This window comes from Stenotrophomonas sp. RG-453, from assembly GCF_033843685.1.
GTDB lineage: Bacteria > Pseudomonadota > Gammaproteobacteria > Xanthomonadales > Xanthomonadaceae > Stenotrophomonas > Stenotrophomonas bentonitica_A.
Map to the genome: position 1 here is coordinate 54953 of NZ_JAMYED010000010.1, position 55313 is coordinate 110265.

At 66.9% G+C, this 55313-nt stretch carries 54 protein-coding genes (1 of these 54 cut by a window edge); 32 read left to right on the forward strand and 22 right to left on the reverse strand.

Annotated features, from left to right (window positions below):
* The first annotated feature begins 15 nt into the window (after positions 1–15).
* The 3 genes from atpG to NJD74_RS17740 all read left to right on the forward strand — a co-directional run bounded on the left by atpG (position 16) and on the right by NJD74_RS17740 (position 2861).
* A complete protein-coding gene (gene atpG, locus NJD74_RS17730; RefSeq protein WP_019183635.1) occupies positions 16–879 on the forward strand; it encodes a F0F1 ATP synthase subunit gamma in 864 nt (287 codons plus the stop codon).
* 37 nt (positions 880–916) lie between these two features.
* Positions 917–2323: a F0F1 ATP synthase subunit beta gene (gene atpD, locus NJD74_RS17735; protein ID WP_070471889.1), complete on the forward strand. Its 1407-nt coding sequence runs from the start codon at positions 917–919 to the stop codon at positions 2321–2323.
* Positions 2324–2438: 115 nt separating this feature from the next.
* The gene (locus NJD74_RS17740; RefSeq protein ID WP_019183637.1) at positions 2439–2861 is read left to right on the forward strand and encodes a F0F1 ATP synthase subunit epsilon; all 423 of its coding nucleotides are present in this window, start codon (positions 2439–2441) and stop codon (positions 2859–2861) included.
* Between the two features lie 84 nt (positions 2862–2945).
* Here the strand turns inward: NJD74_RS17740 and NJD74_RS17745 are convergent, their stop codons facing one another.
* Complete coding sequence (locus NJD74_RS17745; protein WP_019183638.1) at positions 2946–3329, reverse strand: GtrA family protein; 384 nt, start codon at positions 3327–3329, stop codon at positions 2946–2948.
* Positions 3330–3414: 85 nt separating this feature from the next.
* Between NJD74_RS17745 and glmU the strand changes: the two genes are divergently transcribed.
* Positions 3415–4779 carry a bifunctional UDP-N-acetylglucosamine diphosphorylase/glucosamine-1-phosphate N-acetyltransferase GlmU gene (gene glmU / locus NJD74_RS17750; protein ID WP_319624701.1) on the forward strand — a complete coding sequence of 455 codons (1365 nt, stop codon included), beginning with the start codon at positions 3415–3417 and terminating at the stop codon, positions 4777–4779.
* A 64-nt stretch (positions 4780–4843) separates the two neighbouring features.
* Here glmU and NJD74_RS17755 read toward each other — a convergent pair whose 3' ends face one another.
* The 7 genes from NJD74_RS17755 to NJD74_RS17785 all read right to left on the reverse strand — a co-directional run bounded on the left by NJD74_RS17755 (position 4844) and on the right by NJD74_RS17785 (position 12650).
* Positions 4844–6211, reverse strand: coding sequence for a HAMP domain-containing sensor histidine kinase (locus NJD74_RS17755; protein ID WP_070471890.1), 1368 nt, complete (start codon positions 6209–6211; stop codon positions 4844–4846).
* Complete coding sequence (locus NJD74_RS17760; RefSeq protein ID WP_019183641.1) at positions 6208–7548, reverse strand: sigma-54 dependent transcriptional regulator; 1341 nt, start codon at positions 7546–7548, stop codon at positions 6208–6210. The genes NJD74_RS17755 and NJD74_RS17760 overlap by 4 nt, the downstream gene beginning before the upstream one ends.
* A gap of 79 nt (positions 7549–7627) precedes the next feature.
* On the reverse strand, positions 7628–8035 hold the full coding sequence (locus NJD74_RS17765) for a PDZ domain-containing protein (RefSeq protein ID WP_254427877.1): 408 nt from the start codon (positions 8033–8035) through the stop codon (positions 7628–7630).
* Positions 8036–8066: 31 nt separating this feature from the next.
* A complete protein-coding gene (locus NJD74_RS17770; RefSeq protein ID WP_070471891.1) occupies positions 8067–9287 on the reverse strand; it encodes an FtsX-like permease family protein in 1221 nt (406 codons plus the stop codon).
* A gap of 16 nt (positions 9288–9303) precedes the next feature.
* The gene (locus NJD74_RS17775) at positions 9304–10608 is read right to left on the reverse strand and encodes an ABC transporter permease (RefSeq protein ID WP_019183644.1); all 1305 of its coding nucleotides are present in this window, start codon (positions 10606–10608) and stop codon (positions 9304–9306) included.
* Between the two features lie 8 nt (positions 10609–10616).
* Positions 10617–11342 carry an ABC transporter ATP-binding protein gene (locus NJD74_RS17780; protein ID WP_019183645.1) on the reverse strand — a complete coding sequence of 242 codons (726 nt, stop codon included), beginning with the start codon at positions 11340–11342 and terminating at the stop codon, positions 10617–10619.
* Positions 11343–11384: 42 nt separating this feature from the next.
* Positions 11385–12650 carry an efflux RND transporter periplasmic adaptor subunit gene (locus NJD74_RS17785; RefSeq protein WP_019183646.1) on the reverse strand — a complete coding sequence of 422 codons (1266 nt, stop codon included), beginning with the start codon at positions 12648–12650 and terminating at the stop codon, positions 11385–11387.
* Between the two features lie 203 nt (positions 12651–12853).
* Here NJD74_RS17785 and glmS point away from each other — a divergent pair, with 203 nt between their 5' ends.
* Both glmS and NJD74_RS17795 read left to right on the forward strand, forming a co-directional pair.
* On the forward strand, positions 12854–14695 hold the full coding sequence (gene glmS / locus NJD74_RS17790; RefSeq protein ID WP_019183647.1) for a glutamine--fructose-6-phosphate transaminase (isomerizing): 1842 nt from the start codon (positions 12854–12856) through the stop codon (positions 14693–14695).
* Positions 14696–15041: 346 nt separating this feature from the next.
* Complete coding sequence (locus NJD74_RS17795) at positions 15042–15473, forward strand: CBS domain-containing protein (RefSeq protein ID WP_070425985.1); 432 nt, start codon at positions 15042–15044, stop codon at positions 15471–15473.
* Positions 15474–15532: 59 nt separating this feature from the next.
* Here the strand turns inward: NJD74_RS17795 and NJD74_RS17800 are convergent, their stop codons facing one another.
* The 3 genes from NJD74_RS17800 to NJD74_RS17810 form a co-directional block, all read right to left on the reverse strand.
* Positions 15533–16984 carry a UdgX family uracil-DNA binding protein gene (locus tag NJD74_RS17800; RefSeq protein ID WP_102789373.1) on the reverse strand — a complete coding sequence of 484 codons (1452 nt, stop codon included), beginning with the start codon at positions 16982–16984 and terminating at the stop codon, positions 15533–15535.
* Between the two features lies 1 nt (position 16985).
* A complete protein-coding gene (locus NJD74_RS17805) occupies positions 16986–18290 on the reverse strand; it encodes a putative DNA modification/repair radical SAM protein (protein WP_070425983.1) in 1305 nt (434 codons plus the stop codon).
* Positions 18291–18364: 74 nt separating this feature from the next.
* Positions 18365–18799 carry a VOC family protein gene (locus tag NJD74_RS17810; RefSeq protein WP_319624702.1) on the reverse strand — a complete coding sequence of 145 codons (435 nt, stop codon included), beginning with the start codon at positions 18797–18799 and terminating at the stop codon, positions 18365–18367.
* Positions 18800–18947: 148 nt separating this feature from the next.
* Between NJD74_RS17810 and NJD74_RS17815 the strand changes: the two genes are divergently transcribed.
* Positions 18948–19310, forward strand: coding sequence for a hypothetical protein (locus NJD74_RS17815; protein ID WP_319624703.1), 363 nt, complete (start codon positions 18948–18950; stop codon positions 19308–19310).
* A 48-nt stretch (positions 19311–19358) separates the two neighbouring features.
* Here the strand turns inward: NJD74_RS17815 and gloA are convergent, their stop codons facing one another.
* Complete coding sequence (gene gloA / locus NJD74_RS17820) at positions 19359–19886, reverse strand: lactoylglutathione lyase (protein ID WP_261998109.1); 528 nt, start codon at positions 19884–19886, stop codon at positions 19359–19361.
* Between the two features lie 112 nt (positions 19887–19998).
* Between gloA and NJD74_RS17825 the strand changes: the two genes are divergently transcribed.
* Both NJD74_RS17825 and NJD74_RS17830 read left to right on the forward strand, forming a co-directional pair.
* Complete coding sequence (locus NJD74_RS17825) at positions 19999–21111, forward strand: PLP-dependent cysteine synthase family protein (RefSeq protein ID WP_019183654.1); 1113 nt, start codon at positions 19999–20001, stop codon at positions 21109–21111.
* A 118-nt stretch (positions 21112–21229) separates the two neighbouring features.
* A complete protein-coding gene (locus NJD74_RS17830) occupies positions 21230–23263 on the forward strand; it encodes a M3 family metallopeptidase (protein WP_319624704.1) in 2034 nt (677 codons plus the stop codon).
* Between the two features lie 50 nt (positions 23264–23313).
* On the opposite strand, the gene NJD74_RS17835 is transcribed toward NJD74_RS17830, so the two are convergent.
* Both NJD74_RS17835 and NJD74_RS17840 read right to left on the reverse strand, forming a co-directional pair.
* Positions 23314–24114, reverse strand: coding sequence for an SDR family oxidoreductase (locus NJD74_RS17835; RefSeq protein ID WP_102789378.1), 801 nt, complete (start codon positions 24112–24114; stop codon positions 23314–23316).
* Positions 24105–24683, reverse strand: coding sequence for a DUF1415 domain-containing protein (locus NJD74_RS17840; RefSeq protein ID WP_319624705.1), 579 nt, complete (start codon positions 24681–24683; stop codon positions 24105–24107). Before NJD74_RS17840 ends, NJD74_RS17835 begins: the two co-directional genes overlap by 10 nt.
* 210 nt (positions 24684–24893) lie before the next feature.
* Here NJD74_RS17840 and NJD74_RS17845 point away from each other — a divergent pair, with 210 nt between their 5' ends.
* From NJD74_RS17845 to NJD74_RS17855, 3 genes are all read left to right on the forward strand, one after another.
* Positions 24894–26357: a benzaldehyde dehydrogenase gene (locus NJD74_RS17845; protein ID WP_174704362.1), complete on the forward strand. Its 1464-nt coding sequence runs from the start codon at positions 24894–24896 to the stop codon at positions 26355–26357.
* A gap of 14 nt (positions 26358–26371) precedes the next feature.
* On the forward strand, positions 26372–27499 hold the full coding sequence (locus tag NJD74_RS17850) for an NAD(P)-dependent alcohol dehydrogenase (protein WP_319624706.1): 1128 nt from the start codon (positions 26372–26374) through the stop codon (positions 27497–27499).
* Positions 27500–27587: 88 nt separating this feature from the next.
* The gene (locus tag NJD74_RS17855; RefSeq protein WP_102789381.1) at positions 27588–28688 is read left to right on the forward strand and encodes a helix-turn-helix domain-containing protein; all 1101 of its coding nucleotides are present in this window, start codon (positions 27588–27590) and stop codon (positions 28686–28688) included.
* Between the two features lie 204 nt (positions 28689–28892).
* Here NJD74_RS17855 and NJD74_RS17860 read toward each other — a convergent pair whose 3' ends face one another.
* Positions 28893–29375: a YajQ family cyclic di-GMP-binding protein gene (locus tag NJD74_RS17860; RefSeq protein ID WP_046273152.1), complete on the reverse strand. Its 483-nt coding sequence runs from the start codon at positions 29373–29375 to the stop codon at positions 28893–28895.
* Positions 29376–29452: 77 nt separating this feature from the next.
* Here NJD74_RS17860 and NJD74_RS17865 point away from each other — a divergent pair, with 77 nt between their 5' ends.
* From NJD74_RS17865 to NJD74_RS17885, 5 genes are all read left to right on the forward strand, one after another.
* Entirely contained in the window at positions 29453–30349 is an 897-nt protein-coding gene (locus NJD74_RS17865) for a DMT family transporter (protein ID WP_019183662.1), read from the forward strand.
* Positions 30350–30493: 144 nt separating this feature from the next.
* Entirely contained in the window at positions 30494–31501 is a 1008-nt protein-coding gene (locus NJD74_RS17870; protein WP_019183663.1) for a methionine ABC transporter ATP-binding protein, read from the forward strand.
* Positions 31498–32187, forward strand: a complete 690-nt coding sequence (locus tag NJD74_RS17875; protein WP_019183664.1) for a methionine ABC transporter permease — start codon at positions 31498–31500, stop codon at positions 32185–32187. Before NJD74_RS17870 ends, NJD74_RS17875 begins: the two co-directional genes overlap by 4 nt.
* 189 nt (positions 32188–32376) lie before the next feature.
* The gene (locus NJD74_RS17880) at positions 32377–32655 is read left to right on the forward strand and encodes a type II toxin-antitoxin system RelE/ParE family toxin (RefSeq protein ID WP_070471909.1); all 279 of its coding nucleotides are present in this window, start codon (positions 32377–32379) and stop codon (positions 32653–32655) included.
* 10 nt (positions 32656–32665) lie between these two features.
* Positions 32666–32968 (forward strand): HigA family addiction module antitoxin, encoded by a 303-nt coding sequence (locus tag NJD74_RS17885; RefSeq protein ID WP_019183666.1) that lies wholly within the window; start codon positions 32666–32668, stop codon positions 32966–32968.
* 9 nt (positions 32969–32977) lie between these two features.
* On the opposite strand, the gene NJD74_RS17890 is transcribed toward NJD74_RS17885, so the two are convergent.
* Positions 32978–33589 carry a lipocalin family protein gene (locus tag NJD74_RS17890; protein WP_019183667.1) on the reverse strand — a complete coding sequence of 204 codons (612 nt, stop codon included), beginning with the start codon at positions 33587–33589 and terminating at the stop codon, positions 32978–32980.
* 205 nt (positions 33590–33794) lie between these two features.
* Between NJD74_RS17890 and NJD74_RS17895 the strand changes: the two genes are divergently transcribed.
* Together NJD74_RS17895 and NJD74_RS17900 are read left to right on the forward strand one after the other, a co-directional pair.
* Positions 33795–34121: a hypothetical protein gene (locus tag NJD74_RS17895; RefSeq protein ID WP_083279926.1), complete on the forward strand. Its 327-nt coding sequence runs from the start codon at positions 33795–33797 to the stop codon at positions 34119–34121.
* 34 nt (positions 34122–34155) lie between these two features.
* A complete protein-coding gene (locus NJD74_RS17900; protein WP_070471911.1) occupies positions 34156–36252 on the forward strand; it encodes a prolyl oligopeptidase family serine peptidase in 2097 nt (698 codons plus the stop codon).
* A gap of 167 nt (positions 36253–36419) precedes the next feature.
* On the opposite strand, the gene NJD74_RS17905 is transcribed toward NJD74_RS17900, so the two are convergent.
* Positions 36420–37616: a pyridoxal phosphate-dependent aminotransferase gene (locus NJD74_RS17905; protein ID WP_019183670.1), complete on the reverse strand. Its 1197-nt coding sequence runs from the start codon at positions 37614–37616 to the stop codon at positions 36420–36422.
* Positions 37617–37727: 111 nt separating this feature from the next.
* Here NJD74_RS17905 and NJD74_RS17910 point away from each other — a divergent pair, with 111 nt between their 5' ends.
* The 7 genes from NJD74_RS17910 to hslU all read left to right on the forward strand — a co-directional run bounded on the left by NJD74_RS17910 (position 37728) and on the right by hslU (position 44834).
* Positions 37728–39845: a S9 family peptidase gene (locus NJD74_RS17910; RefSeq protein WP_070471915.1), complete on the forward strand. Its 2118-nt coding sequence runs from the start codon at positions 37728–37730 to the stop codon at positions 39843–39845.
* Positions 39846–40077: 232 nt separating this feature from the next.
* Positions 40078–40323, forward strand: coding sequence for a lipoprotein (locus tag NJD74_RS17915; protein ID WP_019183672.1), 246 nt, complete (start codon positions 40078–40080; stop codon positions 40321–40323).
* The gene (dapF, locus tag NJD74_RS17920) at positions 40316–41170 is read left to right on the forward strand and encodes a diaminopimelate epimerase (RefSeq protein ID WP_070471917.1); all 855 of its coding nucleotides are present in this window, start codon (positions 40316–40318) and stop codon (positions 41168–41170) included. The genes NJD74_RS17915 and dapF overlap by 8 nt, the downstream gene beginning before the upstream one ends.
* Positions 41167–41844, forward strand: a complete 678-nt coding sequence (locus tag NJD74_RS17925; protein WP_019183674.1) for a DUF484 family protein — start codon at positions 41167–41169, stop codon at positions 41842–41844. The genes dapF and NJD74_RS17925 overlap by 4 nt, the downstream gene beginning before the upstream one ends.
* A gap of 22 nt (positions 41845–41866) precedes the next feature.
* Positions 41867–42757, forward strand: coding sequence for a tyrosine recombinase XerC (gene xerC, locus NJD74_RS17930; RefSeq protein WP_019183675.1), 891 nt, complete (start codon positions 41867–41869; stop codon positions 42755–42757).
* A gap of 91 nt (positions 42758–42848) precedes the next feature.
* Positions 42849–43400, forward strand: a complete 552-nt coding sequence (gene hslV, locus NJD74_RS17935) for an ATP-dependent protease subunit HslV (RefSeq protein ID WP_019183676.1) — start codon at positions 42849–42851, stop codon at positions 43398–43400.
* 60 nt (positions 43401–43460) lie between these two features.
* Positions 43461–44834 carry an ATP-dependent protease ATPase subunit HslU gene (gene hslU / locus NJD74_RS17940; RefSeq protein ID WP_019183677.1) on the forward strand — a complete coding sequence of 458 codons (1374 nt, stop codon included), beginning with the start codon at positions 43461–43463 and terminating at the stop codon, positions 44832–44834.
* 61 nt (positions 44835–44895) lie between these two features.
* Here hslU and NJD74_RS17945 read toward each other — a convergent pair whose 3' ends face one another.
* Positions 44896–45564, reverse strand: coding sequence for a TetR family transcriptional regulator (locus tag NJD74_RS17945; protein ID WP_070471919.1), 669 nt, complete (start codon positions 45562–45564; stop codon positions 44896–44898).
* Between the two features lie 231 nt (positions 45565–45795).
* Between NJD74_RS17945 and smeD the strand changes: the two genes are divergently transcribed.
* The 3 genes from smeD to NJD74_RS17960 are packed head-to-tail and all read left to right on the forward strand — an operon-like array spanning position 45796 to position 51526.
* Positions 45796–46974 carry a multidrug efflux RND transporter periplasmic adaptor subunit SmeD gene (smeD, locus tag NJD74_RS17950; protein WP_070471921.1) on the forward strand — a complete coding sequence of 393 codons (1179 nt, stop codon included), beginning with the start codon at positions 45796–45798 and terminating at the stop codon, positions 46972–46974.
* Positions 46975–46986: 12 nt separating this feature from the next.
* Entirely contained in the window at positions 46987–50133 is a 3147-nt protein-coding gene (gene smeE / locus NJD74_RS17955) for a multidrug efflux RND transporter permease subunit SmeE (protein WP_070471923.1), read from the forward strand.
* Entirely contained in the window at positions 50126–51526 is a 1401-nt protein-coding gene (locus NJD74_RS17960) for an efflux transporter outer membrane subunit (RefSeq protein WP_139146337.1), read from the forward strand. Before smeE ends, NJD74_RS17960 begins: the two co-directional genes overlap by 8 nt.
* A gap of 39 nt (positions 51527–51565) precedes the next feature.
* Here the strand turns inward: NJD74_RS17960 and NJD74_RS17965 are convergent, their stop codons facing one another.
* The 4 genes from NJD74_RS17965 to NJD74_RS17980 form a co-directional block, all read right to left on the reverse strand.
* Positions 51566–51865 (reverse strand): low affinity iron permease family protein, encoded by a 300-nt coding sequence (locus NJD74_RS17965; RefSeq protein ID WP_102789385.1) that lies wholly within the window; start codon positions 51863–51865, stop codon positions 51566–51568.
* A gap of 76 nt (positions 51866–51941) precedes the next feature.
* A complete protein-coding gene (locus NJD74_RS17970) occupies positions 51942–52274 on the reverse strand; it encodes a hypothetical protein (protein WP_019186055.1) in 333 nt (110 codons plus the stop codon).
* Positions 52275–52336: 62 nt separating this feature from the next.
* Positions 52337–52615: a hypothetical protein gene (locus NJD74_RS17975; protein ID WP_319624707.1), complete on the reverse strand. Its 279-nt coding sequence runs from the start codon at positions 52613–52615 to the stop codon at positions 52337–52339.
* Between the two features lie 254 nt (positions 52616–52869).
* Complete coding sequence (locus tag NJD74_RS17980) at positions 52870–53322, reverse strand: nucleoside deaminase (protein ID WP_019186053.1); 453 nt, start codon at positions 53320–53322, stop codon at positions 52870–52872.
* Between the two features lie 79 nt (positions 53323–53401).
* On the opposite strand from NJD74_RS17980, the gene ubiE reads away from it, so the two are divergent.
* The 3 genes from ubiE to NJD74_RS17995 all read left to right on the forward strand — a co-directional run.
* Positions 53402–54163: a bifunctional demethylmenaquinone methyltransferase/2-methoxy-6-polyprenyl-1,4-benzoquinol methylase UbiE gene (gene ubiE / locus NJD74_RS17985; RefSeq protein ID WP_102789386.1), complete on the forward strand. Its 762-nt coding sequence runs from the start codon at positions 53402–53404 to the stop codon at positions 54161–54163.
* Between the two features lie 68 nt (positions 54164–54231).
* Positions 54232–55098: a GGDEF domain-containing protein gene (locus NJD74_RS17990; RefSeq protein ID WP_019186051.1), complete on the forward strand. Its 867-nt coding sequence runs from the start codon at positions 54232–54234 to the stop codon at positions 55096–55098.
* Positions 55099–55181: 83 nt separating this feature from the next.
* A protein-coding gene (locus NJD74_RS17995; protein ID WP_019186050.1) for a M1 family metallopeptidase crosses the window boundary here: on the forward strand, positions 55182–55313 show its 5' portion. It continues 1809 nt past the right edge of the window; the window shows 132 of its 1941 coding nt (coding positions 1–132); it begins with the start codon at positions 55182–55184; the stop codon falls past the right edge of the window.

Here is a 55313-nt window from a genome sequence, read left to right on the forward strand (position 1 = left end):
CCACGGGAAGAAGAGATGGCAAGCGGACGCGAAATCAAAACCAAGATCAAGAGCGTGCAGAACACCCGCAAGGTGACGCGTGCGCTCGAAATGGTCTCGGCCTCCAAGATCCGCAAGGCGCAGGAGCGGATGAAGACGTCGCGTCCGTATGCGCAGGCGATGAAGCAGGTGATCGGTCACCTGGCCCAGGCCAGCACCGACTACCAGCATCCGTTCCTGGTCCAGCGTGACGAAGTCAAGCGCGTCGGTTACATCGTGGTCTCTTCCGACCGCGGTCTGGCGGGCGGCCTGAACAACAACCTGTTCCGCAAGATGCTGGGCGAAGTGCGCCAGTGGCAGGACAAGGGCGCCGAGATCGACGTGGTCACCGTCGGCCAGAAGGCCTCGACCTTCTTCCGTCGCGTCAAGGTCAACATGGTCGGCACCGTCACCCACATGGGCGATGTGCCGCACCTGGAACAGCTGATCGGCGTGATCAAGGTGATGCTCGATGCGTTCACCGAAGGCAAGGTCGACCGCGTGTACCTGGTCTACAACCGCTTCATCAACACGATGACGCAGAAGGCCAGCTTCGATCAGCTGCTGCCGTTGCCGGCGGCTGAGAAGCAGGTCGCGCATCACGACTGGGACTACCTGTACGAACCCGACGCCGCGACCGTGCTCGAGCACGTGATGACGCGTTACGTCGAGTCGCTGGTGTACCAGGCCGTGCTGGAAAACGTCGCGTCCGAGCATGCAGCCCGCATGGTCGCGATGAAGTCGGCCAGTGACAACGCGAACAAGCTGATCGGCACCCTGCAGCTCGTCTACAACAAGGCGCGCCAAGCAGCGATCACCCAGGAAATCTCCGAAATCGTCGGCGGCGCGGCAGCAGTCTGACGCGCACAGTCAAAGCACACATTAGAGGATTGCAGCAATGAGTCAGGGCAAGATCGTTCAGATCATCGGCGCCGTCGTCGACGTCGAATTCCCCCGCGAGTCGGTGCCGAAGGTGTACCACGCGCTGAAGGTGGACAACACCGAAATCACGCTGGAAGTGCAGCAGCAGCTGGGTGACGGCGTGGTCCGCTGCATCGCGCTGGGCTCCACCGACGGCCTGAAGCGCAACCTGGTCGCCACCAACACCGAACGCGCCATTTCGGTGCCGGTCGGCGCGGGCACGCTGGGCCGCATCATGGACGTGCTGGGTCGCCCGATCGACGAAGCCGGTCCGGTCACCGCCAGCGACACCTGGGAAATCCATCGTTCGGCTCCGTCGTACGAAGACCAGTCCCCGGCCACCGAGCTGCTGGAAACCGGCATCAAGGTCATCGACCTGATGTGCCCGTTCGCCAAGGGCGGCAAGGTCGGCCTGTTCGGCGGCGCCGGCGTCGGCAAGACCGTCAACATGATGGAACTGATCAACAACATCGCCAAGGCGCACAGCGGTCTGTCCGTGTTCGCCGGCGTGGGTGAGCGTACCCGTGAGGGCAACGACTTCTACCACGAGATGAAGGACTCCAACGTCCTGGACAAGGTCGCGATGGTGTACGGCCAGATGAACGAGCCGCCGGGCAACCGTCTGCGCGTCGCCCTGACCGGCCTGACCATGGCCGAGTACTTCCGCGATGAGAAGGACGAGAACGGCAAGGGCAAGGACGTGCTGCTGTTCGTCGACAACATCTACCGCTACACCCTGGCCGGTACCGAAGTGTCGGCACTGTTGGGCCGTATGCCGTCGGCCGTGGGCTACCAGCCGACCCTGGCCGAGGAAATGGGCGTCCTGCAGGAGCGCATCACCTCGACCAAGAATGGCTCGATCACCTCGATCCAGGCCGTGTACGTGCCCGCCGATGACTTGACCGATCCGTCGCCGGCCACCACGTTCGCCCATCTGGATTCGACCGTGACCCTGTCGCGTTCGATCGCCTCGCTGGGTATCTACCCGGCCGTGGATCCGCTGGATTCCACCAGCCGCCAGATGGACCCGCTGGTCATCGGCAACGAGCATTACGACACCGCCCAGCGCGTCCAGCAGACCTTGCAGAAGTACAAGGAACTGAAGGACATCATCGCGATCCTGGGCATGGACGAACTGTCCGAAGAAGACAAGCAGGCCGTGACCCGCGCCCGCAAGATCGAGCGCTTCTTCAGCCAGCCGTTCCACGTGGCCGAAGTGTTCACCGGCTCGCCGGGCAAGTACGTGTCGCTGAAGGACACCATCCGTGGCTTCAAGGCCATCGTCGATGGCGAATACGACCACCTGCCGGAACAGGCGTTCTACATGGTCGGCAGCATCGAAGAAGCGGTCGAGAAGGCCAAGAAGATGGCTGAAAAGGCCTGATGCGGCGGGGACGGGCGCCATGCCCGTCCCGACCCGTCACACGGGGTGGGCGCATGCCCACCGCTGAGGACATCCTGCGGTGGGCGCGAGCCCGCCCTAAAGCGAGAAGAGTTTCATGAGCACCATCCGTTGCGACATCGTCAGCGCCGAGCAGGAAATCTTCCGTGGTGAGGCGACCCTGGTCGTGGCCACCGGTGAGCTGGGTGAGCTGGGCATCGCGCCCAAGCACGCCCCGCTGATCACCCGCCTGAAGCCGGGCAAGGTGGTGGTGACCACGCCGAGCGGCGAGCAGATCGACTTCGCCATCTCCGGCGGCATTCTCGAAGTGCAGCCGCAGGTCGTGACCGTGCTGGCCGACACCGCGATCCGTGCCCAGGACATCGACGAAGCCTCGGTCCGCAAGGCCAAGGAAGAAGCCGAGCGCATCCTGGCCAACCGTGGTGAAGCAATGGAAGTGGCCGAAGCGCAGCAGCGCCTGGCGGAAGTGTCCGCCCAGCTGCAGGCGCTGGAGCGCCTGCGCAAGAACCTCAAGCACTGAGCGGAGTGGCGCGACGGCGCCATCCGCGAAGGGAAAACGCCGGCTTGCCGGCGTTTTTTTTTGCCTGCCTCCGGGGATGCCGGCTCAGCGGAAGATCAGCGTCCGCATCAGCAGGAACGACACTGCTGCGAGGCCACCTTCGACCAGGGGTTTGGCCAGCCACGCGTAGCGAAGCCCGAGATGCTCGGCCGCCAGCGTCACCAGCAGCGTACTGATCGCGGTCAGCACGCCCCACAGCAGCAGGAAGCGCACGAACCGTGGCCAGCCCAGCCGGTGTTCGCCATCGCGGGCAAAGGTGTAACGGCCATTGAGCCAGAAGCCGAGCAGCATGCCGCTCACGCGCCCCAGCAGATTGCCGGGTGCCGCAGGCATGCCCAGCGCGGTGGCAGCCACGAACACGGCCCAGTCCAGCGCGAGCTGGATCAGGCCGATGACGAGATAGCTGCTGCCTTGGCGGAGGAGACTCACGTGCGATCCGGGTGCGGGCAATCCCACATGTTAACGAGCGGCGCACTAGAATTCCCTTCTACGATTCCCGGAACGTGATCTGCCCATGACCCAGCCCCTGCACGTGATCATCCTGGCCGCCGGCGCCGGCAAGCGCATGAAGTCGGCCCTGCCGAAAGTGCTGCAGCCCATTGCCGGCCGCCCGATGCTCGCCCACGTCATCGACACCGCGCGCCAGCTGCAGCCCGAGGCGATCCACGTGGTTTATGGCCATGGCGGTGAGGCGGTGCGGCAGGCCTTCGCGGACCAGCCGGACCTGCACTGGGCAGAGCAGAGCCGGCAGCTGGGCACCGGGCATGCCGTGCTGCAGGCCATGCCCGAAGTACCGGATGCGGCAACCGTTCTGGTGTTGTACGGCGACGTGCCGTTGATCCGCGGCGAGACGCTGCGCCACCTGCTGTCGCAGCCGGGCCGCCTGGCCGTGCTGGTGGCCGAGGTCGCCGACCCGACCGGCTACGGCCGGATCGTGCGCAACGCCGAGGGCAAGGTCGGTGCGATCGTCGAACAGAAGGATGCCAGCGACGAACAGCGCAGCATCCGCACCATCAATACCGGCATCATCACCGCCGAATCGACCGCGCTGCGCCGTTGGTTGTCCCAGCTGTCCAATGCCAACGCGCAGGGCGAGTACTACCTGACCGACATCTTTGCCGCGGCAGCGAGTGACTACACCCCGGCCGAGATGGCCTTCGTGCAGGACCCGCAGGACGCCGAAGGCGCCAACGACCCGTGGCAGCTGGCCCAGCTCGAACGCGCCTGGCAGCTGCGCGAAGTGCGTGCACTGTGCGCGCAGGGCGCGCGCGTGCTGGATCCGGCGCGGCTGGATATCCGTGGCCCGGTCACCGTCGGCAGTGACGTGCAGATCGACGTCAACGTGATCCTGGAAGGGCGCGTGGTGCTGGGCGACGGCGTCAGCATCGGCGCGTTCACCCGGCTCAAGGACGTCACCCTGGCCGCGGGCACCGTGGTCAGGCCGCACTGCGACCTGGATGGCGTGATCAGCGAAGGCGCGGCGGAGATCGGTCCGTTCGCGCGCCTGCGCCCGGGTACCGTGCTGGCCGAGGGCTCGCACGTCGGCAATTTCGTGGAAACCAAGAAGGTCGTGCTCGGCGCCGGCAGCAAGGCCAACCACCTCACCTATCTGGGCGATGCGGTGATCGGCAGCAAGGTCAACATCGGCGCGGGCACCATCACCTGCAACTACGACGGCGTGAACAAGTCGCAGACCACCATTGGCGACCGGGCCTTCATCGGCTCCAACAGCTCGCTGGTCGCGCCGGTGGTGATCGGTGAAGGCGCGACTGTCGCCGCCGGCTCGGTGATCACCCGCGGCGCCCCGGCCGACAAGCTGACCGTCGCGCGCGCACGCCAGGAAACCATCGACGGCTGGAAGCGCCCCACGAAGAAGTAACGCCGGCCGCTGGCCGGCAAGCAGGCGATCCCGGGTCCACGACGGTGCCGGCCAGCGGCCGGCACTACCGGGCGTCGGCCGGCAGGAACACCGCGACGCACAGGCCGCCCTCGCGGCGGTTCTGCAGCGAAATGCGGCCGCCATGTGCCTCGACGATCTCGCGGGTAAGCGCCAGCCCCAGCCCGGTGCCGTTGCGCTTGGTCGAATAGAACGGCATCAACGCATTCTGCAGCACCGCCTCGTTCATGCCCTTGCCGCGATCCAGGACTTCCAGCCGCAACCACTGCGGCAGCCGGGTCAGGCGGACCTCGACATCGTCGTTGGGTGGTTCGGCTTCACTGCAGGCTTCATGCGCATTCTTGAGCAGGTTCAGCAGCGCCTGCCCCAGCTGGGCGATGTCCACGCGGCTGTGCAGGTCGTCGGGCACCTCGGCCATGCGGAACGGGATCTGGTGCTGCAGCCCGCCCAGGAACAGGTTCCACTGCACGGTCTGCAGCTGCGGCTGCGGCAGTTTGGCGAAGCGTGCGTAGCCGCGGATGAACCCTTCCAGGTGCCGCGCGCGCTCTTCGATCGTGCCGAACACTTCTTCCAGCCGCTCGGTCTTGCCGCGCCGGACCAGCTCGCCACCGGAGTGGGCGAGCGAGGCGATCGGGGCCAGCGAATTGTTCAACTCGTGGCTGATCACGCGGATCACCTTCTTCCAGGTCTGCACTTCCTGGCGGCGCAGTTCGGCGGTCAGCAGGCGGATCAGCAGCAGGTCGTGCGGGCGGCCGTTGAGGTGGAAGTTGCGCCGTGACAGATGGTAGATCTGCTCATCGTCTTCGTCGCGCTCATCGTCGCTGTCCTGGCCCTCGCCGCGGACCGCGAACAGGCTGTCGCCGCCACGGGCGATGGCGTCGCGCAGCTCGATCGGCATCGTCGCCATGACATCATGCATGCGCTGGCCTTCCAGCTTCCAGCCGCTGTGCAGCAGCTTGCGCGCGGCCAGGTTGGAGAACACCACGCGCTGCACGCCGTCGCCCCCGTGGGTGAGCAGGAGCATGGACACCGGCGTGTTCTGCACCATGGTGTCCAGCAGCAGTTCGCGCTGGACCAGGTCCTGGCGCTGTGCGCGCAGCACATCGCCGAGTTCGCGGTGGGCCTGGACCAGGTCGCCGAGTTCGTCGTTGGAGGGCCAGTAGATGCCGAAGTTGTATTCGCCATCGCGGTAGCTGCTGGTCGTGCCGGACAGCGCGCGCAGCAGCGAGCGGATCGGTGCGGTCGCGCGGCTCAGGCTCCACCACATCAGGCCCATCAGCACCACGGTCGAGATCGTGGTGACCGCCCAGCCATGGTCCAGCCAGTACGCCAGATACCACGGGAAGGCGGCCGCCAATGCCAGCACCGGCAGCAGGCGCAGGAACAGCCGGAAGGTGAACGAGCGCCGCTTCATTCGCGTGGAATGCCGTAGCGGTCCATGCGCCGGTACAGCGCCTGGCGGCTGAGCCCGAGTTCGGCAGCGGTCTGGGCGATGATGCCGTGGTTGTGGGCCAGCGCGGTTTCGATCCGGCTGCGGTCCGGGTCCACCGTCGGGCTCGCCGCGCGCGGGGCAGCCGCACGCGGCAGGTTGAGGTCACCGGCCTCGATGCGGGGGCCGCTGGCCAGCAGTTCGGCGCGCTGCAGCACGTTGCGCAGTTCGCGCACGTTGCCCGGCCAGGGATGCCGCTGCAGGGCGGTGGCGGCGGCGGTGGACAGCGGCTTGCCGCTGCCCAGGAAACGTTCGGCCAGGGGCAGGATGTCACCGGGGCGTTCGGCCAGTGGCGGCAGGGCCAGCTCGACGGTATTGAGGCGGTAGAACAGATCTTCGCGGAACTGGCCGTCGCGGATCATCGCCGGCAGGTCGGCATTGGTCGCACTGATCACGCGGACTTTGACCTGGCGCTCGCGGTTGGAGCCCAGCCGCTCGAATCGCCCGGTCTCGAGCACGCGCAGCAGTTTCATCTGCCCGCTGGAGGAAAGGTTGCCGATCTCGTCCAGGAACAGGGTGCCGCCGTCGGCGGCTTCAAATTTGCCTTCGCGTGCCTTGTTGGCGCCGGTGTAGGCGCCGGCCTCGGCACCGAACAGCTCGGCCTCGATCAGCTCGGCCGGAATCGCGCCGCAGTTGAGCGCGACGAACGGGCCCTTGGCGACCAGCGAATTGGCCTGGATGATCTCGGCGATCTTCTCCTTGCCCGCGCCGTTCGGGCCGGTGATCAGCACCGGCAGTGCCGAGCGCGCCACCTGGCAGGCCAGGCTGACCACGCGCTCGCTGGCCGGGTCGGCCACCACCGCACCGCGCAGATCGTACCGGGCCTCCAGCGCCGAGCGATCGCGCTGTTCGCGGTCGCGGCGGCGGTCGAGTTCGCGGCGGGTCTCGGACAGTTCCAGCAGGTTGTTGACCGTGACCAGCAGCTTGCGGTCGTCCCAGGGCTTGGCCAGGTAGTCCGCCGCGCCGGCCTTGACCAGATCCACCGCGCTGCTCAGGTGGGTCCAGGCGGTCAGCAGGATCACCGGCAGGTCCGGATGGCGTGCGCGGATCTGCTGGAACAGCGCCTCGCCTTCCTCGCCCGACGTGGTGTCTTCGGTGAAGTTCATGTCCTGGATCACCAGGTCCACCGGCTGCTGCTCCAGCAGGGCCAACCCCTGTTCGGGGGAAAGCGCGTGCAGGGTGTCGATGTCGTGCAGCGAGAACAGCACGTTCAGTGCGGTGCCGACGCTGGCGTTGTCGTCAATGATCAGGATCGAGGGCATGCGGCAACGAAGGACCGGAAGTGGGTTCAAGAGTACCGGAGCGCCGGGCCAACGGGCAGATGGCCCGGCGCGGCTGGCCTCAGCCGCCGGTGCCGGGCGCCTGCGGAATCGGCGGGGTCGGTACCGCCAGCACCTCGCTCCAGGCGGCGGTATCGACATCGACGGTCACCTGGTTGCCCTTGCGCAGCACGGTGACCGGAACCCGGGTGGCCTTGTTGCCGACCAGCGCATGGGTGAGGTCGGCCATGCGCCGTACGGGCTGGCCATCCACGCGCAGGATCCGATCGCCGCTGCGCACGCCGAAGTAGCTGCTCGGCTCGGTGGTCGTGACGCGCACGATGCCATCCTGGGCATCCACCACCAGATAGTGGCCGGCGTCACGCCACTCCAGGCGTGCGGTATCGGTCTGGGTGGCGGCCAGCGCAGGTGCGCTGGCCAGCAGGAGGGACAACAACAGGGTCGTGATGCTGGTCTTGGTCTTGGTCATGTGTTTGCTCTGGGGATGGGTCTGGTGCATTTCAGGCACTCCGGGTGGCAACGGCAGGGGGAACGGCCGCGGCGCGACGGGCCGGGCCGAAGACAGCGATCTGGCCGAGCAGCCACAGCAGCACCGCACCGATCGGCAGGTAACTGATGGGCATGCGCGGCAGCTCGTAGTTGTTCATCAGCCACAGGTTGATCGTGTAGGCCATCAACATGCCCAGCACGATGCCGACCGTGGCCAGCAGGAAGTTCTCGGTCTGGAAGTACCGCAGGATCTGGCTGCGGGTCGCGCCCAGCGCACGGCGGATGCCGATCTGCTTGGTGCGCTGCTGCACCCAGAAGCTGGCCAGGCCGACGATGCCCAGTGCGGTCACCACCAGCAGGGCCACACACACGGTGATCAGCAGGCCGACCATGGCGCGGTCATTGGCGAAGTACTTCCTGCGCTGCTCCTCGTAGGTGTACTTGCCGTGCACCAAGCGGCTTGAATCCACCCGCTCCAATGCCGCCACCGCGGACTTGAGCACTTCGTCGCGCCGGCTCGGATCGGTGACCCGGATCAGGTAGAAGCCCTCGTCATAGGTAGTGCGCAGTGGCAGGACCATCGAGAACTGTGAATCGCCTTCGCGAGCGGTCGGGCGGGCGAGTACCTTGACGATGCCGATGATGCGCAGCGGCATGGAGCCGCTATAGATCGTCTTGCCCAGTGCATCGCCGCCGGGGAACATCTTGTCCGCAATCGCCTGGGTAACGATGACGGCCGAGCCCTCGTCCGCGGCTGCTTCGTCATTCTTGACGACTTCCAGGTCCCGGTACTCATCGGGCTGGAAATCACGACCGGCGATCAGCTCCACGCCCAACGTATCCAGTGCGCCTTCGCGGCCGAAATACTGCGAAGCGCTGAGCGTCGGGCGCTCCTGGTCGGGAACCAGGCCCACGCTCGTATTCCAGGAACTGTTGCGGAACGGGATCTGGTTCAGGGTGACCGCACTCTTGACGCCCGGCAACGCCTGCAGCGCGGCAAGGTCCTCGCGGGTGCGCGCCACGGCGTTGACCTGTGGACCGATGCCGCCCAGGCGGACTTCGATCAGTTCGGTCTCGGCGATGCCGCTGGGCTGGTTGATCTTCTCGATGCGCTGCCCGATCAGGAACAGCGCATTGCAGACGATGGCGCAGGTCAGGGCGATCTCGAGCACGATCAGCGATGCGGCGGTTTTATGCCGGCGGAGCGTGGAGAGGATGGGACGGATATCCATGGTGTGCTCCGGATCCTTACTGCGATTTGAGTTGGATGGCGGGCGCGACCTGCATGGCGCGCAGCGCCGGCAGGAAACCGGCCAGCAGGCTGGCGACCAGGGTCAACGCGAAGGTCATCAGCAGCATCTGCCCATCCAGGGTGGCGAGCTTGGCGTAGTCCACCGGTTGCTGGCGCACCGCGTACAGCCCGAGCAGTGCCAGCAGCAGGCCCAGCAGGCCGCCGGCCAGACCGACGGTGCCGGCCTCGATCAGCGACTGCAGGAAGATCTGGCCGCGGCTGGCACCCAGCGCCCGGCGCACGCCGATCTCACCGCTGCGACGCAGGAACTTGGCCAGCAGCAGACCGACCGTATTGATCAGGCAGACCAGCAGGAAGCCCATTGCCAACCACAACTGCAGACGCACGTCGCCGGGGACGACCTTTTTGAAATCCAGCCATTCCATGACGTTGCGCAGCCGTACGTTGTTGGGGCGTTCGAAACGACCGGCGGCGCGCTGCTGGTCGGAGTAGTTCTCAAGATAGCGACGGTACTCCGCGGCCTGGCCGGGGTTTTCCAGCTCCACCCAGTACTGGATCCAGGTGCAGCTGGCGTTGGGACCGGTCGGGTCGGTCTCGTTGCGGCGCCCGAAGCAGTCGATGCTGCCGTTGCGGTCGAACTTCAGCTCGATCGCCGTGGAGAAGGGCAGGTAGACGTCTTCGCTGTCGCCGTAGCGGCCGGTATACAGGTCATAGAAGTGCGGGTTGGGATGCCAGTCACCCAGCACGCCCACGACGGTCATCGTGTTGCCGTTGAGGCGGACCGACTTGCCGACGCTGTTGGCGCCCTGGAACAGCTTCTGGTTGAGCGTGCTGGAAATCACCGCGACCCGACCGCGCCCGTCGTCGTCGGTTTCCTTCCAGCCCTGGCCATAGAGGAACGGCGTGTCGAACATCGGGAAGAAATCGCTCGAGGTATACCGCGCATCGGTGTTGAACGGACGCAGCGTGCTGCCCTCGGGCTCGAGGGTCACACCGCCACCGGTCATCATCGCCTGCCGCTTGGCATGCTTCTCGCGCAGCAGTTTCTCAGCATCGAAGCGGGTCAACTGGTCGGCCGGTTCTTCGCCAGGCTGATAGCCCAGCGCTGACTGTGGATCGACCAGCACGCTGAACAGCCGGTCGCTCTTCTGCGGGATCGGATCACCGGACAGCACATGGAATACGGTCAGCGTGGTCATCGAGGCGCCGATGCCCAGCGCGATGGCGATCACCATCAGCGCGGTCAGCACCTTGTTGCGCCGGAAGCTGCGCAGGGCCAGTCGGAAGTAGTAAGCGATCATGGCCGGCCTCAGTCGTTGGCGATGGCAGCGGCAACCGCGGGGCGCGGCGTGGCGAGCACCGGGTCGCGCAGCAGGTCGGTGACCTGGCCATCGACGATGTGCACGTTGCGCTTGGCGCGGGCGGCCAGTTCCGGATCGTGGGTCACCATCACGATCGTGGTGCCCTTGGCGTTGATTTCTTCCAGCAGCTCCATCACGCCGCGGGCCATCTGGCTGTCCAGGTTGCCGGTCGGTTCATCGGCCAGCAGCAGGCGCGGGCTGCCGGCCAGCGCACGCGCGATCGCGGCGCGCTGCTGCTGGCCGCCCGAGAGTTCGGCCGGGTAGTGCTTCATGCGCGAGCCCAGGCCGACCTGGGCCAGCGCGTGCTCGATGCGCTCCTTGCGCTCGGCCGCGGGCATGCCGCGGTAGCGCAGCGGCACATCGACGTTGTCGAACAGGTTGAGATCGGAGATCAGGTTGAAGCCCTGGAAGATGAAGCCGATCTTCTGGTTGCGCAGGCGGCTGCGCGCATCATCGCCGAGCTGGCTGACATCCTGGCCGTCGAGCAGGTAGGTGCCGCTGGTGAAGGTCTCCAGCAGGCCGGCGATGTTGAGGAAGGTGGTCTTGCCCGAACCGGACGGACCGGTCACGGCAACGAACTCGCCTTCGCGGACGTGCAGGTCCAGCGACCGCAGGGCATGGGTTTCCACCTGTTCGGTGCGGAAGACTTTGGCGACCGAGCGCATTTCAAGCATGGCTGTTTCCTTTGAGGGTCGAGAAGATCGAAAGGGACTGAATCAGTTGATGGAGACGCGCTCGGCATCGCCGAACAGATCGCTGCCGGACACCACGACGCGGTCGCCGGGCTGCAGGCCAGAGAGGATTTCCACTTCACCCAGGCTGCTCACGCCGAGCTTGACCGGGCGACGGACGGCATGGCTGCCATCCATGACATAGGCGTAGCCGTTGCCCTGTTCGACAAACGGGCCACGTTCGATCTTGAGTGCGTTGCGGCGGGTATCGAGCAGCACGCGCGCCTGCATCCGCTGGCTCTGACGCAGGCCCTGCGGCTGCTTGTCGGCGAAGCGGATGCGGGCATTGACCTCGCCGGCGACTACTTCCGGGGAGACGGCGGAAATCTCGCCGGCGAACTGGCCGCTGCCACCGGTCAGCTGCGCAGGCATGCCGATCGTCAGCTCGCGGGCGAAGCTCTCCGGCACCTTGATCTCGATCTCGAAGCGCGACAGATCGACCACGCCCAGGATCGGCGCATTGGCGACCACGTTGGTGTGCTGGGTCGCCTGCACCTGGCCGACCTGGCCATCGAAGGGCGCACGCAGCGTGAGCGCGTCCACCTGGCGCTCCACTTCGGTCACCACCGCGCGCTGGCGATCGGCCAGCAGGCGCTTGTTGCGGGCATCCAGATCGGCGCCCTGGGCCTTGAGCATGGCGTCCTTGCGGGCGTGCTCGAGCTGGATGTCGCTCTTCTTGACGGTGTCCTCGGCCTTGGCCACGTCCACCTGCGGCACCGCGCCGCCATCGAAGCCGCGCTTGTATCGCTCCAGGTCACGCACCGCGGCCTGGCGTTCGATCACGGCCTGGTCAGTGTCCTTCTGCGCGGTGGCGCGCGCCAGGGTCGCATCCAGAGTCGCGCGGCTTGCCTCGGCCTGCAGGCCGGCCAGCGTGGCCTGTTCCTGGGCCAGCTTGCTGCGCAGCTCGGGGCTGTCGATCACGGCCAGTTCCTGGCCCTGCTTGACCACATCACCGGCCACGACCTTCAGGTTCACGTTGCCGGCGGAGATCGCATACAGCACCGGGTTGTTGGCGGCGATCACGCGGCCGTCGGCGGCGATGTCGCGCACCATGTCGCCTCGGGTGACCTCGGCGATGCGGACACGGGCGCTGTCGTAGGAGCGGCTGGCCCCCAGCCAGGCACGGGCGGCGAAGCCGATCGCCACCAGCACGACCAGCGCGGCGACCGCCGGCCACAGCCAGCGCTTCCACGGGGCGGGCGCGGCGTGCGAAGAAAGGGTCTGGTCCTGGGCGGAAGTGTCGCGGATCATCGGGCTCGTTCGCGGTTGGGTTGTGGAGTACCAAGCAGACTCCGTGCCAACTTTTAGCCCTTTGGAAACAACAGCTTGCAAAATTGGGCCGGTGTCCATGTGTCCGCGGACACCTGACCGGACACTTTCGTTAAGCCGACAGCGCCCAAGCCGCCGGGGCCGCCACGCTAGAATGCGAGGCTTACCAGCAGGGATCTGAATCTATGTGCGGCATTGTGGGAGCGATCGCCCATCGCGACGTGGTACCGGTACTCATCGAAGGATTGAAGCGACTGGAATACCGGGGCTACGATTCCTCCGGCATCGCCGTGATCGATACCACCGCCGCCGAACCCGATGTCCGACGCGTGCGCCGTACCGGCCGGGTGGCGGAGATGGAGAAGGCTGCCGCGAGCGAAGGCTTCCAGTCGCTGCTCGGCATCGGCCACACCCGCTGGGCGACCCACGGGGGCGTGACCGAGGCCAATGCACACCCGCACATCAGTCACGGTGTGGCGCTGGTGCACAACGGCATCATCGAGAACCATGAAGAGCAGCGCGAGAAGCTGCGCGCGCTGGGCTACACCTTCGAGTCGCAGACCGACACCGAAGTGATCGCGCACCTGATGCACCATCACCTCAAGGAAGGCGACAGCCTGCTGTCGGCGCTGCAGCGCACGGTCAAGGAACTGACCGGCGCCTATGCGCTGGCGGTGATGAGCCGTGCCGAGCCGGACCATTTCGTCTGCGCCCGCATGGGGTGTCCGCTACTGGTGGGCGTGGGCGAAGGCGAGAACTTCGTGGCCTCCGATGTCTCGGCGATCATCCAGGCCACCCGCAAGGTGATCTTCCTGGAAGAAGGCGACACGGCCGACATCCGCCGCGACAGCGTGCAGGTCTACGACGAGCACAACCAGCCGATCGTGCGCGATGTGCATCTGTCCGATGTGTCGCTGGCCTCGCTGGAACTGGGCCCGTACCGCCACTTCATGCAGAAGGAAATCCACGAGCAGCCGCGTGCGCTGGGTGACACCATCGAAGCGGCGATCGATGCCGGTGGCTTCCCGGCCACGCTGTTCGGCAAGAACGCCGAGGCCGTGCTGTCGGGCATCGAAGGCGTGCAGATCCTCGCCTGCGGTACCAGCTACTACGCCGGCCTGACCGCGCGTTACTGGATTGAATCCATTGCCGGCCTGCCGTGCAGCGTGGAGATCGCCAGCGAGTACCGTTACCGCGCTGCCTACGCAAACCCGAAGCACCTGATCGTCACCATCTCCCAGTCCGGCGAAACGCTGGATACGATGGAAGCACTCAAGTACGCCAAGTCGCTCGGCCACCTGCACACGCTCTCGATCTGCAACGTGCCCGAGAGCGCGATTCCGCGCGCCAGCGAACTGGTCTGCTACACCCGCGCCGGTGCCGAGATCGGCGTTGCCTCGACCAAGGCGTTCACCACCCAGCTGGCTGCCTTGTTCCAGCTCACCATGGTCCTGGGCAAGCTGCACGGCCGCATCGATGCCGCGCAGGAAGCGGACTACCTGGAACAGCTGCGTTTCCTGCCCGGCAGCGTGCAGCACGCGCTGAACCTGGAGCCGCAGATCGCGGCCTGGGCCGAGCGCTTCGCACGCAAGGCCAACGCCCTGTTCCTGGGCCGGGGCCTGCATTACCCGATCGCACTGGAAGGCGCGCTCAAGCTCAAGGAGATCTCGTACATCCACGCCGAGGCCTATCCGGCCGGCGAGCTGAAGCATGGCCCGCTGGCGCTGGTGGATGAGGACATGCCGGTGGTGGTGATCGCGCCGAACGACAGCCTGCTGGAGAAGGTCAAATCCAACATGCAGGAAGTGCGTGCACGCGGCGGTGAGCTGTTCGTGTTCGCCGACCAGGACAGCAACTTCGTCGCGTCCGAAGGCGTGCATGTGATCCGCACCCCGCGCCACGCCGGTGTGCTCAGCCCGATCGTGCACACCCTGCCGGTGCAGCTGCTGGCATACCACACCGCACTGGCTCGCGGGACAGACGTGGACAAGCCGCGCAACCTGGCCAAGAGCGTGACGGTGGAATAAACGCGCGCGTCGCGTTGTGGATGTGGAGAAGGGGGCCGCGCGGCCCCCTTTTTTGTGGGTGTCAGGTAACCGTGTTCGTCGGTTGCGCCGCGCGGTGGCTCTACCGGCGGCAGGGGGGCGTGGAACTTTAGTCGTGGGCCGCGGCGGCATTCAGCGACGGTTTTACTGGCGGTGCCATTCTCGGGGTCGTCCACTGCTTTCCACGACGAACCGTCCCAGATTTGCAAACTTTTGGCCCAGGGTGCGGTCGTAGAATCGAGTGACCGAGGACTGCATGGCATCGCCACCGACCTCGCTGCAATCAGGCGCATCTCTCGACTTCAGTAACCTGTAACAGGAAACAAGAATGAACGTCCGCGAACTCCTGCAATCCAAGAAAGAAGCCATCGTCACCATCGATGTGGAAGACACCATCGGTGCCGCCGCGCACAAAATGAGCGCGCACAAGATCGCCGCCCTGGTGGTCATGAAGGACGATGCGCCGGTAAGGATCGTGTCCGAGAAGGACATCGTGCGCAGCCTTGCGGAAGATGGTCCCCAGGCCGGCCGACGCGTCATTTCCAGCCTGCCGTCGGCAGGGCTGGAAGGCATCGGCCCGGATGCGACGCTCAAGCAGGCGATGGCGCTGATGACGTATTCCCGCCATCGTCACCTGATGGTGACCGAGGGCGCCACGCTGGTCGGCATCCTGAGCCTGGGCGACATCGTCAAGAACCTGCTCAGTGAACTCGAGCTGGAAAAAGCGGTGCTGCAGGACATCTACATGGCAGCGCACTGACGCTGCCTGGTCCGTACTGACGGGCATTGCCGGCCGCTGGCTGGCAACCCCGGACGAGGTCAGCGTAGGCGTTTGACCTCGACAAGCTGCTGGAGGTCGCCCTTCAGCAGCTGATAGGCCCCATCGCGCGCTGCATCACCGGTTTGCCGCAACACCCACGACGGATGCACCGTCGCGAAGGCGCGCGTGCCGTCATCCAGTACGTGCCAGCGTCCGTGGTTCGCCATCAGGTTGAAGCCGGCACCGAACACCGCCGTCGCCGCGGTAGCACCGAGGCAGACGATCACCTGCGGTCGCACGTTTTCGATCTCCCCCATCAGCCACGGCCGGCAGGCGTTGACGTGGGTGATCTGCGGTTTGCTGTGGATGCGCCGCTTGCCGCGCCGTTCAAAGCGGAAGTGCTTGACCGCATTGGTCATGTACAGCGCGCTGCGCTCGATCCCCAGCTCGCGCAGCGCACGGTCGAGCAGCTGTCCTGCCGGGCCGACGAACGGGTGCCCGCTGAGGTCCTCGCTGTCGCCGGGTTGCTCACCCACCAGCATGATCGATGCGTCGGCCGGGCCCTCACCGAACACGGTCTGCGTGGCCGGTTCCCACAGGGGGCAGCGGCGACACGCCGACGCGGCGTCGCGCAGGGTATCGAGCGTGGCCGGTGCAGCCTTCGCGACGACCGGCAAGCCCGAGGCGGGTTGGGGGATGCGGCGACGCGGTGCCTGCGCTTCGCGGTCGTGCATCTCCTGCACGCGATCGCCGGCGTCCCGCACCAGCTGCGGCAGCAACGCGGCCTCCGGCAGGTGCTTCCAGTATTTGGCCGGCATCTCCTGCTGCATCATCCGGGTATTCAGCCGTGCCGGATTGAAGATGTTGGCGTAATAGGTGCGCCACAGTTCTTCGCGGGCATCATCGACAGGCGCATCGCTTTGGCGGCCGCCGGGACCGAACGACAGCGCCTGTCCATCCCAGTGTGCGCTGCGCCCCGGCGTGAGGATCGCCCAGCGCATCCCGGCGAAGCGGCGTGCGAAGAAGGGTGCCACGCGGTCGACGATATGGTGCTCGGGCTCGAACCAGGCGATGAACGCATCGTCTTCGCCCGGCACCTCGCGGAAGCGTACGAACGCCTTCATCTTGTGCGTGTCGCGGCGCACCGCCTGGCTCAGTGTCATGGCCCGCAGCACGTCCGCATCGGCCGGGTTGGAGAGCAGGCTGCGCTCGCCGTGGGTGATGCGCCAGAGCATGCGGTACAGCAGTGGCATCCGCTGTGGATCGCGATGGCACAGGCAGGTGGCGGCCAGCTCGATGAAGGCCTTGGACACGTGGATCGGTGCCTCGGCCGAGACCACGGAATCATCATCGAGCGCCGGCAATGACGGCGCATCCAGCAGCGAAATGTCCTCGCCCTGCAGCCAGTCCAGCTGATCCGGCGCAACGGCGTGGCGCAAGGCCAACCGCGCAGCCGTGCGCCACGCCTCCAGCGACCACACCGGGTCGACCCGCACGCTCCAGCGCGCCATCTCAGTGCGCGGCCGTGTCGGGGAACAGCGAGCCTTGCTGTGGCGGAGGGGCCAGCCGGGCACGCAACGCCGCCGGGTCGTCGAGTGCGCGGTGCGGGTGATGGTCGGCCAACTGCACGAACGGCAGCAGCTTGCTCATCGGTGCGCGCAGGCGCGCCACATCGGCCACGCGCAGCCGACCATGACGGCGTGCCATCAGCACCCGCTTGACGTTGCGCACGCCCAGCCCGGGTACGCGCAGCAGCAGCTCCTTGGGGGCGAGGTTGAGATCCACCGGGAAACGTTCGGGATGGCGGATCGCCCAGGCCATCTTCGGGTCGATATCCAGATCGAGCATCCCGCCCTGGGTGGTGCTGGTGATCTCGTCCACGCCGTAACCATAGAAGCGCAGCAGCCAGTCTGCCTGGTAGAGACGGTGCTCGCGGGCCAGCGGCGGCGCCTGGAGGGGCAGGGCCTTGCTGGCATCGGGGATGGGACTGAACGCGGAGTAGTAGACCCGGCGCATCCGGTAGTTGCCATACAGATTGTCGGCCGCGCCGAGGATCTGCTGGTCGCTGGCACCGTCCGCACCGACGATCATCTGCGTGCTCTGGCCGGCCGGCGCGAAACGCGGCGCGCGCGCGCGGCGGCCGCGTGCCGAAGGCGCGGGCACGGGAGCCGATGCTGCGCCGGCCACTGGCTGGGCCTTGCCTGCTTCCTTGGCTTCTTCGATGCGCCAGCGCAGCTCACCCATCGCCCCGCGGATCGAGGGCAGTGATTTCTCCGGCGCGAAGCTGGCCAGCCCGGCCTCGGTCGGCAGCTCGATGTTGATCGAGAGCCGGTCCGCATGTCGCCCGGCGAGCGCGAGCAGTTCGGGCGAGGCTTCCGGAATCGTCTTGAGGTGGATGTAGCCGCTGAAGCGACGTTCCTCGCGCAGTACGCGCGCGACCTCCACCATCTGCTCCATGGTGTAGTCGGCGTTGCGGATGATGCCGCTGGAGAGAAACAGCCCTTCGATGTAGTTGCGCTTGTAGAAATCCATCGTCAGCGCGACCACTTCCTCCACGCTGAAACGCGCACGCTGCACATTGCTCGAGACACGGTTGACGCAGTACGCGCAGTCGTAGATGCAGAAGTTGGTCAGCAGGATCTTCAGCAGCGACACGCACCGGCCGTCGGGCGTATAGCTGTGGCAGATCCCCATTCCCTCGGTGCTGCCGATGCCGCCCGAGGCACGCGAGTCGCGCTTGCCTGCACCGCTGGAGGCGCAGGACGCATCGTATTTCGCGGCATCGGCAAGGATGGCCAGTTTGCGGATCGTCTCCATGGAAAGACCGTAGCGGGGCACGATCTCATCCAGTGAGACGCTTCAATGCATCCCTGAAGAATTCAGCTTCCGGCTCAGCCTTGGAAGCTAACCTTCACCGAATCCGCGCTGTAGTCGGCCGGCCCATGGAACACCACTTCGATGTTGTTGCCATCCGGATCCAGGACGAAGGCGGCGTAATACCCCGGATGGTAGGGGCGCTCGCCGGGCGCGCCGTGGTCCTTGCCGCCGTTGGCCAGCGCCGCGTGGTGGAAGGCCTCCACGGTGGCGCGGTCGCGGGCCTGGAAGGCAAGATGATGGCGGCCGGTCAGCTGGCCGAGGGCCGCCTCGCTGTCCGGTGTGGAAATGAACAGCTCATCGGCCCAGAAATACGTGTCGCCCTCGCCGGCGATCGGGATGCCGATCGCGTCGAACACGGCCTGGTAGAAGCGGCGGCTGGACGCCAGGTCCCTGACCACCAGTTGCAGGTGATCGATGAGGCGGCCGCGGTGAAGTTCCATCGTTTCCATACCTGCTCCACAGAGGGTGGGATGGGACGCAGATATACCACCGGACACAGCGTTGCGCAGGGCGGTGCCGGCGGCGGCCCTTCCGCCGGCCCGCGCAGTGACCTACGCTGCGTGCTGGCGCCATGAACGCGCAGGCGGAGGAGGCACGATGCTGTGGATGGTGATGATGGCCCAGGCGGTCGCCGGCGACGCGGGCTACCCACAGGTGCATGCCTGGGCGCAACGTGATGAGGCCAGCCTCGAACCGGCGGCGTACACGGCGATGGTGGACAGCATGAGCGCGGTTGGGGGTGCCGCCTTCACGCGCTGCATGCCGACTCCCGCGCCGCAGACGCTGGCCGCGTTCACCGTGGTGTTGCAGCTGGATGCGCAGGGCAGGGTGGTGCGCACGTGGCGCGAGGGCGAGGAGGCGGTCGCACGCTGCGTGGACGCAGGCTTCGCCGGGAAAACCCTGTTCGTGCCACCGAAGGCGCCGTTCTATGCGGCGTTCGAGTTCCAGGTCGAGCCGTAGCACCGGCAACGCACCGACCGGTGCCGGTGCGTTGCGCCGCCGCAGGGATCAGGCGATCGGCGTGTTGGAGATGATCTCCACCCAGTAGCCGTCCGGGTCCTTGATGAAGGCCAGGTGCTTCATGCGGCCGTCTTCCAGGCGCTTCTGGTAAGGCACCTGCAGCTCATCGAAGCGCTTGCAGGCGGCCTGGATGTCCGGCACGGACACGCAGATGTGGCCGAAGCCACGCGGGTCGGCATTGCCGTTGTGATAGACCGGGCCGTCCTGGTTTTCGGTGCCATGGTTGTGGGTCAGCTCGAGCACGCCGGGGATGCCGGCCATCCACACGCGGCGGGCATCGTCACCCTCGGGAATCTGCGTGCCGGCCGGCAGCAGGGCGAGGAAGTACAGACTGAATTCGGCCTCGGGGAAGTGGCGCAGGTCGATCAGCCGGAAGCCCAGCACGCGGGTGTAGAAATCCAGCGAGGCCGTGGCGTCCTTGACGCGCAGCATGGTGTGGTTGAACACGAACCCGGCGGTCTCGGCAGGCACGGTGGCGGCGACGCCGGGAGAGTTCTGGAGGGCGGCAAGGCTCATGGGGATTCCTGGGGGGCAGGGCCGCATCAGCGCGGCGGACCCCTCATTTTACCGGTCCCGGCCGGGCCACGTGACAGGTAGAATGGTGTGTCTTCCTGACCAGCGTTCATCCATGTCCCAGCGTGAATGGGTGGCTGCGGCCATCCGCAAGATCGACGCCGATTTCAACCGTTCGGCCGATACCCACCTGATTCCGATGGACCTGCCCGGGTTCGAGGGCATCGACCTGTATTTCAAGGACGAGTCCAGCCACCCGACCGGCAGCCTCAAACATCGCCTGGCACGCTCGCTGTTCCTGTATGCACTGGCCAATGGCTGGCTGCGTGAGGGGCGCCCGGTGATCGAGGCCTCCAGCGGCTCCACGGCTGTGTCCGAGGCGTATTTCGCGCGGCTGCTGGGCCTGCCGTTCATTGCGGTGATGCCGGCCACCACCTCCCCGGAAAAAATCGCGGCGATCGAGTTCCACGGGGGCCGCTGCCATCTGGTGGAGCGCGCCTGCGACCTGAACGCCGATTCGGAAACGCTGGCCCGCGAAACCGGCGGCCATTTCATGGACCAGTTCACGTACGCCGAGCGCGCGACCGACTGGCGTGCCAACAACAACATCGCCGAATCAATCTTCAAGCAGATGGCCGAGGAGCCGCATCCGGTACCCGAGTGGATCGTGTGCAGCCCGGGCACCGGCGGCACGGCGGCCACGCTGGGCCGCTACGTGAGCTACCGCCGCCATGACACGCGCATCCTGTGCGCGGACCCGGAAATCTCCGTGTTCTATGATGGCTACTGCGCTGCGCTGGCAGGGCAGCCCTGGCGTGAGCTGACCTGCAGCGGCGGTTCGCGGGTGGAAGGCATCGGCCGGCCGCGGGTGGAATCGAGCTTCATTCCGACCAGCGTCGATGCGATGGTCAAAGTGCCCGATGCGCTGAGCCTGGCCGCGATGCGCCACGTCAGCCGCCAACTGGGGCGCCGCGTGGGCGGCTCCACCGGCACCAACTTCATCGGCGTGCTGCAGGCCGCGCAGCTGATGCGCGATGCGGGCCGCAGCGGCTCGATCGTGACCATCCTGTGTGACAGCGGTGACCGCTACGCACACAGCTACTACAACCCGGAGTGGTACCCGAAACAGGCCATCGACGTGGACGGCGCCGATGCGGTGCTTGCGGCCGCGGTGGCGGGCAAGGGGCTGCCGGTGCTGCCGTGCGTCTCGCTGGAAGCACTGTACTGAGCGGGGCGCCCGGGCGGGCGTGAACCGGGCCCATCGGCGTACCCCGGGGGCTTGTGTGGGGTGGGGGCCAATGCCATATCGTGGGGTGATGCCGCTGCAGCGGCCCCGTTGTCTGGAGATGCCTGTGACCCCCACCAATCCTCTGCTCGATTTTTCCGGCCTGCCGCGTTTCGATGCGATCCAGCCCGAGCACATCGCCCCGGCGATCGATGCCCTGCTGGCCGACGCCGAAGCCGCGGTGAAAACCGCCGAAACGGTCTCCCCGGTGACCTGGGCGAGCTTCGTCGAGCCGCTGGACGACGCCACCGAGCGCCTGTGGCGCGCGTGGGGCCAGGTGGGCCACCTGCAGGCCGTGGTGAACACCCCTGCGCTGCGCGAGGCCTACAACGCCAACCTGCCCAAGGTGACGCGCTTCGGCAGCGCGCTGGGCCAGAACCTGGCGCTCTACCAGCAGTACCGTGCCCTGGCCGACGCGCCCGAAGCGGCGCAGTACGACGCGGCACGCCGCAAAGTGCTGGAGAACGCGCTGCGCGATTTCCGCCTGGGCGGTGCTGAACTCGATGACGCCGGCAAGGCGCGGTACAGCGCGATCCGCGAGGAGCTGTCCGCGCTGTCGGCGACGTTCTCGCAGAACGTGCTCGATGCGACCGATGCCTGGTCGCTGCACGTGCAGGACCCCGCCGAGCTCGCCGGCCTGCCGGACGATGTGATCGCCGCGGCCCGCGCTGCCGCGGAGAAGGAGGGCCTGGCCGGCTGGAAGCTGACCCTGCAGATGCCGTGCTACATCCCGGTGCAGACCTACGCCGAACATCGCCCGCTGCGCGAAGCGCTGTACCGCGCCAATGCGATCCGCGCGTCTGAATTCGGCGATGCCACGCTGGACAACAGCGGCAACATCGATCGCGTACTGGCGCTGCGCGCGGAGCTGGCCACGCTGCTGGGCTTTGCCAACTACGCCGAGTACTCGATCGCCACCAAGATGGCCGAGGATGCGCCGCAGGTACTGGGCTTCCTGCGTGATCTTGCCGCGCGTGCCAAGCCGTACGCGCAGCGCGACCGTGCCGAGCTGGAGGCCTTCGCGCGCGACGAGCTGGGCATGGCCGCGCTGGAGGCGTGGGACCTGGCGTTTGCCGCGGAGAAACTGAAACAGGCGCGTTACAGCTATTCCGAGCAGGACGTGAAGCAGTACTTCACGGAGCCGAAGGTGCTGGACGGCCTGTTCAGTGTGATCCGCAGCCTGTATGGCCTGGCGGTGCAGCCGGACAGCGCGCCGGTGTGGCATCCGGATGTGCGCTTCTTCCGCGTGGTCGATGCGCAGGGCGCGCTGGTCGGCCAGTTTTATCTGGATCTGTACGCGCGCGAAGGCAAGCGCGGTGGCGCGTGGATGGACGATTGCCGCAACCGCCGCGAGACCGCCGCCGGCGTGCAGACGCCGCTGGTGTACCTGGTCTGCAACTTCGGCAAGGGTGCACAAGGGCAGCCGGCCACCTTCAGCCACAGCGATGTGACCACGCTGTTCCATGAGATGGGGCACGGCCTGCATCAGTTGTTGACCCGCATCGGTGAGCTGGGCGTGGCCGGCATCAACGGCGTGGAGTGGGACGCGGTGGAACTGCCGAGCCAGTTCATGGAGAACTTCTGCTGGGAATGGGACCGCGTGCAGGCGATGACCGCACACGTAGCCACCGGTGAGCCGCTGCCGCGTGCGCTGTTCGACCGCATGCTGTCCGCACGCAATTTCCAGAGCGGCATGTTCACCGTGCGCCAGCTGGAATTCGCGCTGTTCGATATGCAGTTGCACAGCGAGTTCGATCCGACCCAGGACAGCGTGCAGGCGCTGTTGGAACGCGTCCGCGATGAAGTGGCCGTCAACCGGCCGCCGGCGTGGAATCGCTTCCCCAACCAGTTCAGCCACATTTTTGCCGGTGGCTATGCGGCCGGCTACTACAGCTACAAATGGGCCGAGGTGCTCAGCGCCGATGCCTACGCCGCGTTCGAGGAGGCCCCGGACAAAGTGACCGAGACCGGCCAGCGCTTCCGCGATGAAGTGCTCTCACGGGGCGGCAGCCGCAGTGCGGCCGAGAACTTCGCCGCCTTCCGTGGCCGCGCGCCGACAGTGGACGCGCTGCTGCGGCATAACGGGATGGTGTGACCCCGGCACTACCCGGCAGCGGGATCGTGTGTGCTACCGCGGCACGTTGATCACTCCGCGTAGATCATCTTCCGGCTCATGCCGCCGTCGACGATGTGGTCCTGGCCGGTGATGAAGCCGGCCAGGTCCGAGAGCAGGAAGACCGCCAACGCGCCGATGTCCGGCGGCTGGCCAACGCGGCCGACCGGGTGCTGCGCATGATCGCGACGGGACAGTTTGGGCGTGCGTCGCCGTGAGGGCGCCTGCCAGGCATCGGTGGTGATCCAGCCGGGGCTGATGCTGTTGACCCGCACGGCCGACCCTTCGCTCAACGCCAATGCATGGGTGAAGGCGACCAGCCCGCCCTTGGCCGCGGCGTAGGCTTCACTGTCCGGTTCGGACTGCCAGGCACGCGTGGAGGCGATGTTGATGATCGCCCCGGCATGCTCGCGCAGGGCGGGCAGGGCATGCTTGCTGCACAGGAAGGCGCCATGCAGGCTGGAGAGGCGGCGTTGCCACTCGGCCAGCGGCATCTGGGCCAGGGGCGTGCCATGCGCACTGGCGATGCCGGCATTGTTGACCAGGCCATCCATGCGCCCGAAGCGCTTCAGCGTCGCCTTCATCAGCGCCTGCACGCTGCGTTCGCTGGCCACGTCCGCGCGTTGGAACGCCGCGCGCTCCGGCAATGCCCATTCCTTCAGGCAGGCCTTGCCGGCATCGGCATCCAGGTCGGCGATCATCACGCTGCCGCCCGCGCCGAGCACCGATTGCGCGATGCCGCGCCCCACGCCCTGCGCACCCCCGGTGATCACCACCACGCGGTCGCGCAGCGGCTGTGCCGGCCAGTCGAGGAGGGTCGGGGTCAGTGACACGGCGGCATCTCGTTGCGGCCCAGCAGGCGCGTCCAGCCTTCGATGCCGAGTTTGTCCAGCGTCTCGATGTTGCGCTCCACGATCACGTGCGGATCCGGGAAGGCCGCGACCGCGCGCTCGACGCTGTCTTCGCGCAGCAGGTGCAGAGTCGGGTAGGGCGCGCGGTTGGTGTAATTGCTCACGTCATCCGGGGCCACGCCGGCGAACTGGTACTGCGGATGGAAGCTGGCCACCTGCAGGATGCCCTGCAGATCCAGTGCCTCGATCGCTGCATCGGCGTTGTCGAGGAAGTCGTTGTACTCCAGGAAATCGGTCAGCACGTCCGGGTGCACGATCAGGGTGGTGTCGATCTGCTCGGCGGGCGTGTCGCGCAGCAGGATCAGCTCTTCGGCCAGTTCCTCGACCAGCGCCTCCGGCGTGGTCGCATCACTGAGCACGAACCGCACCTGGTCCTTGACGTACACCGCCTTGGCGAACGGGCACAGGTTCAGGCCGATCACGATCTGCTCCAGCCATTTCCGGGTCTCGGCAATGGGGTCGCGGGTGGCGGTGAGGAAGGCATCGTTCATGGCGGGCGGGGTCGCTGGCGGGGCCGTTGATTGTACGGCGCGGCGGTGAAGTGGACGCCCGATCGGCTCCACTGTCCATTAACTGGACACCGGTCATGCTGGAAATTCCTTATCCGGCAATCACTTGCAGTGATCCTTCCAGCGGCCAATAGGCAGTGGCCGGCTGCGGGTATCCAATGGCCGCGTACACGACGCAAGGAGTTCTCAGTGATGGCAACACATGCATTCCTGCCGACGGCCACGTGGTCCGGCAAGCTGTTCGATGGCCAGTGGGCCGCGGGTGCCGGCACCCAGCACGTGGTCGAGCCGGCGACCGGCGAGCGCCTGGGCGAGATCGCGATGGCCGACCCGGCACAGATCGCGCGCGCCGCCGCCACCGCCGCCAAGGCGCAGCGCGACTGGGCCAGCGCCCCGTATGACACCCGCGCGCAGGTGCTGCGCCGCGCGGCGCAGTTGGCCGAAGAACACAACGACGAGATCGTGCAGTGGCTGGTCCGCGAAAGCGGCTCCACCCAGCTCAAGGCCGGTTTCGAGGCCAAGGTGAACACCAAGGCGCTGCATGAGGCCGCGGCACTGCCCTCGCGCAGCATCGGCGAGGTGCTGCCGTCCGAACCGGGCCGTTTGAATCTGGCGCGCCGCCGCCCACTCGGCGTGGTCGGCGTGATCTCGCCGTTCAACTTCCCGCTGTACCTGGCCATGCGTGCCGTGGCCCCGGCCTTGGCGCTGGGCAACGCGGTGGTGCTCAAGCCCGATCCGCGCACCGCCGTGTGCGGTGGCTTCGTGATCGCGCGCCTGTTCGAACTGGCCGGGCTGCCGGCAGGCCTGCTGCACGTGCTGCCGGGCGATGGCGCCGCCGGTGCGGCGCTGACCAGTGACCCGAACATCGCGATGATCCAGTTCACCGGCTCCACCGGCGCGGGGCGCAAGGTCGGCGAAGCGGCCGGCAAGCACCTGAAGAAGGTATCGCTGGAACTGGGCGGCAAGAACTCGCTGATCGTGCTCGACGATGCCGACATGGACCTGGCCATCGCCAACACCGCGTGGGGCGTCTACCTGCACCAGGGCCAGATCTGCATGGCCACCGGCCGCGTGCTGGTCCAGCGCAGCATCCATGCGCGGTTCCTGGAAAAGCTGGTGGCCAAGGCCAAGTCGCTCAAGGTCGGCAATCCGGCCGATGGGGAGGTGGCGATCGGGCCGCTGATCAACGCCCAGCAGCGTGACCATGCCGCGCGCATCGTTGCCGAAGCGCAGGCGGCTGGTGCCACGCTCGCGACCGGCGGTGGGTACAAGGACCTGTTCTTCGAACCGACCGTGCTCAGCGATGTGGGCCGCGACAACCCGGCCTTCCACGAAGAGATCTTCGCACCGGTCGCGGTGGTCGTGCCCTTCGATACCGATGATGAGGCGGTGGAGCTGGCCAACGACAGCGAGTACGGCCTGTCGATGGCGATCGTGTCGAGCAATGTCGGCCGCGCACTGAAGCTGGGCGAACGGTTGCGCACCGGCCTGCTGCACATCAACGACCAGACCGTGAACGATGAGGTGATCAATCCGTTCGGTGGCGTCGGCGCCTCCGGCAATGGCACCAGCATCGGTGGCCCGTCCAACATCGACGAGTTCACCCAGTGGCAGTGGATGACCGTCAAGGGCGAAGCGCCCGCCTACCCGATCTGATCCAGGAGACCCTCATGACCGCAACAGCAGAACTGCGCGACATCACCGTGGCCGTGGTGCGCGAAAAAGAACAGCCTTTCACGATCGAGAAGGCGCGCATCCGTGGGCCGCAGGACGATGAAGTGCTGGTGCGCGTAGTCGCCACCGGCCTGTGCCATACCGACCTGATCGTGCGCGACCAGTACTATCCCGTGCCGCTGCCGGCGGTGCTCGGCCATGAAGGTGCGGGCATCGTTGAAGCACTCGGCCCGGGCGTGAAAGATCTCAAGGTCGGTGACCATGTCGTGCTGACCTACGGCGCCTGCGGCCACTGCAATCCCTGCAGCGGCGGCCACGGCGCGTACTGCAAGGACTTCTTCGGCCTGAACTTCGGCGGCGGTGCACTGGACGGTTCCACCGCCATCCAGGATCCGGACGGCAAGCCGCTGCACGATCATTTCTTCGCACAGTCTTCGTTCGCCACCTACGCACTGAGCCGCGAAAACAACGCGATCAAGGTGCCTGACGATGCGCCGATCGAACTGCTCGGCCCGCTCGGCTGCGGCATCCAGACCGGTGCCGGTGCCGTGATCAACTCGCTCAAGGTCACCGCCGGCAGCAGCTTCGCCAGCTTCGGTGCCGGCGCGGTCGGCCTGAGCGCGGTGATGGCCGCGCGCGTGGCCGGTGCGACCACGATCATCGCCATCGATGTGGTGCCGTCGCGCCTGGAACTGGCCAAGGAACTCGGCGCCACCCATGTGATAAACAGCCGCGAGGTCGACGTCGTCGACGCCGTGCGCGAGATCACCGGCGGCGGGGCGAACTTCGCCCTGGAATCCACCGGGCGCCCGGACGTGCTGGCACAGGGCATCGAGGCGCTTGGGGGGCTGGGCGTGATCGGCGTGGTGGGTGCTCCGAAGCTGGGCACCAAGGCCGAGTTCGACGTCAACAACCTGCTGCTGGGCGGGCGCAGCATCCGCGGCATCGTTGAAGGCGACAGCGTGCCGAAGGTGTTCATCCCGCAGCTGGTGCAGCTGTACCAGCAGGGCCGCTTCCCGTTCGACAAACTGGTGAAGCTCTACCCGCTGGACCAGATCAACCAGGCCGCCGAGGACAGCACCCGCGGCGTGACCCTCAAGCCGATCCTGACCATCGGCGGGTGAAACGCTCCGTCGCAGGCATGCGTGCCTGCGACGACGCAGCAGTCAGCTTTGCCGGAGTAGCCTGTCGGTCCGAGGTGGAGATCGACCGATGGCCGCGATGGTTCTGGAACAGCAGCAGGTATTGGCCGCCGCCCGTCAGCGCTTTGCCGAGGGCGGCGCGCTGATGGACAGCGTGGTCAGCCCGCCGGTACTGCGCTCCTGGGAGCGTTCGCGCCAGGCCGGCGTACAGCCGCGGCAGGCGCCGTACTACGCGCCCCTTGCCGCGGGCGCCACCCGCCTGGACGACCCGGCCGACCGCCGCCTCGCACGCTGTGTGCGCGAGGACATGGACCATCTCTGGGCCGCCTTCGGTGGCCGCCAATGGACCCTGTTCTGCGTCAACGCCGACGGCCTGGTCGTCGCCCAGCGCGAACATGGCCTGGCCGACGTGCCGGTGCTGCGCCCGATCCAGATCGGCCGCCGCCTGCGCGAGATCGACATCGGCACCACGGCACCGGCCTGCAGCCTGGCCGAAGACGCGCCCGCGCTTGTACGCGGCAACGAACACTACCTGGATCGCTTCGCCACCGTGTTCTGCCTGAGCGTGCCGCTGCACGGGCTGGATGGCGAAGTGCTGGGGGCCCTGGACATCACCGGCACCGGCGAGCGCGATGCCGAGCTGCTGCACGGCTACTTCCGCCAGGCCGCCCTTTCCGCCGAAAACCGGCTGATGCAGGACCACCGTCCCTGTCATCTGCTGGCCGTCCAGCACGACGCCCGCTGGCTGCACTCCCCCCTGCAGGGACTGTTGGCCATCGAAGAAGACGGACGCGTCCGCGCCGCCAACCGCGTGGCCCGCCGCCTGTTCGGACTCCCGCGCCGCGGGCCCTTGCCGATCCTCACCCTGCACGGCCTGTTTGCCGGCGCCAGCGCCCATCAGCGCCGCCGCCTCCTGCAGACCGGCCCGGCCCACCGGGTCCGCCTGGACGAAGACACGGCCGTGCATGTCCAGTACCTGCGCGGACCACTCGCACCGCATGCCAGCCGCAAGCTCGCCGCACAGCCCGTCAACGCCGCCAACGCCTCGCTGCGTGCGCAGAACACACAGCACGTCCGCGACGCCGTGGCCGCCCACCAGGGCAACGTCAGCGCCGCCGCGCGCCAGCTCGGCATCTCACGCACCACCCTGTACAAGCTGATTCGCGCGTAGTGACCCGCGCCCGGCGGTACACACGCCGGAAGCCGCATCTTTTCGATCTGCGCAACGAGGTTGCCGGCCAGCGGCCGGCACTACCGATGGGATATCGCCTGGTCGCCGGCAGGGGCGGGCACGACCGCTTTGCCCGCCCATCCGCCGACGCAGCACACCAGCAATGAATCGCCAGCGCTCTTCGCTACAGCCCTTCGGCCAAGATCAATCGCGGAAATTATCGAACTGCAGCGGAACCTCGAAGGTCTCCTTCCGCAGCAGCGCCATCGCATCCTGCAGATCATCGCGCTTCTTGCCCGTCACCCGCAGCTTGTCGCCATTGATCTGGCTGTCCACCTTCAACTTGGCCTCCTTGATCTTCGCCGCGATCTTCTTGGCCACCTTCTGCTCGATGCCCTGCTTGACCGTGATCTTCTGCCGCGCACCGGCCAGATTCGTCTCGATATCCCCGAACTCCAGGCACGCCGCATCGATCTTCCGCGCGATCAAGCGCTGGCGCAGGATGTCCGTCATCTGCTGCAACTGGAAATCGCTCGGCGCGGACTGGTTGATCACGCCGTCCTCCAGCACGAACTTGGCGTCCACCCCCTTGAAATCGAAGCGCGTGGACAACTCGCGGTTGGCCTGATCGACCGCGTTGGTCAGCTCGTGGGTGTCGACTTCGGAAACAACGTCAAAAGAGGGCATCGGAAAACTCCAGCGGGTGAATACCCCATTCTACCAACCCACCATGGACGGCCCGGCCAACCCGGCGATAATGGGTCATGAACACGCAACGCTCCCCCACCCGCGCCGTCGCCTGGATGCTCATGGCCGTGGCCTGCTTCTCGCTGATGGATGCCGGCATGAAGCAGCTGTCGGCCAGCTATCCCACCCTGCAGGTGACCTTCCTGCGCGGCGCGGCGTCGCTGCCGTTCGTGCTGGTCTGGGTGCTGGCCACGGCCGGCCCGCGCTCGCTGGTGCCCAGGCGCTGGGGCCTGCACCTGCTGCGCGGCGTGCTCGGCATGGCGATGATCGGCTGCTTCGTCTACGCGCTGCGCAGCCTGCCGCTGTCCACCGCCTACACCATCTACTTCGTCGCCCCGCTGCTGATCGCCGCGCTCTCGGTACCGCTGCTCGGCGAGCACGTCGGCCCGCGCCGCTGGATCGCCATCGGCATCGGCCTGATCGGCGTGCTGGTGGTGCTGCGCCCCGGCGTTGGCGGGATCATCTCCTTCCCCGGCCTGATGGTGCTGCTCGCGGCCACCGCCTATGCGCTGGCCGCGATCACGGTCAGCATGCTGACCCGGACCGATACCCCGCAGTCGATGGTGGTGTGGTTCCTGGTGATCATGGCCGTCGGCGCCGGCCTGCTCGCGATCCCGGACTGGCAGCCGCTGCAGTTGGGCCACGCGGCCCTGATCGCGGGCATGGGCCTGGCCGGGGCAGGGGGGCAGGTCGCCCTGACCCGGGCCTTCCAGCTGGGCGAAGCGTCGATGATCGCGCCGCTGGAATACACCGGGCTGGTCTGGGTGATCGGCTGGGACCTGTTGTTCTGGGGCGTGCTGCCCGACCAGGTGACCTGGCTGGGCGCAGCCATCATCGTGGCCTCGGGCCTGTACCTGCTTCACCGCGAGCGGGTCCGCCGGGTCGAGCCGCCCAGGCCGCTGGATCATCCCTGAGCCCGGCAGGCGCCCGCCAGGCCGACCGGATCACGTTCCCTTAGAACCAAACGGAATATCATTCCGCGCAACCGCACGGGCCAGGGCCGCCCCGCGCTGGTAGGCTGCACGCCCCCTCCCGTCGATGCCCCGGTTGACCGCGAAGTGATCGAGTTCCAGCGCCTGCACAAATCCTATGCCGTCGGCGGCCGCGCGATTGCCGCGCTGCAGCCGCTGGACCTGACCATCGAGGCCGGCGAAGTGTTCGGCATCATCGGCCATTCCGGCGCGGGCAAATCGACCCTGATCCGCCTGATCAACCGGCTGGAGGAACCCACCGGTGGCCGCCTGCTGATCAATGGCGAAGACGTCACCGCGCTCGACGCCGAGGGGTTGCGCGTGCTGCGCCGGAAGATCGGCATGATCTTCCAGCACTTCAACCTGCTGTCCTCGCGCACCGTGGCGGCCAATGTCGCCTTCCCGCTGGAGCTGGCCGGCACGCCGCGCGCGGAGATCGACGCACGCGTGGACGAACTGCTGCACACGGTCGGCCTGGAAGCGCACGCCAACAAGTACCCGGCGCAGCTTTCCGGCGGCCAGAAGCAGCGCGTCGGCATCGCCCGCGCGCTGGCCACCCGCCCGCAGATCCTGCTGTGCGATGAGGCCACCAGCGCGCTGGACCCGCAGACCACCGCCTCGGTGCTCAAGCTGCTGGGCAGGATCAACCGCGAGCTGGGCCTGACCATCGTGCTGATCACCCACGAGATGGACGTGATCCGCCGTGTCTGCGACCGCGTCGCCGTACTCGATGCCGGCCACCTGGTCGAAACCGGCCCGGTCACCGAGGTGTTCCTGCACCCGCAGCACCCGACCACCCGCCGCTTCGTCAGCGAGTCCGAACAGGTCGACGAGGGCGAGCTGCACAAGGATTTCGAGGCGGTGGCCGGTCGCATCGTGCGCCTGACCTTCCTCGGCGCCGATACCTATGAACCGCTGCTGGGGCGCATCGCGCGCGAGACCGGCGTGGACTACAACATCCTGTCCGGCCGTATCGACCGGATCAAGGACACCCCGTATGGGCAGCTGACCGTGTCGCTGGTCGGGGGCGACGTACAGGCCGCCCAGGCGGGCTTCGTTGCCGCCGGTGTCCATCTTGAGGAGCTGCGCCGATGATCCTGGCCACCGCAGGCGGGTTCTTCCGCCACCTCGACGCCGGCAAATGGGCCGATATCGGCCAGGCCACGCTGGATACCCTGCTGATGCTCGGCGGCTCGCTGCCGCTGACGCTGCTGATCGGCCTGCCGCTGGGCGTGCTGCTGTTCCTGACCGGCTCGCCGCAGCTGCACCGCAAGCCGGTGCTGTACGGTTCGCTCGCGCTGCTGGTGAACCTGCTGCGCTCGGTGCCCTTCATCATCCTGATGATCGTGCTGATCCCGCTCACGCTGTGGATGATGGGCACCTCGCTGGGCGTCCGTGGCGCGATCGTGCCGCTGGTGATCGGCGCAGCGCCGTTCTATGCACGTCTGGTCGAGACCGCGCTGCGTGAAGTGGACCGCGGCGTGATCGAGGCGACCCAGGCGATGGGCGCCACCACCTGGCAGCTGGTCACCCGGGTGCTGCTGCCCGAAGCGCGGCCGGGCCTGATCGCCGGTGCCACCGTCACGGTGATTGCGCTGATCGGCTTCACCGCGATGGGCGGTGCGATCGGCTCGGGCGGCCTGGGCGACCTGGCGTTCCGCGATGGCTACCAGCGCTCGCACACCGACGTGGCCCTGGTCACCGTGGTGCTGCTGCTGGTGCTGGTGCAGATTCTGCAGATGATCGGCGACCGGCTGGTCTCGCACTACAGCCGGAAGTAACCGGTAGGTACCGACCGTTGGTCGGTACGCCATGCCCAGCGGCGACCGGGCATGGCCTCAGGTCGTGCCGCCCAAGGGAGTGCCGGGGCGGCAGCACGCGCTGATTCGATTGATCAGGTGATCGACCAACGCACCATTGCGTGACGGGGAGCTGTGTTATATTCCGTTTGGCGTAATACGCTGTGCGGAATGATTCAGTCCTTCCGATGCCGCCACACGCTCGCGCTGTTTGCGGGGCGATGCCCGCGCCAATTCCGTGCGTTCCAGTCACTGGCCGAGCGCAAGCTGCAGATGCTGGATGCTGCACAGACCCTGCAGTTCCTGCGCAGCCCGCCCGCAAATCGGCTCGAAGCGCTGTGCGGTGATCGACGCGGGCAACACAGCATCCGCATCAACGCGCAGTGGCGGTTGTGTTTTGTCTGGACCGACAACGGTCCGCGTGATGTCGAGATCGTCGATTACCACTGAGGTGCCATCCATGAGCCGCCCCATCAACAACCTCAGGGCCGTCCATCCGGGCGAAATCCTGCGCGAGGAGTTTCTGCTGCCGTTGCAGCTGAGCATTACTGCGCTGGCACGGGCCTTGGATGTGCCGCCGACGCGATTGCACGCCATCGTGCATGAAACCCGTGGCGTAACGGCCGATACCGCAGTGCGCCTGGCGCGTCATTTCGGCGGGGACGCCGCGTCGTGGCTGGCCCTCCAGGCCGAGTACGATCTGAAGACGCTGCCGACCCGTCAGGAAATCGAGCGCAGGGTGCAGCCGCGCGAGGCGGCCTGAGCGCCGCCCTTACCGGACGTTCGGCACTTCAAAGCCCAGCCGGTCCACCTGCTCGGGGTGCTGCGGCACGCGCTTGAGCTTGTCGGTGTTGACCCCGTAATCGTCACGCAGGCGGGTGGCGAGCTCTTTGTAGAGCTCCTTGTCCATGTCCGGCTGGCGCGCGAAGATCCAGGCCATCTCGCGGCCCGGGTAACCCAGCATCGCCCACGAATAGTCCGGCGCGACTTCCAGCACGCGGGTGTGGGTCGGCACGATCTTGTAGAACCAGGTGCGCCAGTTGTGGTTGCCGCTCTTCTCGTCCACCGAGGCGCGGACGGTCAGTTCCTGCTGCGGTTCGGAGAAGCCGTCGCGGTAGCGGTATCTGATCGACACCTTCTGGTCTCCGCGCAGGCGGAACTCATTGACGCTGGCGACGTGGCCGCGCTCGATCGGGTTCGGCACGCGGCCGATCACGTACCAGGTGCCCATGAACCGCTGCAGGTCGATCGGCGCCGCGGCGCTGTCGACCGCGACCGGCGTCGGCGCGGGGTCCGGTTTGGTCTCATGACGGAACGCACAGGCTGACAGCAACGCCAGCGAGGAGACCAACAGGACAGCGCGAAGCGGGCGGTTCGAAGACATGCGGCGGGTGGCTCCAGTGGCTGGCAGGGGCATGGTGGGTGGGACAGCAGAGAACGTCAATGGCGGCGCGGCGGTTGCGTGACCGATTCATGCAGCCTCGGCGCCGGAGGTCCTTGCTGCCGCGGCCGACCGACAAGGTCGCAGCCGGTGAGATGGCCGCGCGGCAAGGTGACGCATCACTTTCGCACGGAGCTGTGTCATGACCCTGTCGTCTTCCCCGCGTTCGTCCGACCGTCCCGATCCGCGCGTGCTGCGCTGCGTCAGGCAGGCCGCCCTGGCCGGGGTCGCCCTGGTCCTGGTCTGGCCCGCCGCACGGGGCCACAGCGAGTGGGTCGGCTGGCTGCCGCTGTGGCTGGTCGGCATGCCCCTGGTGGCCTGGTGGAGCCTGCATCGCTTCCGCCTGCCGCTACCGGGCCTGCTCACCCGGACCGCCCGCCGCCGTCGTGGGCCGCAGGCGCGGCGCCGCGGTCGCCCGCTGCCGCGACCGGCCCGGCCTGACCTTCGACACGTGAGCCGCAGCCAGACGGTGTGATAGCGTCCCAAGGCTATGAATGCCTGGAGCTGCAATGTCACGATTCGCTTCCGCCTGCCTGGTGGCAGGTCTGATCTCCGCCAGCGCGGCGGGAACCGCCATGGCCGCTGACGCCCCCGCGGACAAGTACGCCTGGCTTGAAGATGTCACCGGCGACAAGCCGCTGGCCTGGGTCAAAGCGCAGAACGCCACGTCCGAAGGCCGCCTGGCCTCGACCCCGGCGTTCAAGCAGATGGAGACCAGCATCCGCGAGGTGCTCGATTCGGACGCCAAGATTCCCGGCGTACAGAAGATCGGCGATTACTACTACAACTTCTGGAAGGACAAGCAGCACGAGCGCGGCCTGTGGCGCCGCACCACGCTGGCCGAGTACCGCAAGGCCTCGCCGCAGTGGGAAACCGTGCTGGATCTGGATGCGCTGAACAAGGCCGAGGGCGAAAACTGGGTCTGGCACGGCGCCGACTGCCTGCGCCCGGACTATTCGCGCTGCCTGATCGCGCTCTCGCGCGGCGGCGCCGACGCCGACGTCACCCGCGAGTTCGACCTGGCCAACAAGGCCTGGATCAAGGACGGTTTCTTCCGCCCCGAGTCCAAAGGTGGCCTGAACTGGATCGACCGCGACACGGTCTTCGTCTACACCGATTTCGGCACCGGCACGATGACCACTTCCGGTTACCCGCGGGTGGCCAAGCTGTGGAAGCGTGGCACGCCGATGGCTTCGGCTTCGGTGGTCTATGAAGGCAAGCCCGATGACATGTACATCGCGGCCATGCACGACGATACCCCCGGTTACGAGCGCAACCTGGTCAGCCGAACGCTGGCCTTCTACAACAACGAGATCTTCCTGCGCGCCGACGACGGCACGCTGACCAGGATCGATGCGCCGAACTCGGCGGAGAAGGGCCTGCGCAAGCAGTGGCTTACCCTGGAGCTGCGCGAGCCGTGGACCGTGGGCGGCAAGACCTACGCCGCCGGCGCGCTGCTGGCCACCAGGCTGGACGATTACCTCGCCGGCAAGCGCGACTTCGACGTGCTGTTCGCACCGACCGACACCACCTCGCTGGCCGGCACCAGCTGGACGAAGAACCACCTGGTCCTGAACGTGCTGGACGACGTCAAGAGCCGCCTGAGCGTGCTGACCCCCACCGACAGTGGCTGGAAGACGAGTGCCTTCACCGGCTCGCCGTCGTTCGGCACCGTGGCTGTCAGCGCGGTGGATGCCGACGACAGCGATGCGGTGTGGATGACCGTCACCGATTACCTGACCCCGACCACCCTGGCCATCGCCGAGATCGGCAAGCAGCCTGAAGTGCTCAAGACCATGCCGGCGTTCTTCGATGCCGATGGCAAGGTGATCGAGCAGCACTTCGCCACCAGCAAGGACGGCACCCGCGTGCCGTACTTCGTGGTGCACCGCAAGGACATGAAGCTGGACGGTTCCAACCCGACCCTGCTGTACGGCTATGGCGGCTTCGAGATCTCGCTGACCCCGTCCTACTCCGGTGGCATGGGCCGCGCATGGCTGGAGAAGGGCGGCGTGTACGTGGTCGCCAACATCCGTGGCGGTGGCGAGTACGGCCCGCGCTGGCACCAGGCGGCGCTCAAGCAGAACCGGCACAAGGCCTATGAAGACATGGCCGCGGTCGCCCGCGACCTGGCCAGCCGCAAGATCACCTCGGCCAAGCACCTGGGCGTGCAGGGCGGCAGCAACGGCGGCCTGCTCACCGGCAACATGCTGACCCAGTACCCGGAACTGTTCGGGGCGGTGGTGATCCAGGTGCCACTGCTGGACATGAAGCGCTACAGCCACCTGCTGGCCGGCGCCTCGTGGATGGCCGAATACGGCAATCCGGACACGGCCGATTGGGAGTTCATCAAGACCTTCTCGCCGTACCACCTGTTCGATGCGAAGAAGACGTACCCGCCGGTGCTGTTCACCACCTCCACGCGCGATGACCGCGTGCATCCGGCACACGCCCGCAAGATGGCGGCCATGATGATCGACGCCGGCAAGGACGTGACCTACTACGAGAACATCGAAGGTGGCCACGGCGGCGCGGCGAACAACGCGCAGGCCGCGCACATGTCGGCTTTGGCCTACAGCTTCCTGTGGGAGCAGCTCTCCAAGTAAGCTCGGGTTGCTCGACGGCCAGGGGCAGTCGAGCAGCCGGCAGGGAGTGAGCCTGCCGCAGACGTTGTAGCCCCCTGGAGCGGACTCCGGGTGGTGGGGCGTCAGGTTGGCTCCACCCCATTTTCAGCGCCACGCAGCGATGCGTGGCGTTTTTTTTCAGGGGTCGCTCAACGCACCCACGTCTCCAGCCCACGCGCGATCCGCCGCACCGCCTCTTCCAGGCGTGGCACTTCCTGCGTGTAGGCCAGCCGCACGTGCGCGTTGGCGCGGTGGTGCCCGAAGTCCAGGCCCGGGGTGAACGCGACATGCTCGGTTTCCAGGAAATGCGCACAGAAGGCCTGCGCATCCCCGGTGAACGCACTCACGTCGGCGTAGAGATAGAACGCGCCTTCCGGTTCCACTTCGATCCGGAAGCCGAGCGCCCGCAGCGCCGGCAGCAGGTAATCGCGGCGCTCGCGGAATGCCGCGCGGCGCTGCTCGAAAATCGCGATCGACTCCGGCTCGAAACATGCCAGCGCCGCATGCTGGGCGATGCTGGAGGCGCTGATGTACAGATTCTGCGCCAGCTTCTCCAGCTCCTTCACCGCCTGCGGCGGCGCGACCAGCCAGCCCAGTCGCCAGCCGGTCATCCCGTAATACTTGGAGAAGCTGTTGAGCACGAAGGCGTCATCGTCGACCTGCAGCACGCTGGCCGCGTCCATCCCGTAGGTGAGGCCGTGGTAGATCTCATCCACCACCAGGTGCCCGCCGCGCGACTTCAGTGACTGCGACAGCGCGTCCAGCTGCGCAGCGGAAAGCACGGTTCCGGTCGGGTTGGCCGGAGAGGCGACCAGGGCGCCGACACTCTCGGCATTCCATTGCCGTGCCACCAGTTCCGGCGTGAGCTGGTACGCCGTTTCCGGGCCGACCGGTACCAGCTGCGCGGCCCCTTCCACCAGGCGCAGGAAGTGCCGGTTGCACGGGTAGCCCGGATCGGCCAGCAACCAGTGCTTGCCGGGATCGACCAGCAGGCTGCTGGCCAGCAGCAATGCGCCCGAGCCACCCGGGGTGACCAGGATCCGCTGGGGGTCGATCTGCACCTGGTAGCGATCCTGGTAGAACCCGGCAATCGCCTCGCGCAGCGCGGGCAGCCCGCGGGCGGCGGTATAGCGCGTGTGCCCGGCCGCCAGTGCCGCCTGGCCGGCGCGCACGATCGGGGCGGCGGTGGTGAAGTCCGGCTCGCCGATCTCCAGGTGGATCACATCGTGGCCGGCCTGCTCCAGCGCCTGCGCGCGGGCCAGCAGCGACATCACGTGGAAGGGTTCGATTTCCTGGCTGCGGCGGCTGTAGCCGGTGCCGGTCGGGGGCGTGCGGGAAGTGTCCATGGCCTGATGATAGGCGCAGTGACCAACGACAGGCTTGCTGCTGGCCCACCCGGCGGCACAGACTGCACGGACACGGACGCCATTGCATTCCCCCGCCAGGAGCCTTATCTCGTGAAACCCGCCCTTTGTTTACTGGTTGCCAGCCTCATGACCTCCAACGTGCACGCCGCCCCCGCGCTGACCCCGCCCGACGCCGAGAAGCACCCGCACACGGTGAAGGCTCCCTTTGGCGCGACCCGCAGCGATGATTACTACTGGCTGCGTGACGACAAGCGCGAAGACAGGAAAATGCTGGCGTACCTGAACGCGGAGAATGCCTATACCGACCAGGTCGTGGCGCCGCTCAAGCCGCTGGAAGACACGCTGTACAAGGAGATCGTCGCCCGCATCAAGCAGGACGATGCCAGCGTGCCCTCGCGTGACCGCGGCTACTGGTATTACACCCGCTTTGAAACCGGCAAGGACTACCCGATCCAGGCACGCCGCAAGGGCAGCATGGAGGCGCCGGAAGAAATCCTGCTCGACATCAACACGATGGCCGAGGGCAAGGGCTACTTCAACGTGGGCGATGCCGATGTCAGCCAGGACAACCATCTGCTGGCCTGGGCCGAAGATGATGTGGGCCGCCGCCAGTACGTGATCCGCTTCAAGGACCTGCGCACCGGTGAAGTGCTGCCGGACCGTATCGAGAACGTCTCGCCCAACGTGGTCTGGGCCGATGACAACCGCACCCTGTTCTACGTCGAGAACGATCCGGAGACGCTGCTCACCGTGCGCGTGAAAAAACACGTGCTGGGCACCCCGGCGAGCAGTGACGTGCTGGTCTACGAAGAGAAGGACGACAGCTTCTACATGGGCGTCGGCCGCACCCGCGATGATCGTTTCCTGACCATCGAACTGCACAGCACGGTCAGCTCGGAAACGCGCTACGCCCCGGCCGCCGATCCGCAGGCATTCAAGGTGCTGGCACCGCGTGCACGCGACGTGGAATACGACGCCGACCACTTCAACGGCCGCTGGGTGATCCGCACCAACGATGCTGATGCGAAGAACTTCAAGATCGTCACCGCACCCAGTGATGCCACCACGCGCAGCCAGTGGAAAGACTGGGTCGCGCACGATGATGCGGTGCTGATCGAAGGCTTCGAGCTGTTCGATGGCTTCACCGCGATCGCCGAGCGCTCCAATGGGCTGGAGCGCGTGCGCCTGCTGTTCCCGGATGGCCGCCAGGACTACGTCAAGGCCGACGAGCCGGCCTATTCGATGGGGCTGGCCGCCAACAGCGAACACGATACGCCGTGGCTGCGGTACGCCTACACCTCGCTGACCACCCCGACCACCACCTACGAGCTCAACACCGTCACCGGTGAGCGTCGCCAGCTCAAGCAGCAGCCGGTGATCGGCTATGACCCGTCGCAGTACACCACCGAGCGTGTATGGGTGACGGCCCGCGATGGCGTCAAGGTGCCGGTGTCGCTGGTCTACCGCAACGGTTTCAAGAAGGACGGCACCGGCGCGCTGTACCAGTACGCCTACGGCAGCTACGGCATGTCGATGGATCCGGGCTTCAACCAGACCGTGGTCAGCCTGCTGGATCGCGGCGTGGTGTATGCCATCGCCCACATCCGCGGCGGCCAGGAAATGGGCCGTGCGTGGTATGAGGACGGCAAGCTGCTCAAGAAGCAGAACACCTTCAACGATTTCGTCGATGTCACCCGTGAGCTGGTCCGCCAGGGCTATGCGGCCAAGGACCGCGTCGCCGGCTCCGGTGGCAGCGCCGGTGGCCTGCTGATGGGCGCGGTCGCCAACCAGGCACCGCAGGATTACCGCGTGATGGTCGCCCAGGTGCCGTTCGTGGATGTGGTCACCACCATGCTCGATGCCAGCATCCCGCTGACGACCAACGAGTACGACGAGTGGGGCAACCCCGAGCAGCGCGAGTACTACGACTACATGCTGAAGTACTCGCCGTACGACAACGTCGCCAAGCAGGCCTATCCGGCCCTGTATGTCGGCACCGGGCTGTGGGATTCGCAGGTGCAGTACTGGGAGCCGGCCAAGTGGGTGGCCAAGCTGCGCGATGACAACACCGGTCACTTCCCGATCGTTTTCCGCACCAACATGGAAGCCGGCCACGGTGGAAAGTCCGGCCGCTTCCAGCGCTATCACGAGCTGGCCGAGTCGTATGCGTTCGTGCTCGACCAGCTGGGCGTGACCCGGACCCCGTAATGGCAGCCGCCGGCCGCCGGCCGCCGAGGGACGACGATGGCTGCTGCCCGGCCAAGGATCGTCAACCGCTCCGGTAGTGCCGGCTGCTGGCCGGCACCGCCTGGGCCCAGCAGGAGGCGGGGCTGCCGGCCAGCGCCGGCACTGCCGGGGGGCTTCCAGGGGCGCGATTTCTGCGCGGCCTGTTCATCCAGCCAGCACCCAAGCGCCCAAAGTGCGCGGCTATACTCAGGGCATGAAGACATCCCCCCGTACCCTCATCTCCCTGACGCTGGCTGCCTCGGCGCTGCTGGTGCTGTCGGCCTGTGGCAACAAGGGCCCGCTGGTCCTGCCGCAGAAGCCGGTCCCGGTCGAAGAACAACTGGTCGAACCGGCCGCCGACGACGCCACGCCGCCGGCCGCCGATGCCGATACCGATTCCCCGGTGGTTCCCGATCCCGTTGAAGCCCCGGCGCTGAAGGCCAATGACGGGAATGAGTAAGGCAAGCACGTCCGCGGCGCTGCGTTTCACCAAGATGCATGGCGCCGGCAATGATTTCGTGGTGTTGGACCTGCGCGATGGCAGCGTACCGCCGGATGCCGCACTGGCCGCGCGCCTGGCCGATCGCCATACCGGCGTGGGTTGCGACCAGATCCTGACCATCGAACCGCCCAAGGCCGAGGGCTCGGTGGCCTCCTACCGGATCTGGAATGCCGACGGCAGCCGTTCGGAGCAGTGTGGCAACGGCGCGCGCTGCGTCGCTGCCTGGCTGGTGCGCGATGGTGCGGCCACTGGCACCACGTTCGCGATCGACAGCCCGGTCACCACGCACGCGGTTGAGCGCCTGGGTGAAGACCAGTACGCGGTGGCCATGGGCGTGCCGCGTTTCGAGCCGGAGAACGTGCCGCTGATCGGCTTCGCCCGCGCCCGCGAGGAGTATCTCTTGCCGCTGCAGGGGGACACGGTGCGTTTCGGCGCGGTGTCGATGGGCAATCCGCACGCGGTCATCGAAGTGGGCCTGGTCGATGCCGCCCCGGTCGAACGCCTGGGTCCGTTGCTGCAGCAGCACGCCTCGTTCCCGAAGTCGGTCAACGTCGGCTTCGTGCAGGTGCTCGGCCCGCAGCATGCGCGCCTGCGCGTGTACGAGCGCGGTGCCGGCGAAACCCTGGCGTGCGGCAGCGGCGCGTGCGCCGCGGCCGTGGTGATGATGCAGCGCGGTCGCCTGCAGCGCGATGCCACGATGTCGCTTCCGGGTGGCGATCTGCGCATCCGCTGGCCGGCCGATGATGCACAGATCGTGATGTCCGGACCCGCAGCCTTCGTCTTTGATGGAGAGTGGAACGCATGAGCGACACCGCCGAGAAAATCGGATCGCACGAAGTAGCCGCCTGGCTGCGCCGGCATCCGACCTTCCTGAAACAGTTCCCGGACCTGGCCCTGACCCTGGTGGTGCCGCGTGATGACGGTCCCACCGCGTCGCTGGCCAGCTACCAGCTGGAAGTGCTGCGCGACAAGAACCGTGAGCTGTCGCGGCGGCTGGCCGATCTGGCCGCCAATGCGCAGATCAACGAGCGCTTGGCGGTCCGCACGCACCAGCTCACCCTGGCACTGATGAAACAGGACTCGGCGGCCGATACCCTGCGGGCGATGGCCGCCTCGCTGGAAGAAGATTTTGCTGGCGATCTGGTCCGGCTGATCGTGCTGCACCCGGTTGCGGGGCTGGAGCAGGCGCCGTGGCTGCAGGTGATCGAGGAGAGCAGCCCGTTGCTGGGGGTGTTCCGCGATTGCCTGAAAGACGGCGAGCCGATCTGTGGCCGCCTGCAGCCGGAAAAAAATACCGTGCTGTACGCGGGGCGTGCCGAGGAAGTGCAGTCCAGCGCGCTGCTGCCGCTGCCGGGCGTCGGCCTGATCGCGGTGGGCAGCCACGACGGCAACCGGTTCTACCCCGGCATGGGCACGTTGTTCCTGCGCATGATGGGCGAGTCGCTGGTCGTGGCCCTGCAGCGTTTCCCGTCGCCCTGACATTCCCTTGAGCGGAGCCGTCGTGAGTACCGCGCAGGACTTCCTGTCGCATCTGCAGGTGGAGCGCCGCATGTCGGCGCACACGCTGGATGCCTATCGTCGCGACCTGGACGCCCTGGCGGCGTGGTCGGACGGGCAGGGCGCCATCATCGACACGCTCGACAGCGCGCAGCTGCGCCAGTTCATCGCGGCCGAACACCGGCGTGGCCTGTCGCCCACCTCGCTGCAGCGCCGGCTCTCGGCGTGCCGCAGCTTCTACGCGTGGCTGCTCAAGCACCATCGCATCGCGGCCAACCCGGCCACCGGCCTGAAAGCCCCCAAGGCGCCGCGCAAGCTGCCGCAGGTGCTCGATGCCGATGAAGCCGTGCAACTGGTCGAACTGCCCACCGATGCACCGCTCGGCCTGCGCGATCGCGCGCTGCTGGAGCTGTTCTATTCCTCCGGGCTGCGCCTGAGCGAGCTGTGCGCGCTGATCTGGCGCGACCTGGATTTCGATACCGGCCTGGTCAACGTGCTGGGCAAGGGCAACCGCGAGCGCCGGGTGCCGTTCGGCTCGCATGCACGCACCGCGCTGCAGGGCTGGCGGGCCGAGAGCGGCGGCGCGGCGACCGCGCCGGTGTTCCCCGGGCGCAAGGGCGGGCCGATCACCCAGCGCGCCGTGCAGATCCGCATCCGCCAACTGGCCCAGCGCCAGGGCCTGTTCAAGCACGTGCACCCGCACATGCTGCGGCACAGCTTCGCCAGCCACATCCTGGAATCCTCCGGTGATCTGCGCGGCGTGCAGGAGCTGCTCGGTCACGCCGACATCGCCACCACGCAGATCTACACCCACCTGGATTTCCAGCACCTGGCCAAGGTCTACGATGCGGCCCACCCGCGCGCCAAGCGGCGCAAGAGCGGCAACGAAAGCTGAATCGATCCGCTGCGGCATCCGGGCGCAGGGCAGGGCGGGTTGAAGCGTCGGGCAGAGACCCCACCTCAGTCTTTGTCACCCCGGAGGCTCCATGGACCCCAGTCAGAACCCCAACGTATTTCATGCCACCACCATCATCTCGGTGCGCCGCAATGGGCATGTCGCCGTCGCCGGCGATGGCCAGGTCACGCTTGGCCACACGGTGATGAAGGGCAACGCCCGCAAGGTGCGCCGCCTGGGTCGCGAGGGCCAGGTGCTGGCCGGTTTCGCCGGTGCCGCCGCCGATGCCTTCACCCTGTTCGAGCTGTTCGAGGCCAAGCTGGAAAAGCATGGCCAGCTGCAGCGCGCTGCGGTGGAACTGGCCAAGGATTGGCGCACCGAGCGCCGCCTGGGCAAGCTTGAGGCATTGCTCGCCGTCGCCGACAAGGACACCTCGCTGATCATCAGCGGCACCGGTGATGTGATCGAGCCTGAAGACGGCATCATCGCGATCGGGTCCGGTGGCTCCTACGCCCTGTCGGCCGCCCGCGCGCTGATGGCGCACACCGAACTGGATGCCCGCACGATCGCCACCGAGTCGATCAACATCGCCGGCGACATCTGCATCTACACCAATCGCAACGTGGTGGTCGAGGAACTGTAAGCATAGTGCCGGCCGCTGGCCGGCAACCTCGAAAAACCCAATTCATCCGTGAGCACACCCATGCCGCACAAGATTGAAGTTTCTTCCGCCACCATGACCCCGCGCGAAATCGTGCAGGAACTGGACCGGCACATCGTCGGCCAGCACGACGCCAAGCGTGCGGTCGCCATCGCGCTGCGCAACCGCTGGCGCCGCATGCAGCTGCCGACCGAGCTGCGCAACGAAGTGATGCCCAAGAACATCCTGATGATCGGCCCGACCGGCGTCGGCAAGACCGAGATCGCGCGTCGCCTGGCCACGCTGGCCAATGCACCGTTCGTCAAGGTCGAAGCGACCCGCTTCACCGAGGTCGGCTATGTCGGCAAGGATGTGGAGCAGATCATCCGCGACCTGGCCGACACCGCGGTCAAGCTGTACCGCGAGCAGGCCAAGGTGCGCGTGCGCACGCAGGCCGAAGAACGCGCCGAAGACCGCATCCTGGATGCGCTGCTGCCGCGCCGCAGCACCGGCATCGGCTTCGACGCCGAAGCCGCGCGCAATGAGCCGTCCGCGCAGGACAACGAGACCCGCATCAAGTTCCGCCGCATGCTGCGCAACGGTGAGCTGGACGAGCGAGAGATCGAGCTGGAAGTGTCGGCCAACGTGAGCATGGACATCATGACCCCGCCGGGCATGGAGGAAATGGGCCAGCAGCTGCGCCAGATGTTCTCCAGCATGGGCGGCGCGAAGGCGCAGAAGCGCACGCTGTCGATCAAGGCGGCGCGCCCGCTGCTGGTCGAGGAGGAGGCCGGCAAGCTGGTCAACGAAGACGACATCCGCAGCGCGGCGATCGAGGCCTGCGAGCAGCACGGCATCGTGTTCATCGACGAGATCGACAAGGTCGCCAAGCGCGGTGACAACGTCGGTGGTGGCGATGTGTCGCGCGAGGGTGTGCAGCGCGATCTGCTGCCGCTGGTGGAAGGCTCCAACGTCTCCACCAAGTACGGCACGATCAAGACCGACCACATCCTGTTCATCGCCTCCGGTGCGTTCCACCTGGCCAAGCCCAGCGATCTGATCCCGGAGCTGCAGGGTCGTTTCCCGATCCGCGTGGAGCTGGGTGCGCTGAGCAAGCAGGACTTCGTGCGCATCCTCACCGAGCCCAAGGCTGCGCTGACCAAGCAGTATGAAGCGCTGCTGCAGACCGAGGGCGTCTCGATGAAGTTCACCGTCGATGCGGTCGACCGCCTGGCCGAGATCGCGTTCCAGGTCAACGAGCGCCAGGAAAACATCGGCGCGCGCCGCCTGCACACCGTGCTGGAGCGCCTGCTGGATACGCTGAGCTATGAAGCGCCGGATCGCGATGGCGAGACCATCAGCATCGACCAGGCCTATGTCGATGCGCATCTGGGCGAGCTGGTGCAGGATCCTGACCTGAGCCGCTACATCCTGTAACGGCACGCAACGATCGGGTGGTAGGAAGAACGGCGGCACTGCGGTGTCGCCGTTTTTTTGCTCAGGCGTCGTCGTCGGTTGGCAGGGCGGTGGGCGGGGCGCCCGGGGTGAATACACCTGGCTGCACGAATGCGCTGAGGATCGCATCCAGCGTCTGCGCGCCATCGCGCTGAATCTCGAACAGCTCCGGTTCCAGCATCGCGCTATACAGCACGCCGGTCAGGCTGGTGCTCACGATGCGCGCCACCGTGTCCACGTCTACCCCCTCGCGCAGCTGCCCCAACTCCCGCGCGCGCTGGAACGCGGCCGCGAAAATGCCCAGCTCCTCACGCGATGCCTCCAGCTGCAGCGCCTGCATCGCCTGGCTTTCCACCGACAGATCGTTGCGCAGCATGATTTCCATCATGTTGCGCAGGCGTTCGTCTTCGGCCAGTTCGCGGAAGGAGACCAGCAGCGCCGAGCGCAGGTCCAGGATCGGCGTGTTGCGCTTGGCCGAGGTGGTGCGGCGCATGCGCTCGATGAACGGCACGCGCTCGCGGTCGATCATCGCGGTCAGCACTTCGGCCTTGTTCTTGAAGTGCCAGTACACCGCGCCGCGGGTAAATCCGGCGCGCGCGCCGATCATCGCCAGGCTGGTGCCGGCGACCCCGTATTCATGGAAACAGACCTGGGCCGCATCGAGGATGCCCTCGCGGGTGGCCTGCGCCTCTTCTTTGGTTTTTCTGGCCATTGCGCTGTGCAGTTGCTGGATGAAACCGGCCTGAATTGTACCGCTTTACAAACAAACATGCATGTATGTATATTTGCGCCCCACTGATCCTCAGCGAGGACTGCCCGCGAATGCCGGCGGGTCTCGTTTCGGATATTTGCCGTCATTTGCTGCCTGTTTGTCGTCATTCTTCGCTTTTATCGGAAGTTGGGCTGCAGGCGCGCCCTTTTCCGTCTGCGAGCCCCTACCGCCATGTCCAGAACCCCGTACCGTCTTCTCGCGCTTTCCCTCGCGATCGCCCTGACCGTGTCCGCCTGTGGCGGTGGTGAGCAGGAGGGTCCACAGGGCGGGCCTGGCCAGGTCACCGTGGCCACCCTGAAAGCCGAGCAGGTCGGCCTGACGCGCGAACTGCCTGGCCGGACCAACGCGTTCCTGGTGGCCGAAGTGCGCCCGCAGGTCAACGGCATCGTGGCCAAGCGGCTGTTCACCGAAGGGGGCCTGGTCACCGCGGGGCAGCCGCTGTACCAGCTTGATGACGCCAGCTACCGGGCCCAGGCCAACAGCGCCCGCGCCCAGCTGGCGCGCGCCGAAGCCACCGCCAATGCCGCACGCCTGAGCGCCAGGCGCATCGGCGAGCTGGCCAAGGTCGAAGCGGTCAGCACCCAGGACAACGAGAACGCGATCGCCGCGCTCAAGCAGGCCGAGGCCGATGTCGGCGCTGCGCGTGCCGCGCTGGATGCGGCCAACGTGACGCTGGGCTATGCCCGCATCACCGCGCCGATCAGCGGCCGCATCGGCAAGTCCTCGGTCACCCAGGGCGCGCTGGTCAGCGCCGGCCAGGCCGAAGCGCTGGCCACCGTGCAGCAGTTGAACCCGATCTATGTCGATCTGACCCAGTCCGCCAGCGAGCTGCTGCAGCTGCGCCGCGAGCTGGCCAGCGGCCGCCTGCAGGACAACCAGACCCTGCCGGTGACGATCCTGCTCGACGACGGCACCGAGTTCGACCACAAGGGCACCCTGGAATTCTCCGAAGTCAGCGTGGACCCGACCACCGGCAGCTACGCGCTGCGGGTCAAGGTCGAGAACCCGGACCAGGTGCTGATGCCGGGCATGTACGTGCGTGCGCAGGTCGGCAGCGGCGTGCGCGAGAACGCGATCCTGGTGCCGATGCAGGGCATTGCCCGCGATCCCAAGGGCGATACCAGCGCCATGGTGGTCGGCAAGGACGACAAGGTCGAAGTGCGGCAGGTCAAGGTGAGCCGCTCGCTCGGCGACAAGTGGCTGGTGGAGGACGGGCTGAAGGCCGGTGACAAGGTCATCGTCGAAGGCCTGCAGAAGATCCAGCCGGGCATGCCCGTGCAGGCCACCGAAATGGGCGCGGCCCCGGCCAAGCCGGCCGCCGCGCCGGCGGCTCCCGCCGCCCAGCAGTAACCGGAGAATTCCATGGCACGTTTTTTCATTGATCGCCCCATCTTCGCGTGGGTGATTGCGATCATCATCATGCTCGCCGGTGGCCTGGCGGTGCTCAAGCTGCCGGTCTCGATGTACCCGGAAGTGGCACCGCCGGCCGTCGAGATCAGCGCCAGCTACCCGGGTGCATCGGCCAAGGTAGTCGAGGACTCGGTGACGCAGATCATCGAGCAGAACATGAAGGGCCTGGACGGCCTGATCTATTTCTCCTCCAACAGTTCCTCCAATGGCCAGGCCACGATCACGCTGACCTTCCAGAGCGGCACCGACCCGGACATCGCCCAGGTGCAGGTGCAGAACAAGCTGCAGCTGGCCATGCCGCTGCTGCCGCAGGAAGTGCAGCGCCAGGGCATCAACGTGGCCAAGTCGAGCAGCGGCTTCCTGCAGGTGCTCGGCTTCGTGTCTGAAGACGGCAGCATGGATGCCAACGACATCTCCGATTACGTCGGCTCCAACATCGTCGATCCGCTGAGCCGCGTGCCCGGCGTGGGCAACATCCAGGTGTTCGGTGGCAAGTACGCCATGCGCATCTGGCTGGACCCCAACAAGCTGCACACCTACAAGCTGTCCACCGCCGAAGTGATCGCGGCGATCACGGCGCAGAACGCGCAGGTCGCCATCGGCCAGCTTGGCGGTGCGCCGTCGATCAAGGGCCAGCAGCTCAACGCCACCATCAACGCGCAGGACCGCCTGCAGACCCCGGAGCAGTTCCGCAACATCATCGTGCGCAGCGCGCAGGACGGTGCCGAACTGCGCCTGGCCGACGTGGCCCGCGTGGAGCTGGGGGCCGAGTCGTACGACTTCGTGACCCGCTACAACGGCAAGCCGTCTTCAGGTATCGCGATCACCCTGGCCACCGGCGCCAACGCGCTGGCCACCGCCAACGGCGTGCGTGCCACCCTGGATGAAATGGCCCCGAACTTCCCGGCCGGCCTGAAGGCGGTGGTGCCGTATGACACCACCCCGTTCGTGCAGGTCTCGATCAAGGGCGTCATCAAGACCCTGATCGAAGCCATCGTGCTGGTGTTCCTGGTGATGTACCTGTTCCTGCAGAACTTCCGCGCGACCCTGATCCCGACGATCGCGGTGCCGGTGGTGCTGCTGGGCACGTTCGGCATCCTGGCCGCGCTGGGCTTCTCGGTGAACATGTTGACCATGTTCGCGATGGTGCTGGCGATCGGCCTGCTGGTCGATGACGCGATCGTGGTGGTGGAGAACGTCGAGCGGATCATGTCCGAGGAAGGCCTCTCGCCGCTGGAAGCCACGCGCAAATCGATGAGCCAGATCACCGGCGCGCTGGTCGGCATCGGCCTGGTGCTGTCGGCGGTGTTCGTGCCGATGGCCTTCATGAGCGGTGCCACCGGCGTCATCTACCGCCAGTTCTCGGCCACGATCGTCTCGGCGATGGCGCTGTCGGTGCTGGTCGCCATCGTGCTGACCCCGGCGCTGTGCGCCACCATGCTCAAGCCGCTCAAGAAGGGCGAGCACCACGTGGCCCACAAGGGCTGGTCGGGCCGTTTCTTCAACGCGTTCAACCGCGGCTTCGACAACTCCAGCGCGAAGTATCAGCGTGGCGTGCGCGGCATCCTCGGCCGTCCGTGGCGTTTCATGGGCGTGTTCGCCGCGCTCGCGCTGGTGATGGGCCTGCTGTTCATGCGCCTGCCCAGTTCGTTCCTGCCCAATGAAGACCAGGGCATCCTGATGGCGCTGGTGCAGACCCCGGTCGGCGCCACCCAGGAACGTACCCTGGAATCGATCGACAAGCTTGAAAAGCACTTCATGGAGAACGAGGCCGACGCGATCGAGTCGATCTTCTCCGTACAGGGCTTCAGCTTCGCCGGCATGGGCCAGAACGCGGGCATGGCCTTCGTCAAGCTCAAGGACTGGAAGGACCGTGATGCCGACCAGGGTGCGATGCCGATCACCGGACGTGCCATGGCCGCGCTGGGCGGGATCAAGGACGCCTTCATCTTCGCCTTCCCGCCGCCGGCGATGCCGGAGCTGGGCATCGGCTCGGGCTATACCTTCTTCCTGAAGGACACCAGCGGTGCCGGTCACCAGGCTTTGCTGGATGCACGCAACCAGCTGCTCGGCATGGCCGGGCAGAGCAAGCTGCTGGCCAACGTGCGCCCGAACGGGCAGGAAGACACCCCGCAGCTGCGCATCGATATCGATGTCGGCAAGGCCAGCGCGCTGGGCCTGTCGCTGGAGGCGGTCAACACGACGCTGGCGGCGGCATGGGGCAGCAGCTACATCGATGACTTCATCGACCGTGGCCGGGTCAAGCGCGTGTACGTGCAGTCCGATGCGCCGTTCCGCATGAACCCGGAAGACTTCAACCTGTGGTCGGTGAAGAACACCGCCGGTGAGATGGTGCCGTTCTCGGCCTTCGCCAGCCAGCGTTGGGATTACGGCTCGCCGCGCCTGGAGCGCTACAACGGCGTCTCCGCGATGGAGATTCAGGGCGAGCCCGCTCCGGGCGTGGCCTCGGGCGATGCGATGAACGAAGTGGAGAAGCTCGCCAAGCAGCTGCCGGCCGGTTTCGACATCGAGTGGACCGCGCTGTCCTACCAGGAACGCCAGGCCGGTTCGCAGACGCCACTGCTGTACACGCTGTCGCTGCTGATCGTGTTCCTGTGCCTGGCCGCGCTGTATGAAAGCTGGAGCGTGCCGACCTCGGTGCTGCTGGTGGCGCCGCTGGGCATCCTCGGCGCGGTGCTGGCCAACACCTTCCGCGGCATGGAGCGCGACATCTACTTCCAGGTGGCGATGCTGACCACGGTGGGCCTGACCAGCAAGAACGCGATCCTGATCGTGGAGTTCGCCAAGGAGAACCTGGAGAAGGGCGCCGGCCTGATCGAAGCGACGATGCATGCAGTGCGCGACCGTCTGCGCCCGATCATCATGACCTCGCTGGCCTTCGGTCTGGGCGTGCTGCCGCTGGCTATCGCCTCCGGTGCCGGCTCTGGTGCGCAGCAGGCTATCGGCACCGGCGTGCTCGGCGGCATGGTGGTCGGCACCCTGCTGGGTGTGTTCTTCATCCCGCTGTTCTTCGTGGTGGTGCAGCGCGTGTTCAATCGCAAGAAGTACGGCAAGAACGCTGGAGGTTCCGATGCGTAAGCCCATGATGGCCAGCCTGGCGCTGGCCGTGAGCCTGGTGCTGTCCGGCTGCTCGACGCTGGAGCCGCGCAGCACCGAAGTCGCCCCGGCGATTCCCTCGCAGTGGCCGGCAACGGCTACCACGGGGGCAGTGACCGCTGCACCGATGGAAGTGGCCGACATCGGCTGGCGCGACTTCTTCGTCGACCCGCGCCTGCAGGCAGTGATCAGCCAGTCGCTGGAGAACAACCGCGACCTGCGCGTGGCCGTGCTCAACGTCGAGCGTGCCCGGGCGCAGTACCGCATCCAGCGCGCCGACCGCGTGCCGGCGATCGGCGTGCAGGGGCAGATGACCCGCAGCGGCGGTGATGCGCCGGTGACCGAGCAGTTCAGTGCCAACCTCGGCGTGGTGGAGTTCGAGCTGGATCTGTTCGGCCGCGTGCGCAACCTCAGCCAGGCCGCGCTGCAGCAGTACTTCGCCGAAGCGGCCAACCGTCGCAGCGCGCAGCTGTCGCTGGTGGCCGAGGTGGCCAACGCGTGGCTGACCCTGGGCGCGGACAGCGAACAGCTGCGGATCGCCCAGGCGACGCTGGCGACGTACGAAGATTCGCTGCGCCTGACCGAGGCACGCCGTCAGCTTGGCGGCGCCTCGGCGCTGGAACTCAGCCAGACCCGCACCCTGGTGGAAACCGCGCGCACGGATGTGGCGCGCTTTGCCGGCCAGGTCGCCCAGGACCGCAATGCACTGGTGCTGCTGGCCGGCGGGCCGGTCGATGCCGCCCTGCTGCCGCAGGCCGAGGTGACCGATGTGGCCAGTGTGCGGCCGCTGCCGGCCGGCATGCCGGGCGATGTGCTGCTGCGTCGGCCGGACGTGATGGCCGCCGAGCACGTGCTGCTCTCGGCCAACGCCAACATTGGTGCCGCGCGCGCGGCGTTCTTCCCGTCGATCAGCCTGACCGGCAACATCGGTTCGGCCTCCTCGGAGCTGTCGGGTCTGTTCGACAGCGGCACGCGCGTGTGGAGTTTCATTCCCAAGCTCAACCTGCCGATCTTCCAGGGCGGCAAGCTGCGCGCGAATCTGGGCATGGCCACCGCCGATCGCGATATCGCACTGGCGCAGTACGAGAAGGCGATCCAGTCCGGGTTCCGCGAGGCGGCCGATGCGCTGGCGCTCAACGAGAGCCTGGATGCGCAGTTGTCTTCGCAGCAGGCGCTGGTCGCCGCGGCGGAGCAGGCGCAGCGATTGTCCCAGGCGCGTTACGACGCCGGCCTGGACAGCTTCCTGACCTTGCTGGACGCACGGCGTACCGCCTACACCGCGCGGCAGTCGCTGGTCAGCACGCAGTTGGCGCAGCAGTCCAACCAGGTAGCGTTGTACAAGGTGCTCGGTGGCGGCTGGCACGAGCGCGGGTAAGTCTGCGCGGGTGCGTCCGGCCGGCCGCACCCGCGCCCGTCATGGGTCGTCGGCGCGGCCATCGCCGTGGCAGCGCCGCGCGCGGTCCAGCGCATTGCCCGCCTCGCGTGCCATGCGTTCGTACTCGCGGCGGATCTCTTCCAGGCGCTCTTCGTCCAGCTCTTCCAGATCGAGCAGTTCGTTGTTGGCGCCCTTGGTGGCGCGGATCAGCCCATCAAGCTTGATCTGGATCGCGGCGGTATCCGCGTTCTGAGTGACCGCCGCCAGGAAGGTCCACGGCGTTCCCGCCGCACAGGACGCCTTCTTGGCGACCAGGATGAAGAGGCTGCGCAGTTTCATGAGGCACGGCAGACCGGGTCCGAGGTGCCTGCATCATTGGTGGGGCGCCGTGCAGGCGCTGTGCAGCCGGGGCGGGTCAGACCCGAGCATGCAACCGCGGACGCGAGGACAGGTCCTGGCGGCCGGCATGGTAGACGTGTTCCCAGCACTGGTCGACGAACTGGCGTGCCTGTTCTTCGGACAGGCGCGGCATGATCTGCAGCGCGTAGTGGGTCTGGAACATTTCATCGCGCTGCTCATCGCTGGCACGCGGTTGCGTGATCAGCGAGTCGCAGGCGAATTTGATCCACGGCACGTAATGGCCGAACGAGCCCGTCCCGAGGTTGCCGTCGGCATGACGCTGGCGCCAGTAGCTGACTTCGGCGTCGACATCGATGACGGCAGGGATGGAGATCTGGGCGGAGGACATGGTCACTTCAGTTTGGGAAGAAGGGAATCTGGATGATGGCGTAGAGCGCGGTGCAAGCGGTGTCATGGCGATGTGGAGCTGGTGTGGCGGCTTTTGCCACGTTGCTCGCGCAGCAGATGAGCGTGGTGGACCACGCCGAGCCGCTCGGCCAGCGTCGCCAGCCGGTTGCAGACGGCGACACGCTGCTGGGGATGGGACCGCGTCAACTCATCCTGTATCGCCTGGTAGGCATCCCAGAAAGGCGCGGCGTTTTGGTGGCGTGCGTAGTGCACCTGCAGTCGTTCCCAGGCATCGGTCAGCTCGGGTTCGACAGAGGAGGTGCGGCGGGTTCGGGCATGCATGACGTCTCCTCGACGATGGTGCCCCCTGTGCAACCACCTTAAGCCGTTCATGCAGCGCGGTTGTTAGTGCGGCGTGTTCGCCGTGTCCGGCGACCGTCGTCGGTGCGTGAGGGCATCACGCGCAGACACCCACGGCACAGGGCCCTGCGGCCCGGCCTGCTCACTGAAGCATTCAGAACGTAGCCGTGCCCGCGCGCCACCGTTCGGCCCCGCGCGGGCATCTTCCACGCATATGCGCGCGGAAGCGGCGGCGCTTACTCGCCGATGTCTTCGTTCCAGACCTCGGGATGGGCGCTGATGAAGCCGCCGAGCAGGTCGATGCATGCCTGGCTCTGCATGTCGATCACCTTGACGCCGTTCTCGCGCAGCCACTCGATGCCACCCTGGAAGGTGACCGATTCGCCGACCACCACGGTGCCGATGTTGAACTGGCGCACCAGCCCGCTGCAGTACCAGCACGGGGCCAGGGTGGTCACCATGATGGTGTCCTGGTAGCGGCGCTGGCGGCCGGCCTTGCGGAAGGCGTCGGTCTCGCCGTGCACGGACGGGTCGCCTTCCTGCACGCGGCGGTTGTGGCCGCAGCCGAGCAGCCGGCCGTCGTTGTGGTACAGCGCGGCGCCGATCGGGATGCCGCCTTCGGCCAGGCCCTGGCGGGCTTCGGCAATGGCGGTTTCGAGCAGGGCGGCGTAGTCGGGGGTGGTGATCATGCGCAATCCAGGGACGTGAAGGCCTTCATGATAGTGGGCGGCCTGCCGCAACGGCGCCGGCGGTGCGATAATCGTCCCCATGAGCGAATCCCCCTACAAGACTGGCACCACCCATTTCGGCTTCCGCGACGTCGCTGCGAAGGACAAGCAGAAGCTGGTGGGCGAAGTGTTCACCTCGGTCGCGCGCAGCTACGACCTGATGAACGATCTGATGAGCCTGGGCATCCACCGGGCGTGGAAGCGCTACTACGTGGCCACCGCGCAGGTGAAGCCGGGCGACCGCGTGCTCGACCTGGCCGGCGGCACCGGCGACATCGCCGCGCTGATCAAGGAGCGGGTGGGTGATGAGGGTGAAGTGGTGCTGGGCGACATCAACGCCGGCATGCTCTCCGTCGGCCGTGACCGGCTGACCAACCGCGGCCTGGTCGCGGGCCTGAACTACGTGCAGTGCAACGCCGAGGCGCTGCCGTTCCCGGATGCGAGCTTCGATCTGGTCACGATCGCCTTCGGCCTGCGCAACGTCACCGACAAGGAAGCCGGCCTGCGCGAGATGCACCGCGTGCTCAAGGTGGGCGGCCAGGCGCGTGTGCTGGAGTTTTCCGAAGTCACCGCCGACTGGTTCAAGCCGATCTACGATTTCCACTCGTTCAAGATCCTGCCCAAGCTGGGCCAGCTGTTCGCGCGCGATGGCGACAGCTACCAGTACCTGGCCGAGAGCATCCGCAAGCATCCGCCGCAGGAACAGCTCAAGGCCATGATGACCGAAGCCGGTTTCGAGCGTTGCCACTACAAGAACCTGACCGGCGGCATCGTTTCGATTCACTCCGGCTACAAACTTTGAGACAGCGGTCCGGTTCCCGCTGAGGGGGCTCGGCCACACTGCAGGCAGGCTGTCGAAGAGGGCCTGCCATGCGCCTGTACCGCGGGCTTGCCCGCGTATTTCCCCGCTCATTCACCGCCAAGCTGATGGCGGTGGTGTTCCTCGGCCTGCACGTCCCGCTGCTGGTCCTGCTGCTGTGGATGGCTGCGACGGGCCACTACGCGCGCGGGGTGATGTGGACCGTGGTCGGCGTGGTGCTCCTGGCCACGCTGCTCGGCACCGCGATCGCGATGATGGCGCTGTACCGCCTGATGGCGCCGCTGCGGCAGGCGGCCGATGCGCTGGAGGCCTACTACGACGAGCAGCGCCTGCCGCACCTGCCCGACCTCGGCCATGACGAGATCGGCCGGCTGCTGCGCAGCATCAACCGCAACCTGCATGGGGTCGACGCCGGCCTGCGCGATCTGCGCCGCAGCGTGTTGCTCGATCCGCTGACCCAGGCCCTGAACCGGCGCGGCTGCGAACAGGCGCTGGCCGATTCGGCAGCGTGGGCGAGCGCACAGGCCCGCCCGCTGACCCTGTTCGTGGTCGACCTGGACAACCTCAAGCCGATCAACGACGCCCACGGCCACCTGGCCGGGGACCAGGTGCTGGTGCGGCTGGTGGAGACCGCGCGGCTGTGGCTGCGCGGCCCGGACTGGATCGGGCGCTGGGGCGGCGATGAGTTCCTGCTGGCGGTACACGCCGACAGCAACGAGGCCGGCGAGCGGGTCACCCGCTGGCTCGCACAGCTGGCGGCACCGGCGCGCGCTGGCGAGCCGCCGGTCAAAGCCAGTGCCGGCGCCGCCCGGTATCGCCCCGGTGATGACCTGCGCGAGGCCTACCGGCGCGCCGATGCGGCCATGTACCGGGCCAAGTACGCCGGGGGCGGGCGGCTGCTGCGCGCCGAGGACTGAATGCGCGAACCGCCACGCATGGCCTGCGCGGGCGCCGGAGACAGGGGGTAAACTGGTCGTTTCACCCTGATCGGTCCCGATTCATGCGATCTCCGTTCCTGTTGATTCCCCTGGCCGTCGCCCTGGCGTCCGGCTGCTCCAAAGAACCGGCGGCTCCGACCGTCGATCCCACTGCCAACGCCCCGGCGAGCACTGCCATGAAAGCCGACAGCCGC

What these genes read in the sequence shown, in the direction of transcription:
- glmU (WP_319624701.1), top strand. Translation starts at nt 3,415, where the DNA reads ATGACCCAGCCCCTGCACGTGATCATCCTGGCCGCCGGCGCCGGCAAG.
- NJD74_RS17770 (WP_070471891.1), bottom strand. Translation starts at nt 9,287, where the DNA reads ATGGATATCCGTCCCATCCTCTCCACGCTCCGCCGGCATAAAACCGCC.
- NJD74_RS17900 (WP_070471911.1), top strand. Translation starts at nt 34,156, where the DNA reads ATGTCACGATTCGCTTCCGCCTGCCTGGTGGCAGGTCTGATCTCCGCC.
- NJD74_RS17765 (WP_254427877.1), bottom strand. Translation starts at nt 8,035, where the DNA reads ATGACCAAGACCAAGACCAGCATCACGACCCTGTTGTTGTCCCTCCTG.
- atpG (WP_019183635.1), top strand. Translation starts at nt 16, where the DNA reads ATGGCAAGCGGACGCGAAATCAAAACCAAGATCAAGAGCGTGCAGAAC.
- NJD74_RS17825 (WP_019183654.1), top strand. Translation starts at nt 19,999, where the DNA reads ATGTCCCAGCGTGAATGGGTGGCTGCGGCCATCCGCAAGATCGACGCC.
- NJD74_RS17885 (WP_019183666.1), top strand. Translation starts at nt 32,666, where the DNA reads ATGAGCCGCCCCATCAACAACCTCAGGGCCGTCCATCCGGGCGAAATC.
- NJD74_RS17965 (WP_102789385.1), bottom strand. Translation starts at nt 51,865, where the DNA reads ATGAAACTGCGCAGCCTCTTCATCCTGGTCGCCAAGAAGGCGTCCTGT.
- NJD74_RS17905 (WP_019183670.1), bottom strand. Translation starts at nt 37,616, where the DNA reads ATGGACACTTCCCGCACGCCCCCGACCGGCACCGGCTACAGCCGCCGC.
- NJD74_RS17915 (WP_019183672.1), top strand. Translation starts at nt 40,078, where the DNA reads ATGAAGACATCCCCCCGTACCCTCATCTCCCTGACGCTGGCTGCCTCG.
- NJD74_RS17830 (WP_319624704.1), top strand. Translation starts at nt 21,230, where the DNA reads ATGCCTGTGACCCCCACCAATCCTCTGCTCGATTTTTCCGGCCTGCCG.
- NJD74_RS17980 (WP_019186053.1), bottom strand. Translation starts at nt 53,322, where the DNA reads ATGATCACCACCCCCGACTACGCCGCCCTGCTCGAAACCGCCATTGCC.
- hslU (WP_019183677.1), top strand. Translation starts at nt 43,461, where the DNA reads ATGCCGCACAAGATTGAAGTTTCTTCCGCCACCATGACCCCGCGCGAA.
- NJD74_RS17855 (WP_102789381.1), top strand. Translation starts at nt 27,588, where the DNA reads ATGGCCGCGATGGTTCTGGAACAGCAGCAGGTATTGGCCGCCGCCCGT.
- NJD74_RS17760 (WP_019183641.1), bottom strand. Translation starts at nt 7,548, where the DNA reads ATGCCCTCGATCCTGATCATTGACGACAACGCCAGCGTCGGCACCGCA.
- dapF (WP_070471917.1), top strand. Translation starts at nt 40,316, where the DNA reads ATGAGTAAGGCAAGCACGTCCGCGGCGCTGCGTTTCACCAAGATGCAT.
- NJD74_RS17785 (WP_019183646.1), bottom strand. Translation starts at nt 12,650, where the DNA reads ATGATCCGCGACACTTCCGCCCAGGACCAGACCCTTTCTTCGCACGCC.
- NJD74_RS17840 (WP_319624705.1), bottom strand. Translation starts at nt 24,683, where the DNA reads ATGAACGATGCCTTCCTCACCGCCACCCGCGACCCCATTGCCGAGACC.
- NJD74_RS17800 (WP_102789373.1), bottom strand. Translation starts at nt 16,984, where the DNA reads ATGGCGCGCTGGAGCGTGCGGGTCGACCCGGTGTGGTCGCTGGAGGCG.
- glmS (WP_019183647.1), top strand. Translation starts at nt 12,854, where the DNA reads ATGTGCGGCATTGTGGGAGCGATCGCCCATCGCGACGTGGTACCGGTA.
- NJD74_RS17875 (WP_019183664.1), top strand. Translation starts at nt 31,498, where the DNA reads ATGATCCTGGCCACCGCAGGCGGGTTCTTCCGCCACCTCGACGCCGGC.
- NJD74_RS17890 (WP_019183667.1), bottom strand. Translation starts at nt 33,589, where the DNA reads ATGTCTTCGAACCGCCCGCTTCGCGCTGTCCTGTTGGTCTCCTCGCTG.
- NJD74_RS17845 (WP_174704362.1), top strand. Translation starts at nt 24,894, where the DNA reads ATGGCAACACATGCATTCCTGCCGACGGCCACGTGGTCCGGCAAGCTG.
- NJD74_RS17810 (WP_319624702.1), bottom strand. Translation starts at nt 18,799, where the DNA reads ATGGAAACGATGGAACTTCACCGCGGCCGCCTCATCGATCACCTGCAA.
- atpD (WP_070471889.1), top strand. Translation starts at nt 917, where the DNA reads ATGAGTCAGGGCAAGATCGTTCAGATCATCGGCGCCGTCGTCGACGTC.
- smeE (WP_070471923.1), top strand. Translation starts at nt 46,987, where the DNA reads ATGGCACGTTTTTTCATTGATCGCCCCATCTTCGCGTGGGTGATTGCG.
- gloA (WP_261998109.1), bottom strand. Translation starts at nt 19,886, where the DNA reads ATGAGCCTTGCCGCCCTCCAGAACTCTCCCGGCGTCGCCGCCACCGTG.
- NJD74_RS17945 (WP_070471919.1), bottom strand. Translation starts at nt 45,564, where the DNA reads ATGGCCAGAAAAACCAAAGAAGAGGCGCAGGCCACCCGCGAGGGCATC.
- NJD74_RS17775 (WP_019183644.1), bottom strand. Translation starts at nt 10,608, where the DNA reads ATGATCGCTTACTACTTCCGACTGGCCCTGCGCAGCTTCCGGCGCAAC.
- NJD74_RS17860 (WP_046273152.1), bottom strand. Translation starts at nt 29,375, where the DNA reads ATGCCCTCTTTTGACGTTGTTTCCGAAGTCGACACCCACGAGCTGACC.
- smeD (WP_070471921.1), top strand. Translation starts at nt 45,796, where the DNA reads ATGTCCAGAACCCCGTACCGTCTTCTCGCGCTTTCCCTCGCGATCGCC.
- NJD74_RS17975 (WP_319624707.1), bottom strand. Translation starts at nt 52,615, where the DNA reads ATGCATGCCCGAACCCGCCGCACCTCCTCTGTCGAACCCGAGCTGACC.
- NJD74_RS17815 (WP_319624703.1), top strand. Translation starts at nt 18,948, where the DNA reads ATGCTGTGGATGGTGATGATGGCCCAGGCGGTCGCCGGCGACGCGGGC.
- NJD74_RS17780 (WP_019183645.1), bottom strand. Translation starts at nt 11,342, where the DNA reads ATGCTTGAAATGCGCTCGGTCGCCAAAGTCTTCCGCACCGAACAGGTG.
- ubiE (WP_102789386.1), top strand. Translation starts at nt 53,402, where the DNA reads ATGAGCGAATCCCCCTACAAGACTGGCACCACCCATTTCGGCTTCCGC.
- NJD74_RS17740 (WP_019183637.1), top strand. Translation starts at nt 2,439, where the DNA reads ATGAGCACCATCCGTTGCGACATCGTCAGCGCCGAGCAGGAAATCTTC.
- NJD74_RS17755 (WP_070471890.1), bottom strand. Translation starts at nt 6,211, where the DNA reads ATGAAGCGGCGCTCGTTCACCTTCCGGCTGTTCCTGCGCCTGCTGCCG.
- NJD74_RS17865 (WP_019183662.1), top strand. Translation starts at nt 29,453, where the DNA reads ATGAACACGCAACGCTCCCCCACCCGCGCCGTCGCCTGGATGCTCATG.
- NJD74_RS17925 (WP_019183674.1), top strand. Translation starts at nt 41,167, where the DNA reads ATGAGCGACACCGCCGAGAAAATCGGATCGCACGAAGTAGCCGCCTGG.
- NJD74_RS17795 (WP_070425985.1), top strand. Translation starts at nt 15,042, where the DNA reads ATGAACGTCCGCGAACTCCTGCAATCCAAGAAAGAAGCCATCGTCACC.
- NJD74_RS17990 (WP_019186051.1), top strand. Translation starts at nt 54,232, where the DNA reads ATGCGCCTGTACCGCGGGCTTGCCCGCGTATTTCCCCGCTCATTCACC.
- NJD74_RS17850 (WP_319624706.1), top strand. Translation starts at nt 26,372, where the DNA reads ATGACCGCAACAGCAGAACTGCGCGACATCACCGTGGCCGTGGTGCGC.
- NJD74_RS17960 (WP_139146337.1), top strand. Translation starts at nt 50,126, where the DNA reads ATGCGTAAGCCCATGATGGCCAGCCTGGCGCTGGCCGTGAGCCTGGTG.
- hslV (WP_019183676.1), top strand. Translation starts at nt 42,849, where the DNA reads ATGGACCCCAGTCAGAACCCCAACGTATTTCATGCCACCACCATCATC.
- NJD74_RS17880 (WP_070471909.1), top strand. Translation starts at nt 32,377, where the DNA reads ATGATTCAGTCCTTCCGATGCCGCCACACGCTCGCGCTGTTTGCGGGG.
- NJD74_RS17805 (WP_070425983.1), bottom strand. Translation starts at nt 18,290, where the DNA reads ATGGAGACGATCCGCAAACTGGCCATCCTTGCCGATGCCGCGAAATAC.
- NJD74_RS17970 (WP_019186055.1), bottom strand. Translation starts at nt 52,274, where the DNA reads ATGTCCTCCGCCCAGATCTCCATCCCTGCCGTCATCGATGTCGACGCC.